This is a genomic window from Nonomuraea sp. NPDC049607 (genome assembly GCF_040675375.1).
Lineage (GTDB): Bacteria > Actinomycetota > Actinomycetes > Streptosporangiales > Streptosporangiaceae > Nonomuraea.
On sequence record NZ_JBFAOV010000034.1, the window covers coordinates 1 to 57,381 of the forward strand.

Here is a 57,381-nt window from a genome sequence, read left to right on the forward strand (position 1 = left end):
TTCTCAAGAAACGGACGCGTACTTCCTCACCAGAACCCGTTCCCGGATCCTCGTTCAGAGGCGTTCATTTCGTCTTGCGTTCTTTCGTTGTGTCTTAATTCTTTCAGCCGTTCAAGTCTCTGTCAAATTGACCGGACTTGCTCGACCTGCGGTAATTAAGTCGCGCCCCGCTTCCGGGACAACCCCTCTAACTTACTCCCAGGCCCGATTCTTGTCGAATCGACCTTCCGTGGACGCGGACGTCCGCCGGAGTGGCAGTGTCTGGAGGTGGCCCCCGAGTGAGGCCGACGATCAACGCCGTCCTCGTGGGACTGGTGAACTCTATGTACGGCTCCCGGAACCGTCAAATCGGCGGCCCGCCCCTCGCCGACAAGGCATGGTGGGTAGGTATTCCGGCGTGCGAGATCAAGCCGTGCCGAGAGCACTCATCCTCCTGGTGGGCATCGCCGGCGCGGTGATCGCCCTTTTCGGACTTCGCGAGATCAATTCCATCGTCGGGCCTGTCGTGCTGGCGCTCGTGCTGGTCATCGCCGTCGCCCCGGTCCGCAGTTGGCTGGCGGCCCGGCGGGCGCCCATTTGGGTCCAGGTGGCAGTGCCGTTCCTGATCGTGGTGCTGGTGCTGCTGGGCATGGTGGGCATCCTGACGATCTCCGCCACCCAGCTCGCGTCACTGCTGCCGACGTACGCCAAGCAGTTCGAGGAGCTGCTGGCCGCGTCGGAGCACTGGGCCGGCACGCACGGTCTGGGCAACGACGTGCTGGGCCGGGCGGTGCGGGCGCTCGATCCCGGCAGGATGCTGGGGCTGGCGCAGAGCCTGCTCGGCAGCCTGATCGGCGTGCTGTCGAGCCTGTTCCTCATCGTGGTGCTGCTGCTGGCGATGTGCCTCGACGCACCGGCGACGGCGCGGATCCTCACCACCGGGGAGGGGAACAGGCCGCAACTGGTGACGGCGCTGGCGACGTTCGCGCACAAGACGCGGCGGTATCTCATCGTCTCGACCGTGTTCGGGCTGATCGACGCCGTTCTCGACGTCATCGTGCTGTCGTTGCTGGACGTGCCGTTGCCGCTGTTGTGGGGGGTGCTGGCGTTGATCGCGAACTACATCCCGAACATCGGGTTCGTCATCGGGCTGCTGCCACCCGCGCTGCTGGCGCTCCTGCACGGCGGTGTGAAGACGATGGTGCTGGTCGTCGTGGCGTACATCGTCATCAACGTGGTCACGCAGTCGTTCATCATGCCCAAGTTCCTGGGGGACGCGGTGGGGCTCTCGACCACGATGACGTTCCTGTCGCTGATCGTGTGGACGTTCATGCTGGGGCCGCTCGGCGCGATCCTGGCGATTCCGCTCAGTCTTCTGACGCGGGCGTTGCTGATCGACAGCGATCCGAGCGCGAAGTGGGCGCAGGCGCTGGTGTCAGGGAAGATGCCGAACGGGTGAGACCAGGCGGCCCAGCGGGACGCCGCTCAGCCGCTTCACGTCATGGGACAGGTGGGCCTGGTCGGCGTAGCCGGCGCGGACCGCCACCTCCGCCGGTGGCACGCCCGCGCGGGCCAGGGTGAGCGCGCGCTGGAAGCGGACGATGCGCTGGAGGGTCTTGGGCGAGTAGCCGAAGGAGGCGACGCTGCGGCGGTGGAGCTGGCGTTCGCTGAGGCCGAGGGTCCAGGCGACGTCGCGCACGCTGCGGCCCATGCGCAGCGCCCTCGCGATGGCGGGCGCGGCCGGGTCGGGGTCGGGGGCCTCGCGCAGGCGGGCCACGACGGCGGCGCGCATGGCGGCCAGGCGCGCCGCCATGCCGGCGGGGTCGGTATCGGTACGGGCCCTCCACGAGGCGGTCGGCGCACCCTCCCGGCGGGAGGCGGCCCCGGCGGGCTCGAAGGCCGCGCCGCCAGGCGCGAAGGCGTCGGACGCGAGCCCCGTTCCAACGGACGCGAGCGCCGGGCCCGGTGCGAGAGCCGACTCAGGTGCGAAGGCCGGATCCGACGCGAAGGGCTGGGCGAGGGTCGGGTCGGTCAGGACGGTGAGGGCGGGGAGGTCTGGCAGGGGGACGCGGCGGTCGAGGAGCTCGTGGACCGGGACGCCGAAGACGGCCCCCACCGCGCCCGGCCGGAAGCGGACTCCGACGAAGGTGTCACCCGCCGCCATCGGGGTCGGCACCGGCCCGGTGTCGGGGCCGGCCACGAAGAGGCCGCCGGGACCCCAGACGAGGTCGACGCAGGCGTCGGGCACCACGAGTTGCGTGGTGTCGCCCTCGCTGACCTGCTGCCACACGCACACGACACGGCCGGCGAGGTCGTCGCCCGGGTGTCGTTCCGCGTACATGCGTCCAACGTATGCGACGCCACCGACAGAACCGGCTCAGGCGGGCAGGCGGCCGTACGCGCGCAGGGTCTTCAGGTGCTGGACGGTCAGGTAGCCCGCCCATTCGTGCGCCACGATCGGGGTCCAGACGGCCCAGTTCGGGTACCAGCCGCCTTCCTCGTCCTGGCCGCCGGCCAGGGCGTCGAGGTGGACGTCGAGGATGGCGGCGTCGAAGAGGGGCAGGGCCGACGGCGTGGGGGCGAGGTCGAGCGGATAGTGCACCGCGCCGTCGGCGTGGGTGTCGAAGGTGACCGTGGCCAGGACGGCCTCGCGCAGGCGGGCGAATTCGGCCAGCGCCCGTTCCCGGTCGGGGACGTGTTCGAGGAACACGAGGAGGGCGCGGGCCTCGTACGAGGTGGTCTGCGTGAGCGTGGCGATGCGTGACCAGCAGAAGTCGGTCGCGGGCCCGAGCCAGGGGTGGGTGACGCCGTGCTTGTGCAGGAGCCCGGCGAGCGCGGCGGTGGGGTTGAGGTTGCCGGGCGGGTCGTCGTCGGTCTGCCACCAGGGCGCGCGCGGCGTGTCGCGGACGGACGGCAGCACGAACGGCACCCCTCCCCCGGCGGCCGTGATGCCGACCAGGTAGTCGCAGGCGGCGGCGACCATCGGGGAGTCGAAGGCGTCGAGCTCGTCGAGGATCCAGAAGGCGACCTCGACCGGCTGCGGCTGGCTGCCGGCGCCGCGCAGGTCGGGCTCAAGGGCGTTGCCGAAGCCGCCGTCGGCGTTCTGGTGGCAGCGCAGGGCGTCGAGCACGCGGTCGCGGGAGCCGGAGGCGAACAGGGCCTCGAACCGCAGCCGGTCGAGCAGCCTGCCGTGCAGGCGGAGGAAGTGTGCTGCCCGGTCAAGTGTGTCCATGTCGTCCTCCGTCGTTGGGCGCTTGCCTTGGCGAAGCTACCCGACCGGGCGGGACGGGCTCTTGTAGGAATCGGACACGCCGGGGTCACTTCATGTGGAAGACCGGGCCGCGCGGCCGGAAGGGCAGCGGCGCGCCCTGCGGCACGAGGAAGGCGTGCTCGCGGCGGATGCGCAGCACGTCGCACTGGCCGTCGGTGATCAGCAGGATCGGGCCGTCGGGCGGGAAGTCGTCGGCGCGTTCGAGCAGCTTGACGCCGGGCTGGAGGATCGTGCCGCCCCGGCCGCGTACCCTGACCCGGCCGGCGATCTCCTCGACCGGCAGGTAGCCGGCGTCGTAGGCCATGGCGTCGCAGAACACGACCCTGGCCCGCGGCACGTCGCGGGCGGCGGCGTAGGAGGCGATGGCGCCGAGCGCCTTGCCGAGCAGCCTGACGTCCATGGAGCCGGAGGTGTCGAGCACGACGCCGAACGTCTTCTTCCGCACGACCTCCTCGGGCCGTACCCGGCCGGGGCGCGGGATGCCGGGGCTGGAGGCCTGGCGGCGGGAGGCGCGGGCGTACGAGCGGCGCGTCTCCTCGGGCTGGAAGTGCTCGTCGAACCAGCGGGCGAGCTGGGCGTCCCACGGCAGGGGCGGCTGGTCGAGCGCGCGGATCTCCTGTTCGAGCCCGGCGGGCAGCAGGCCGCGTCCGCTGGAGTGGTGGTAGGCCAGACCGGTGGACAGGGCGTTGCGGTAGTAGTCGTCGAGGTCGACGTAGTCGTGGGCCTGGCGGGGCGGGCGGTCGAGCACGTCGCCGGCGCCCTGGCCGCGCAGGGTGGCCAGCTTGCGCATGCGCCGCAGGTCTCCGGCGATCCGGTCGTAGACGGCCTCGGCGGACATCGCGCCGAGCGACTGGTCGAACAGCAGCCCTTCGGGCATCTCGCCGACGCCCATCTCGACCAGCCAGCCGTTGATCACGTAGTCGCAGGCGACGTTCCACAGGTACGGGTCGCGCATGCCGACCCGTTCGCCGTGCCGCAGGGCGGCGTGCAGCATCTCGTGGGCCAGCACGAAACGCCATTCGTGCTCGGTGTGCGCGGCCAGCGGGTTGACGTAGATCTCGCCCGCCTCGGCGCTGACCGCGGCGATCGCGATGTCCCAGGCCCTGGCCAGCTCGGCGTCCGAGACGATCTTCATGCCCGCGGCCAGCGCGCCGAGCAGCGGGTACGACGACATGAACCAGCGCAGCGCGTTGTCCCAGGGACCCTTGACGTGGCCTTCGGCAGGGGTGCGCGGCGCGCCCACGCGGTCGAGCGCGGACGTGGCGGACCAGGCGATGCCGATCGCGAACGCGCGCTGGAAGTCGAAGTGCGCGGCGTCCTCCTCGGTGCCGACGTGGAAGTCGGGCAGGCCGAGCGGCTGGAAGCGGGGCGGGACGCCGATCCTGCGCCATCGTTCGGACAGCGTGACCTCGTCCTCCTCGGGCAGCTCGTCGGGCAGCGGCGCGGGGCAACGTCCGATCTTGACCGTGCGGAGGAACCGATCGACCGCCACGCAGCAGGCGGCGTGGTAGGCGGGCTCGGGCAGGTGGCCGTCGACGTCCTTGGGCGCGCAGACGCGCGGGTCGGCGTGGCCGAAGCCCAGGTGGAGCAGCAGGTGGGCGAAGACCCACGCCCACTCCTCGGCGGGGGCGCGGCGCTTGGAGTGGAAGGTGACGTCGCCGTCGTCGCCGACGACCGCCCACGTCTCGGGTGACAGCCGGCAGTCGGCGTCCTCCAGCAGGGTGTTGCGGAAGCCGGCGAACATCGGGTGGCGCTTGACGGCGGCCCAGCCGTTCATGACCTCGGCCCGCCAGGGGTCGACCTTGGGCTTGTGGCGGCTCACGAGCGGGCCGCCATGAGCCGGGGCACGTCCCTGCCGATCTCGACGAGGAACCACGTGGGCAGCGCGGGCGCCCCGTCCGCGTCGTTGGCGATGACGAGCTGGGCGCATTCGAGGGAGATCTCGGCCAGCTCGACGAGCAGCGTCTTGGCACGGAAGCCCAGGTCGCGGCCGCGGGCGGAGGCGCCGCGCTTGTCGGCGGGCAGCTCCTTGATCAGGCGGGCGCGGAAGGTCTCGGCCAGGAAGTAGAGCAGGTCGCGCTCCTCGGGGCGGCGCGGCCAGGGCGCCTCGCCCTTGAGCACGGCGTCGAGGTCGTAGGCGTGCCGGACGGTCTTGACGTAGGCGCGGAAGGCCGAGGCGTGGGCGGTGGTGAGGGTGCCGAAGGCGAGCATCGCGATCGTGTCGTCGCCGACGTCGTCGCCGTAGGAGGTGAGCACGTCGGAGAGCATGTGCCAGGCGCGCGGCGAGGAGAACGGCTCCTCGGTCTTGGGCGGCGGGCTCCACAGGTGGTCGGGGCGCTGGACGAGGTGGTCGACGATCCACGGGTGGATGCCGGCGTCCGCCGCCCACTTCAGCCAGTCGTCGGCCGAGGCGCGCAGGTGCACGTGGACGAGGCGGTTGATCAGGGCCGAGGCCATCGGGCGGGCCAGCGCGTTGTCGGTGGCCCGGTTGCCGGCGCCGATCACGACCGAGCCGGGGGGCAGCTCGTACGCGCCGATGCGGTGGTCGAGGATCAGCGAGTAGAACGCCTTCTGCACCTCGGGCGCGGAGGCGTTGAGCTCGTCGAGGAACAGGCAGTAGGGCTCGTCGCGGGCGATCGACTCCGGGGGCGCGAACCGGCTGCGCCCGCCGACCAGCTCGGGCACGCCGATCAGGTCCTCGGGGGCGAGCTGGGTGCCGAGCAGGGTCACGCACTCCAGGCCGAGCGAGGCGGCGAACTCGCGTACCAGCGAGCTCTTGCCGATGCCGGGGGCGCCCCACAGGAAGACGGGACGGACGACGGCGACGTGCAGCAGCACCTCCGGGAGCTGCGCCGGGGTGACCGTGACCGTTGCCTGCATGCGTCCCAGGGTGACGAACCGGGCGCGGCGCCGCATCACATTTATTCGTTTGCCCTGGTGGCGCGGACCGGCCTACTGTCGGCGCCATGCATTCCACGTTCTGCACGGCGTTCTGCACCGTGTTCATCCGCATCCGCCACGGCCGGGCTCTGGCCCGCTAGCGGACGACTGACACCGCGCGTCCGCCGGCGCGCCCAGGGCCCTTCGAGACCTGTTCATCTCGAGGACCCGAAAGGGCAGTGCTGTGGCGCAGAACTTCGCGCACGGAAACTATTCACACACCCAGAAGAACGTCAGGAACGGCGGGGGCGGCGGTCGCACGCCCACCGACCGGCTCAGGCGTGAGCTCTCGCAGAACTTCCTGGCCGACCGGCACGCCGTGGACCTGATGGTCAAGGCGGCGGCGCCCGAGGGGCTGGTGCTCGAACCCGGCTCGGGGCCGGGCGCGCTCACGCTGGCGCTGGCCGAGGCCGGGGCGCACGTGATCGGGTACGAGCTCGACCCCCGGCTCGCCGGGCGGCTGGCCTCGCTCACGCGCGACGATCCCCGGATCGAGGTGGTCAGGGGTGACTTCACGGCCGCGCGGGCGCCGCGTGAGCCGTTCGCGGTCGTGGGCAACATCCCGTACTCGATCACGTCGAGGATCGTCGACTGGTGCCTGCGGGCGCGGGAGCTGACCTCGGCGACGTTGCTCACGCAGCGGGAGTACGCGCGCAAGCGCACCGGCGACTACGGCCGGTGGAGCCTGGTCACGGTGTCGTCGTGGCCGTGGTTCGACTGGCGGCTCGGCGAGACGATCGGCAGGGAGAGCTTCCGTCCCGTGCCGTCGGTGGACTCGGCGATCCTGCGCGTGCAGCGGCGGCCCGAGCCGCTGGTGAGCGATCGTGCCGGCTACCTGGAGCTGGTGGAGCTGGGCTTCGGCGGGGTCGGCGGCTCGGTGCGCGCCTCCCTGCGTACGCGCCACCGAGGGGTGGACGCGGCGCTCGGCGAGGCGGGTGTGGCCCGCGACGCCGTCGTGGGCCACGTGCACCCGGACCAGTGGGTGGCCGTGTGGCGGCGGCTAAACCGCCGTTGAGGTGATCCTCGGCGGGACGGTGGCGACCCTGTCCTGGGCCGTCGACACACGACGGTTCCAGGGCATGGCCAGCAGCAGCACCGGCAGCAGCACGATGGAGGCCCGCGACCAGTCGCGGTGGAGGAACCACCAGTCGTTGGTGCTGAACTGCGTCATGTACAGGTAGCCGTAGGCGGCCCAGAAGGAGACGCCGACGATGGCCGGCCAGGCCCACCTGGTCGGCCTGGCCACCAGGAACGGCATGAACCACAGCAGGTACTGGGCGCCTAGGCGGGGCGTCATGACCATGAAGACGAGCAGGATGGCCGTGGTCAGGTCGATCGGGTCGGCCCGCCGCCACAGCAGCAGGACGACGATGACGCTGCCGTAGATGAGCTTCGTGCCGAACGAGGCCAGCTCCGGCATCAGAGCCCAGTCGCCGCCGGTGAACCACGGCGTGTAGCCCCATTCGCCGACGATCGGGCGGATGTCCTGGATCGTACGGATGACTGCGGGGATCTGGTCGAGCGTGGTGCCCGCGAAGATCGGCGAGGTGACCAGGAAGAACACCGGGACCAGGCCGGTGACGACGAGCGCGGCGACCCTGGCCCGCAGGTGGGGCAGGAGCAGCAGCATGCCGGGGATCAGCCAGATCGGCCAGCTCTTGGCGCACAGCGCGAGGCCCATCAGCAGCCCGGCCAGCAGGGCGCGCCGCAGGTCGGCCCGGTCGCCGGAGCCGGGCATGAGGGCGCGGCGCAGCATGCCGCCGCGGCCGAGCACCCTGCGCACCGAGGTGCCGACGCCGTAGGCGGCCACGCCCTGGCGCACCCTGGCGACGACGTCGGTGGTGAGGCCGGGACGGTCGGGGGCGCCGGGGCCGCGGGCGACCACGAACGCGGCCACGCCGAACACGAGCGCGACCGGCTCGACCTGGCCGTGGACGCTGGCAATGAGCAGGGCCAGCGGGTTGAGCGCGTACTGGAGGGCGCGCAGGGACGCCTTGGGGCCGCCGGCCAGCTTGGCGACCAGCGGGATCAGCACGATGTCGGCGACCACGGTGACCAGGCGGCCGGCGTACTCCCAGGGGATGCCGAGCCACAGCAGGATGCCGTAGACGTAGGGGATGGTCGGCAGGAAGTGCCAGCCGCCCTCGCTGGCCAGGACCGGGTCCTTGCCCTGGAGCACCGCCTCGCCGGCGGGCTTGAAGCTCTCCATGAAGTCGACGGGTTGCCATGAGTCGATCGCGGAGGTGTACATGATCAGCACCCGGACGGCGATGCCGACGAGGACGGCGGCCCAGAGGGGCGGTCTCCAGTCGCGCCACTGCGCGACGAGGGCGAACACGACACCGGCGACGAGGACTATCCCCGTGAGAACTGCGTAATCCATGGCGGCCCCTAGCCTGCCGTAACAATCTGAGTGCCGCCACCAGCGCTTCCAATTCTTATCCCCGACATGCGGACACGTAACGCGATAGAACATGACTGTCTGTGTTGAACTTTTTCCATGGGGGGATCGCAGGTCAACCAGGCACTGGTCAGGCTCTATTTCGAGGTGAGGGACGGGGTCCGTGACCCGGTCGCGGCCTGGGCGAAACTCACAGGGAACTCTCAGGTCTACCGCGCCCGGCGTGGCGAACGGCGCGTCCCGCTGGACGACGCCACGGCGGCCGAGCTGGCGGCGGCGGCGATCGTGCACACCGCGTCCGAGCACGGTGCGGACCGGGTGGCGGCGCTGGCCACGTCGCCGCTGGCCGGGCTGGTGGACGGGCTGGGCGGCGCGCTGCTGACCGAGCATCCGTGCGCGTCGGAGCAGGTGCTCGGGCCGCGGTTCACGGGGCCGGGGGCCGAGGACTGGGCGCGGGCGGCGTACGTGCTGCTGTGGGGCGAGAACAACCGGCTGGCCCGGACGGCGGACACGCCCTGGGTGATCGCCGGGCGGTACAAGGGTCAGAAGGTGGTGGCGATCGGCACCCATCCGACCCGGCTGTCGGACGAGACGCTGGTCGTGCGGCCGGGCACGGACGGCGCGCTGGCCATGGCGATGGGACACGTGCTGCTGAAGGAGTTCTTCCTCGACCGGCCGCCGTTCGCCGCGCACGCGATGGAGCACACGGACCTGCCGTTCCTGGTGCGGCTGCGGGAGCGTGAGGACGCGTACGTGCCGGGCGGGCTGCTCGGCCGGGCCTGCGACCGGCTCAGCCTGTACGGCGGCGAGGCGGTGCAGGTGCTGCTGCCGCGCTTCGACTTCGGGCCGGGCGTGCTGCGGCGCGGCGTGCCGGTCGTCCGGGACGGCGGCGAGCTGGTGACCACGGTGTTCGACCTGCTGCTGGCCGTCTACGGCGTGGCGCGGGACGGGCTGCCGGGGGTGTGGCCGCAGGGGTACGGGGACCGGGAGCCGTACACGCCGGGCTGGCAGGAGATCTACACCGGGGTGGCCGCCTCGCGGACCGTGAAGACGGCGCGGGAGCTGGGCGTGACGGCGGAGAAGACCGGCGGGCGGTGCATGATCGTGCCGGGACGGCTGGAGACGCCGCACGCCGACACCGCCTACCGGGCGATGCTGGCGCTGCTGGTGCTGACCGGGTGCGGCAGCGGGTGGGCGCAGCCGGCGGGCGGGGCGGGGATCCCGCTGGTGCCGTACCTGTGCCTGCACGCCTGCGGCGAGGACCGCGCGGACGTGGGCGCGCTGAGCTGGGCCCTGTGCGAGGGCCTGTTCGCGCGCCGCACGTCGCGTTCGGTGCTGCTGGAGGCGGTGCGCGACGGGTGGCCGATGGCCCCTTCGCCGCGCGTGCTGGCCATCCCCCGGCCGATCTACCCGCTGCCGCCGGAGGTGGACCTGCTCATCGGTCCCGACGAGCAGTGCGACCTCGCGCCGCCGGACGCGGGCCTGGTGGCCGAGGCGGTCACCAGGCTGGCCGGGCGGACGTCCCGGGCGGACCCGGACGGCACGCCGGCGGACGGGCGCATGCGCCTGCTGGTCGACCACGCCTGGATGCACGAGTACGGCGAGGCGCTGCCGACCTACCGTCCGCCGGGGTTGGGGGTGCCGCTCAAGCCCACCCAGCTCGTCCGGCCGTTCACAGGCCGTTGAGATAGGCCCGGTGGTTCCGTGAGAACTCGAAGGCGTTGTACCTGTCCCAGTTGATCGACCAGGTCATCAGGCCGCGCAGGTTCGGGTAGACCCCGCGTGGCCGGTAGGAGCCGCAGTTGCTGCCCTTGGCCAGGCAGTCGAACGCCTTCTGGACCTCGGCGACGGTGGTGAACCCGTTGCCCGCGTTGGGCGAGGCGGGCAGTCCGATGGCCACCTGGTCCTGGCGCAGCGGCGGGAACACGTTGCCGGCGTTGCCCATGATCGGGAAGCCGGCCAGCAGCATGTCCGTCATGGCGACGTGGAAGTCGGCGCCGCCCATCGTGTGGTACTGGTTGTCCAGGCCGGTGATCGGGCCGGAGTTGTAGTCCTGCACGTGCAGCAGGGTGAGGTCGTCGCGCAGGGCGTGGATGACCGGCAGGTAGGAGGCGGCCCTGCTGTCGGCCGAGCCGTTCGGGCCGGGGCCGTAGAACTGGTAGCCGAGCTGCACGAAGAACGTCTCGGGCGCCATGGTGAGCACGAACTTGGCGCCGTAGCGGCTCTTGAGCGAGCGCAGCGCGGAGATCAGGTTGACGACGACGGGCGTGGTGGGGTTGGCCAGGTTCGTGTCGCCCTGGTTGAGGTAGAGGGAGTGGCCCTCGAAGTCGACGTCGAGGCCGTCGAGGCCGTACCTGTCGATGATGGCCGCGACCGACTCGACGAACTTGTCCCTGGCGGCCGTGGTGGTGAGCTGCACCTGGCCGTTCTGGCCGCCGATGGAGATGAGCACCTTCTTGCCCTGGGCCTGCTTGGCCTTGATGGCGGCGACGAAGTCGGCCTCGGGCTCGACGTTCGGGCACTCGGCGACCGGGCACTGGCGGAAGCGGATGTCGCCGGAGGTCACCGAGGTGGGCTCGCCGAAGGCCAGGTTGATGACGTCCCACTCGGCGGGGACGTCGGCCATGCGGATGTAGCCGGAGCCGTTGGCGAAGGAGGCGTGCAGGTAGCCGACCATGACGCGCTTGGGCAGGCCGCCGCCGCCCCCGCCGCCGGTCGTGGTGGTGCCGGTGGCCTCGGGGGTGTAGGCCGAGCAGTTGCCGGCCGCGTCGCAGGCCCGGACCTTGAAGCGGTAGGTGGTGGAGGCGCTGAGGCCGGTGGCGGTGTGGCTGGTGCCGGTCGCGGCGACCGGGGAGCCGCCGTCGCGGGAGACCTCGTACCGGTCCACGCCGACGTTGTCGGTGGAGGCCGACCAGGTGGCGGTGAGCGTGCTGCTCGTCGCGCCGCCGACGGTCAGGTTGCCGGGGACGGTGGGAGCCTGGGTGTCTCCGCCTCCTCCGCCGCCGGGTGCGCCGTCCAGGACGACGTCGTCGGCGACGTAGGCGCTCTGGCCGTACCAGGAGTTGAGGTGGATGGTGACGGACGTGGTGGTGGCGCCGGTGGTGAACGTGGTGCGCAGCTGCGTCCAGGCCGAGCCGGGCGAGCCCCAGGTCTGGGGGTCGGTGCCGCCGGTGCCGGTCGCGCCGAGGAAGACGTAGCCGCCCTGCACCCAGGCCGACAGCGTGTACGACGACGACGGCTGCACCTTGATCTGCTGCTGGCAGCGGGCGAGGTCGGCGCCCGCCGGGGTGGCCCGCAGGGCCTTCGTCCCGCCGTGGACGGGCGAGGTGACGGCGGCGGCGCCGGAGGAGGCGCTGCAGGTCCAGCCGGTCAGCCCGTCCTCGAAACCGGGATTGACGGCGATGTTGGCCGCCAGGGCGGGAGTGGCGGTCAGTCCCGCCGTACCGAGGGCGAGCGCGACCGCCGCCACGGCGGTGCGCCACCTGAAGATGCCGCTCATCCGGTGAACCCCTTGAAGATGTTCGTGAACTCGTAGGGCGACTGGGAGGTCCCGCTGCAGGTCGGGGAGACCTGGCCGTTGGGGCAGCCGCCGTTGTCGCGGGCGGCGGACCAGAAGCCGACGAATCCGATGTGGTTGCTGTTGGCCCAGGTCAGGAGCTTGCGGGCGTCGGCCTGGGTGGTGGTCATGCCGGTGTCGTTCTTGCCGATCATGGGGGTGACGCCGAGCGCGCGCCTGAGCTGTGCGTCGCTCTTGGCGGGCCAGACGCCCTTCATCTGGCCGAGCGTGGCCTGGGCGGCGGCGGTCATCGCGTCGCCCCAGTTGCCGGTGTAGCCGAAGTTCATCAGCATCGGGTTGACGATCACGTCGAGGCCCTTGGCGGCGGCGTCCTGGAGGATCTGCAGCGAGAACGGGTCCACGCCGTAGTCCTGGCCCTGCACGCGCAGCGTGTAGCTGATCACCGTGCCGCGTTCGGTCTGGAGCTGCTTGAGCGCGGTGTTGACCTTGCTCGCGTCGATGCTCGCCTCGACGTCGACGTCCAGGTGGTTGGTGCCGACGGTGTCGAGCACCTTCTTGTAGGCGGCCAGCAGCGCCGCCGAGGTGCCGCAGGCGTGCTCCAGGTACGGTCCGACCGCGCCGCCGCTGGCCACGACCACCTGGCCGCCCTGGGCCTGGAGTGCCTTGACGTCGTTGAGGATCCGGGTGTCGGCGAGCGGGATCGTGCCGCCCCAGGCCGGGTTGCAGCCGCTGCTGTCGCCGAGGACGAAGGCCAGCGTGTAGTTCTTCACGCCGGTCGCGGCGGCCGCGCTCACCAGGGACGGGCTGGTCATCGTGATGTCGATGTAGGGCGCGTACCTGATGTCGCCGGCGGGCGGGACGGTGTCCTTGGAGGTGCGGCCGCCGGCCGGGGCCGAGTAGGCCGAGCAGTTGCCGGCGGCGTCGCAGGCCCTGACGCGGAAGGAGTAGGCGGTGTCCGGCGTCAGGCCGGTCGCGGTGTGGCTGGTCGTGGTGACGGTGACGGGGGCGGCCTCGTCCCTGGAGACCTCGTAGCGGGCCACCGAGCCGGAGTCGTCGGTGGAGGGCGACCAGGTCACGCTGAGGCTGGTGCCGGTGGGGCCGCCGACGGCCACGCCGCCGGGGACGGTCGGCGCCTGGGTGTCGGGCGGGCCGCCGGGGCCGTCGAGGACGATGTCGTCGGCGGTGTAGGCGCTCTGGCCGTACCAGCCGTTGACGTACACGGTCACGGAGGTGGTGTTCGCGCCGGTGGTGAAGGAGGTCTTGAGCTGGCCCCACTGGTTGCCGGGGGCGCCCCACGTGCTGGCGTTGACGCCGGTGCCGGTCGCGCCGAGGAAGACGTAGGAGCCCTGGGCCCAGGCGGAGAGCTGGTAGGCGGTGCCGGGCTTGACGGTCACGGTCTGCTGGCATCGGGCGAGGTCGGAGCCCTGCGGGGTGGCCTGAAGGGCCTGGGCGCCGCCGTGTGCGGGGCTGGTGACGGCCTGCGCGCCGGCGGGGCACGTCCAGCCGCTCAGGCCGGACTCGAAGCCGGGGTTGGACAGGATGTTCGCGGCGGCGGCCGGGGTGGCGTGCAGGGCGGTGAGCCCCAGCGCGGCCAGGGTTGTGGCGGCCAGCCCGCGCAATCTGATGCGGGGTCTCATGGCGGGTCCTTTCGGGGGGTGCGGACCGCGCGCCGGTGCGGCCCGCCACCGAAGGGGTGGCGGGCCGCCTCAGCGGGTCAGAAACCAGCGGTGATCTTGGTGAACTCCCAGTTCTCCTGGGCGATGCCGCTGCAGTTCTCCGCGACGCCGCCACCCGGGCAGGGACGGTCGCGGTTGACCGACCAGAACGCGAGCCTGGTCAGGCCGTGGGAGTTGGCGTAGTCGCGGATCTGGGTCCAGGTGCTCTGGTTGGTGAGCTCCTGCTGGTCCGACAGGCCGTTCATGCCGGAGATGCCCATGTGCGCGTACGCCTGCGCGTCGGTCCAGCCCTGGGCGGTCTTCAGGGCGTTCTTGAGACCTTCGGCCGCGTTGACGGTGTTCTGGTACATGTTGGCACCGCCGCCGAAGTCGAACGGCATGATCGTGTAGTTGTCGATCGGCACCGCCAGCTCCTTGGCGCGGTTGATCAGGCGGGTGCCGTAGTAGGTCGGGCCGGTGGTCGCGGTGCCGAAGGTCACGGCGATCTTGACGTTCGGGTTGGCCGCCTTGACGATCTTGAGGGCGTTCAGGATGCGGTCCTGGACGGTCAGGTTCTCGAACTCGTCGGTGTTCTCGATGTCGAAGTCCACGACGGCCGGGCCGACGGCGTTGATGACCTTCTGGACCGCGCCGGCGAACAGCTCAGGCGTGGAGCAGTTCGGGCCGAGCTTGTTGCCCTGCCAGCCGCCGAAGGAGACCTGCACGCTGCCGCCGGCCGCCTTGATGGCCGAGATGGCCTGCGCGTCCTGGCCGCCGGACAGCGGGCGCTGCCCGTCCCAGGCCGGGTTGCAGCCGTTGCTGGCCAGGATGAACGCCATCGTGAACGACTTGATGCCGGTCGCGCTCATCACCGTGGTGGGAGAGGGCGGGTCGCCCCAGCCGGTGTAGAGGTAGGGGGCGCCGGGCATCTTGCCGCCGGTCGGGCAGCCGGTCGTGGTCGCCGAGACGTCACGTCCGGCCGACTCGCCCACCGAGTTGTACGCCTTGACCGTGTACGTGTGGCTCTGGCAGGCGCTCAGCCCGGAGATCGTCGTGCTGGTCCCGGTGACGTCGGCCTTCTGGGTCGCGCCCTCGTAGACGCGGTACCCGGTCACCGTGCCGGAGGAGGCGCCCCACGAGAGCGCGATGCTGGTGTCGGTCACGGTCGTCGTGACCGTCCCGGGCTGGCCGGGCGCGCCGTTGCCGCCGGGGGTGGTGACGCTGAGCGCGTTGCTGACGCCGGACAGGTTCCCCGCGGCGTCGCGGGCCCGGACGGTGTAGCTGTAGGTGGTCGAGGCCGTCAGCCCGTTGTCGGTGTACGTCGTGCCGGTCGCGGTGCCGACCTGCGTGCCGCCGCGGTAGACGTTGTAGCCGGTCACGCCGACGTTGTCGGTGGAGGCGTCCCAGGCCAGGCCGGCGCTGGTGGAGGTGACGGTGGTCGAGCGGAGGTTGCCGGGCACCGAGGGCGGTGTGGGGTCGCCGCCGCCGCTGCCCTGCTTCCACAGCGCGGGCACGTTCGGCGGCTCCCAGCCGGGCTGGGAGGTGTGGCCCTGGAGGGCCACGTAGTCGACGCCGTTGTAGGTGACGGACGCGCCCGTGGCGTAGGCCGTCCACGGCGCCCAGGCGGCGGCCAGCTGCTGCTGGGCGGCGGCGCTGTAGGCGGTGGGGACGCCCGTGGCCAGGCCGGCCCCCGTGAGGGCGATGGCCAGGCCGGCCACCGAGGCGATCATCCTGCTACGTAATCTCATGGCATTCCCTGAAGGTGCGGCTTGACGGTCTTGGAGAAGGACCAGTTGTTGCTGGCGTCCCAGTTGATGGACCAGGTCATCGCGCCCCGGATGTCCGGGTAGGCGCGCGGCGGCACGAAGGATCCGCAACTGGTGCGCTTGGCCAGGCAGTCGAGCGCCTGGTTGACGAGGGAGGGCGAGACGACGCCGCCACCCGCGGCGCCGGGCCCGGCCGGCAGGCCCAGCGCCACCTGGTCGGGGCGCAGGCCGTTCTCCAGCTGGATGCAGGCCAGGGCGGTCATGAAGTTGACCGTCCCCTGCGAGTAGGCGGCGGCCTGGTCGCAGCCGAGCATGGAGCCCGAGTTGTAGTACTGCATGTTGACGACCGTGAGGATGTCCTTGATGTTCAGGGCGAGCTTGAAGTACTCCATCCCGGTCGACTGCATGTCGATGGTCTGCGGGGCCATCATGATGATCAGGCCGCTGCCCGCCTTCGAGCGCAGCGAGCGCAGGGCCTGGCCCATGTAGGTGGCGTTGAGGCCGTTCTCCAGGTCGATGTCCACGCCGTCGAAGCCGTAGTTCTGCATCAGCGCGTACACCGTGTCGGCGAACTTCGTCGCGGCCGTGCCGCTGGAGACCTGGACGCGGCCGGCCTCGCCGCCGACCGACAGGATGACCTTCTTGCCGCGCTGGTGCAGCGCCTGCACGTCGGCCTTGAACTGGGCGTCGGTGTAGCCGCCGAGCGCGGTGGACAGGCCCGGGTCGACCGAGAAGACGACCTCACCCGCGGTGGAGGTGGCCTCGCCGAAGGCGACGGCGACGACGTCGTACTCGTTGGGCACGGCCGACAGCTTCAGCTCGGTGGCGGCGTTGACGAAGTTGTGCCAGTAACCGGTGAGGAAGTGCTTGGGCAACGGGTCCGTCGGGCAGCCCGGCGTGGTGAAGGAGGCGGCGTCGCTGGGCGGGCCGTCGCCGGTCGCGTTCGTCGCGGTGACCGTCACCGAGTACGCGGTGCAGGCGGTCAGGCCGGAGAGGGTGGAGGAGGTGCCGGTGACGGTGGCGACCAGGGAGCCGTTGAGGCGGACCTTGTAGCCGGTGGCTCCGGCGACCGCCGGCCAGGTGGCCGTGGCGCCGGTCTGGGACGTGCCGGTCACGGTGATCGGGCCGGCCTTGCCGGGCACGCCGGTGCCGCAGCCCGTGGTGGTCGCGGTCACGGCGTCACCGGCGGCCGACTCGCCCGCCGAGTTGTACGCCTTGACCGTGTACGTGTGGTTCTCGCACGTCCCGAGCCCGGAGATCGTCGCCGTGGTGCCGGTGACGGTGGCCTTGACGGCGCCGCCTTCGTAGACGCGGTAGCCGGTCACCGTGCCGGAGGAGGCGCCCCAGGAGAGGGCGATGCTGGTGTCCGTGCTGGTCGCGGTGGCCGTCCCGGGCTTGCCGGGGACCTCGACGGTCGAGCCGCCGCAGGAGGAGCCGTTCAGCGTGCAGCCGGTGATGCCGGGGAAGCTCCCCGGGGCGCCGTTGAAGCCGAAGCTCGTGCTCGCCCCGGCCGCCAGCGGCCCCGCCCAGCTCGGCGCGGTGAACGTGTAGTGCTGGCCGCTCCTGGTCATGACCGCGTCCCAGGCGGACGGGATGGAGAACCCGGCGGGCACGTCGAACTGCACGTTCCAGGTCAGGGAGGCGGTGGTGCCGTTGACGACGGTGACCTTGCCCTCGAAGCCGGACCCCCAGTCGGCGACCTTGACGAAGGTCGCGGTGGCGGCGGCGGCTTGGGCGGGCAGGGCCAGGAGACTCAGTGCGAGGGTCGCGAGCGCTAAGAAGATCGCGCGAAATCTCACTGTCGATTTCCGTTCTTCTGGCGTGCCGTACGGCTTGCACCGGGGGGTGAGAGCGCAAGCCGTACGGCACGGACCCGTGGAGATGAGACACGGGCCTTTTCGGGGGGTGTTCGGCGCAGGCCGGTGGAACGGGGGCTCATGGAGCTTGCAGCGGCAGTCAGAGCCGACGCGTGCGGGCCGGGCGGCACCGCCGCTCCCGCGGCCAGGAGAGAATGGGGGGTGGCCACGCCCGCAGCGCCGGGGGCGTGGGAGAAGGGTCGTTCGAGCGGATGTCTCCGCAGCTCAGAAGCGAATCATGCGGGCGGCGAGCGAGTCATGGGCCATCCGATCCATGATTTCTTTTAGGAAAGTTTCCTAAGAGTTGTCGCGATCGTAGCCTTGACACCCATTGCTTACAAGACCCAATCCCGTGACGGCCCGCGACGTGCCGAAACGCGGGGCACCGGCGCGAACGACGACGCCCCCTCGCCCCGGACGGGGATCCGGAACGAGGGGGCGCTTGGGGTCAGGTCAGGGCTGCTGAGTGATCTTGACGTCGTCCACGCCGGCCTCCACCAGGGAGGCCCCCGAGGCGTCGGCCGCGTCGATGAGGATGCGGACCGTCTGGCCCGCGTACGGGGTGAGGTCGGCCGTCGCCACGGCCCAGGCGCCGTTGCGGTTGGCGGCCGCGCCGGCCTGCTGGAGCACGGTGGTTGTGGTACCGCCGACCACCCGGACCCGGAAGTAGTCGGCGCTGGAGGCGTTCGAGCCGTGCGCCAGGTACCACGACAACGACAGGCTCAGCGTGCCCGTCGAGGGCAGCGTGATGGGCGGCGACTGGATCGAGCTGACGCCGCCGTCGAGGTCGTAGTCACCGGCGGCGGTTCCCGCCAGGCGGCCGGTCACCAGGTCGTTCGTGCCGCTGACCGTGGTGCCGAGCTGCTTGGCGCCCGAGGAGGTGGTCGCCTCGGGGTCGCCGCGCTCCCACGCGCCCGTGGTGGCGGTGTCGGTCCCGGACGGGTTCACCGTCCAGCCCGTCGCCGTCTCGAACGTGTCGGACCAGACCGTCGTCGGCGGCGTGCCGGTGCCGCAGTACTGGGCCTCCTTGCCGATGATCCGGTAGACGCAGTCGGAGTACTCCAGGAAGCGCAGCACGGCCTCCTTGTTGCGGGTGGTCTGCGGGACGATCTGCTCGTCCGGCGGGTAGAAGCCGGGGCTCGCGCCGACCGGATACATCTCGAACGTGAAGCTGAAGATCTTGTACGTGCCCCACATCCAGTCGTCGATCGTCCCGTCGGTGATGTAGAGGTCGCTGGACTGCTCGGGCGTGTAGTTGTTGGTGGCGGCCATGTTCTGGCCGAGCGTGGCGTGGGCGTCCCGGTCGTCCTGGGTCAGGCCGGGGGCCGTGTCGTTGTAGGTGAAGCCGTAGGGCCACAGGACCAGCTCGCTGTAGGTGTGCCAGTCGAGGTTCGTCCTGATCTGCTGCACGCCGCCGACGACCCGGCTGCGCACCCAGTCGGCCGCCGCCTTGACCTCGGGGGCCGACTCGCCGCTCGCGCCGCGGTAGGTCTCGCTGGAGGTCGAGCCCGAGGAGCCGCCGCAGCAGCCCCACTGGTAGGCCCAGTTGCGGTTGAGGTCGGTGCCGACGGCCGAGGAGCCGGAGTTCGGCTGCCGGTTCTTGCGCCAGGAGCGGTAGGTGCCGCTGGCGATGTCGTACTCGCCGCCGTCCGGGTTGAGGTCCGGCATGATCCAGATCTCGCGGGTGTCGACCAGGTTCGTGATCCTGGGATCGGTGCCGTAGTTGTCGGCCAGCAGGTGCATGATGTACAGCGCCATCTCGACCGTGAGGTGCTCGCGGGCGTGCTGGTGGGCGGTGAACAGCACCTCGGGCTCGGCCTCGTCCGTGCCCACGTTGTCGCTGATCTTGACCAGGCGCATCGGCCGTCCCTCGTACGAGGTGCCGAACGTGCTCTGGCTCATGATCCCCGGATGCGACGCGACCAGGGTGTTGATCTCAGTCGTCATCTCCGCGTAGTTGTGGTAGCCGGAGTCCGACGGCGGGAAGTCGAACGCCCCGACGGCCGACGGGGGCGCCGGGCGCGGGGCCTCCGCCACCCGGTAGCCGAGCCGCCTGATGGCCGCGAGCTCCGTCGGCGTGGCGGTGACCAGCACCGAGTCCGCCTCCACCTCCTCGATGGCGGCGCCGGTCGCCGCCACGGCGCTGCGCTGCCGCGCGTCGGCCGGGCCCGAGACCCGGTACTGCTTGTTCGCCGGTGGCTCCGCACCGGCCCCGGCGCCGGTCATGCCGGTCAGGCAGACCATGCTCAGGACCGCCAGCAGGGTGAGTAATCGGCGTTTCACCTCGTCCTCCTCGCCCGCGCGGGACTGGGGGGTTTGACCCGCGCCTGAACCGAGAGTGAAGACGAACAGTGCCCTAGGAAAGGCCCAATTTTCCGTCGAACCGGATCAGCGTCTCTTCCAGCGGTTTCCTGGCAAGATCGGGCACTTCGGCATCGGGGGCGGCGTACCCGACGGGGAACAGGATGTAGGGCCGCTCGTTGGCCGGGCGTTCGCAGATGTCGGTGAGGAAGGCCATCGGGTTGGGGGTGTGGGTGAGCGTGGACAGGCCCATGGCGTGCAGGGCGGTGATGAACAGGCCGCAGGCGATGCCCACACTCTCGTTGACGTAGTAGTGCTTGACCTTGCGGCCGCCGGGGCGCACGCCGTACTTCTCGGCGAAGCAGACCACCAGCCAGGGCACGACCTCCAGGTAGCCCTTGTCGGAGGTGGTCTCCAGCGGCGCCAGCGCCTCGCGCCACTCCTGCGGCAGCCGGCCGCCCTCGTAGTTGCGGCGCTCCTCCTCCTCGGCGGCCTCGCGGATGCGCCGCTTGGTCTCGGGGTCGCCGATCGCCACGAACTTCCACGGCTGCTGGTGCGCGCCCGACGGCGCGGTGTTGGCCGCCCGTACGGCCAGCTCGACGCACCGGTACGGCACCGGCTCGTCGCTGAAGAAGCGCACGCTGCGCCGCCGGTCGGCCAGCGCGTGGAACTCCTCCCCGCGCTTGATCATCTCGTCGGCGTCGTAGCGTTCGGGCCGGTAGGGGACGAACGGATACTGGTGCTCCATAAGATCCGCAGTCTCCGCACGACCGGCGGGTCTGACAACACCGCTCGCCGTATGCTGCCGATCTGACAGCCGAATGGGCTTTTGGGAGGCGAATATGCCGGCACGTCGCCGCGGGCTCGACGATCTGGACCTGCGTGTCCTCCGCCTGGTCGCCGACCGGCCGCGCAGCGGGCTGCTGGAGATCGCCCGGCTGCTCGGGGTGGCGCGCGGGACCGTACAGGCCAGGCTGGACCGGATGGCCGCGGACGGGGTGATCACCGACTACGGCCCGAACCTGTCCCCCGCCGCCCTCGGCTACCCGGTGCAGGCGTTCACCACCCTGGAGGTCGAGCAGGCCGCCCGCGAGCACATCTCCAGGACCCTGGAGTCCATCCCCGAGCTGCTCGAAGCCTGCATCGTGACCGGTCCGGGCGACGTGTGGTGCCGCATCGCGGGCCGCGACAACGAGCACATCCAGCGGGTCATCGACCAGATGCTGACGATCCCCGGCGTGCGCAGGAGCACCACGGTCATCGCGCTGTCGACCGTGGTGCCGCACCGGGTCCAGCCGCTGGCGGCGGCTGACAGGTAGCTGCCAGGGCGCTGCCAGCGTGCCCCTCGACAGTGGGGACATGACATACGCGATCGAAGCGGAAGGGCTCGTCAAGCGGTACGGCGACAAGACCGCGCTGGACGGCGTCGGCCTGCGGGTCAGGACCGGCACCGTGCTCGGCGTGCTCGGCCCCAACGGCGCGGGCAAGACCACCGCCGTACGCATCCTGGCCACCCTCGCCGCCCCTGACGCCGGCCACGCCACGGTCGGCGGGTACGACGTCGTCACCCAGGCCCGCCGGGTCCGCGAGCTGATCGCCCTGACCGGCCAGTACGCCTCGGTCGACGAGAAGCTGACCGGCACCCAGAACCTCGTGCTCGTCGGCCGCCTGCTCGGCCTGTCCAGGGCCGCCGCCAGGGTCAGGGCCGCCGAGCTGCTGGCCAGGTTCGGCCTGGAGGAGGCGGCGGGCCGGGCGGCCGGCGGGTACTCGGGCGGCATGCGCCGCCGGCTCGACCTGGCGGTCAGCCTGGTCAGCCGGCCCCGGATCCTGTTCCTGGACGAGCCGACCACCGGCCTCGACCCGCGGGCCCGCGGCGACCTGTGGGACGTCGTCAGGGAGCTGGTCGCGGACGGGGTGACGGTCCTGCTGACCACCCAGTACCTGGAGGAGGCCGACCAACTCGCCGACGACCTGCTGGTGGTCGACCGCGGCCGGGTGGCGGCGAGCGGCACGCCGGCCGAGCTCAAGGCGCTGGCCGGCGGCCACCGGCTGGACGTCCGGCCGCTGCGCGCCGACGACCTGGAGAAGGCCGGCTCGATCCTCGGCGTGGCGGCCGTGGACGGGCTGCTCAGCGTCCCCGTGCACGACCTGGCCGCGCCACCCGACCTGCTCGGAAGGCTGGACGACGCCGGGATCGTGCTGGCCGAGCACGCCCTGCGCCTGCCCTCCCTCGACGACGTCTTCCGCACACTCACCGGAGCAAGCTCATGACCACCGCGCTCTCCCAAGGGCTGACGCTCGCCTGGCGCAGCCTGATCCCGCTGAGGAACAACCCCGGCCAGCTCGCCGGGCTGCTGCTCCAGCCCGTTTTCATGATCGTCATCTTCGTCTACCTGTTCGGCGGGGCGGCCGGGGGTGACCGGGCCGGGGCGGTGTCGTACATGCTGCCCGGCGTGCTCGTCCAGGTCGCGCTGATGGCGACGATCACGACGGGCATGAACCTGGCCGCCGACATCGGCAACGGCGTGTTCGACCGGTTCAGGACCATGCCGATCGCCAGATCGGCGCCGCTGGCCGGACGGATCATGGCCGACCTGCTGACCCTGCTGATCACCATCGCCATGTCGCTGGCCGTGGGGTACGCCGTCGGCTTCCGCGTGCGGACCGATCCGCTGAGCGCGCTGGCCGGGGTCGGCCTGGTGCTGCTCATGGTGACGGCCCTGAGCTGGGGGTCGGCCTGGATCGGGCTGGTGGCCAAGTCGGTCGCCTCGATGCAGGGCATCGCCACGGCCGTGCTGCTGCCGCTCACGTTCGGCAGCAGCGCCTTCATCCCCGCCACCGACCTGCCGGGCTGGCTGACCTGGTGGATGGGCGTCAACCCCGTCTCGCACCTGGCCGGAGCCCTGCGCGGCCTCATGGTGGGCGGTCTGGCGGCCTCCGACGTGTGGATCACGCTCGGCTGGGCCGCCGCGCTGCTCGCCCTGTTCGCGCCCTTCGCCCTGCGCGCCTACAACCGCAAGGTCCGGTGATCGAGACCGCTTCGCGGGGCCGGGGCCGGACGGCACGCTCTCCCTATGTGGTGCCGCCGACCAGCGAGTGGAGGTCGTCCAGCGACAACGCCGCGCCCTCGGCGAAGCGGCGGCCGAAGAGCTCCTCGCCCAGTGCCTTCTCGGCCGCCGCGCGTCCCTGCGCGGTCTCGGGCGAGGTGTCCTGCGGGACGAACGCCGACGCGCCGCCGAACAGCACCGCCGCCCGTTCCTGGTCACCCGCGGCCTGCGCCGCCAGCGCGAACCCGGCCAGCGTCATCGACAGCAGCGGCCGGTCCGGGCGGACGTGCCCGAGCACGTCGAGCGCCTGGCGGTGGCGGGCGAGCGCGGCCTCCAGGTCGCCGGCGCGGGCCAGCACCCTGCCGTAGGACGTCAGGTACATCGCCGTGAGCTGCGGCACCTGGGGTGCCGCCGCCACGGCTCCGCTCATGTCCCGGTAGATCGCCAGGCTCCTGTCCAGGTCGCCGCGCCGCGTCTCGTACGCGGCCTCGCCCAGGCCGAGCAGCACCAGCGTCCACGGGGACGTCTCCTCCCCCACCCTGGCCCTGGCCAGGGCCAGGTCGGCGCCCGCGCCGTCCAGGTCGTCCACCCGCAGGCGGACCTGGGCGAGCCGGATCAGGGTGGAGATCGACTCGTCGTCGCTGACCCACTCGCTGGTCAGCGACCAGGTCTCGGCGATCAGGTCGTCGGTCGGGGCGCCGCGCTCGGCCCGCAGGTCGGCCAGCCCCAGCAGCGCCTCGCTCAGCCCCCACCGGTCGCCGAGCCGCCTGAACCCCTCGACCGCCTGCTCCAGCTCCCGTTCCCGCTCCGACGCCGAGCGCATCCGGCCACCGATCATCAGGGCCGCGGACGACAACCACAGGTCGTCGCTGCCGGCGTACTCGCCGAGCAGCGCGGCCGCCTGCTCGTCCCGTCCGGCCGCGGCGGCCATGACGACCCTGCTGATCAGCAGCAGCGGGTGCACGGGCCCCTCCTGGACGGCCCGCTCCACCAGCGCGTCCATCCGGGTCGACAGCTCGGTCATGGCCGCGCGGTCGTTGCTGATCGTCCCGAACATGTCGATCCCGTAGGCGAACATGCAGGCCGTGTACGCCGCGGCGAGCCCCGGGGGCGGCGTGTCCCCGGCCAGGTCGAGCGCCTGCACGGCCCACGCCGCGCTCTCCCGCCGGTAGCCGCACATCCACCAGTACCAGTTGAGCGCCCCGCACAGCCGCAACGCGGGCCCGGCGTCCCCCCGGTCGATCAGCCAGCGCAGCGCCGCCGCGAAGTCGTCGCGTTCGGCCGCGAGCCGCTCGATCCACTCCACCTGCCTGGCGGTACGCAGCTCGGGCACCGCGCGTTCGGCCAGGTCGAGCAGGTGGAGGGCGTGCCGGTCGCGGTACTCGGCGGTCTCGCCGGCCTCGGCCAGGCGTTCCAGGGCGTAGGCGCGGATGGTCTCCAGCATCGAGTAGCGGCCTTCGGGCGAGACGCGTACCAGGGACTTGTCGGCCAGCGCGCCGAGCACGTCGGCCGTGCCGCCGCACACCTCCTCGACGGCCTCCAGGGTCGCGCTGTCGGCGAACACGCCGAGCCGCCTGGCCAGCACGCGTTCCCCCTCGTCGAGCAGGTCCCAGCTCCACTCGACGACCGCCCTCAGCGTCTGCTGGCGCGGCAGCGCGGTACGGCTTCCGCCGTCCAGCAGCCTGAACCTGTCGTCCAGGCGGTCGGCGAGCTGGCGCGGCGTCATCGTCCGCAGCCGGGCGGCGGCCAGCTCGATCGCCAGCGGCATGCCGTCGAGCCGGCGGCAGAGCGCGACCACGGCCGCCGCGTTCTCGTCGTCCACGGCGAACGACGGCCGGGCCGCCGCCGCCCGGTCGACCAGCAACCGCACCGACGGGTACGCCGTCGCCTCGTCCGCCCCGGCCCCCACCGGCGGCGGTTCGAGCGGCGGGAGGGGCACCAGCCGCTCGCCCGGCACGTTGAGCGGCTCCCTGCTGGTGGCCAGCACCCGTAGCGCCGGGCACTCGTCGAGCAGCCGCTCCACCAGCACGGCCGCCGCCGTCACCACGTGCTCGCAGTTGTCCAGCACGACGAGCAGGGGCCGCCCGCCCAGCGCCTCGGCGACCTGCTCGACCACGTCGCGGGCCTCCTCGGGCGGCCGGTAACCGGGACGGTCGTCGCGCAGGCCGAGCGCGTCGAGCACGGCCCCGGGCACACCGGCCGGCTCACTGACGGGCCCCAGCTCCACCATCCACGCCCCGGCCGGCCACCCCCCACGCGACTCCGCGACGGGCTCCCCGGCGGGTTCCCCGACGATCCGCCGTCCATCGCGCCATCCGGCCGTCCGGGGCGTGCCGGCCTCCCCGGCCGGCGTGCCGGGGCCTTCCGTCACTGGTCCGCGGGGTTCCGGGGCGAGGCGGAGGGCCGCTTCGGTCGCCAGCCTGGTCTTGCCCGCGCCGCCGGGGCCGACGAGCGTCACCAGCCGGTCCCGCCCGAGCAGGTCGGTGAGCCGTCCGAGCTCGGCCTCCCGGCCGATGAAGCTGGTGCGCGGCTTGCGTACGTTTCCCTTGGGCCTGCTCCTGGGCCAAGCGGCCGGAGGCGGTTCGGCCGACACCACGGCCAGGTGCGCGGCCCGCAGCTCGGCGCCCGGATCGACGCCCAGCTCGTCGGCCAGCCGGTGGCGGGTGCGCTCGAACATCTCCAGCGCCTCGGCCTGCCGTCCCGACGCGGCCAGCCCGCGCATGGCCAGCCCGACCAGCCGCTCGCGCAACGGATGCGCCGTCACCTCGGCGGTGAGCTCGACCGGCCGCCCGTCCGCCAGCAGGCGCTCGGCCCTGGCCTCGACCGCCGCCAGCCGCTCCTGCTCCAACGCGGTCGCCACGTCGGCCAGGTACGGGACCGACGTCAGATCCGCCAGCGCCGCCCCCCGCCACAACGCCAGCGCCCGTTCGGGGTCCTCGCCCGCCAGCCGCCGGAACGCCAGCGCGTCCACCTGTTCGGCGGGCGCCGCGAGGGCGTACCCGCCGGGGCGGCTGTCGATCACCTCGTCCGGCCTGAGCGCCGCCCGCAGCCGCCTGACCAGCGTCTGCAGCGCGTTGGCCGCGTTGGCGGGCGGCTCCTGCGGCCAGAGCACGTCGATCAGGCGCTCGGCGGTGACCAAACGGCCCGCTTCGAGCGCCAGCACGGCCAGCAGCGCCCGCAGCCGGAGACCACCGACCGCGACCGGCCCTCCGTCGCCCTCGACCTCCAACGGCCCCAGGATGGATATCCGCACGCACCACATCCTGCCCTGCCTGCGAACATGCTCAGGTAGAGGTTTTTCTACCGCCCTTTCTTCCACGGATAAGTTCTTTCCACCGTCAAGCGCCTGCTGTCCGTTATTTGTCAGCACACAGTGTCATCAGACGCTAACGTTCCGCGCATGATCTCCCTCCAGCACGAAGCGCTGCATCGCGTCTTCCGTGACAATCCAGAGCTCTACACGAGCGTCTTCAAGGTGCTCGACATCCCCTTCCCGTCCCCGACCGAGGTCGCGGTGGTGGACACCGACCTGACCGAGATCAAGCCGATCGAGCGGCGCGCGGACACGATCATGATGTTCACGTCCCTGGAGGGACGGCACGTGGTCATCAGCGAGTCGCAGTCGAAGCCCGACGAACGCAAGACCGCCGCCTGGGCGCACTACATCAGCCACGTGCACGTCAAGTTCAACTGCCCGGTGACGCTGCTGGTGATCTGCCAGGACGAGGCGACCGCCACCTGGGCCGCCGCCCCCAAGACGATCGGCCTGCCGGACTGGCCGACCCTGTCCGTCCGCGCGGTCGTCGTGGGCCCGCACAACATCCCCGTGATCGACGACCTCGCCGAGGCGGTGAACGACGTGGTGCTCACCATGTTCTCGGCGCTCACCCACGCCCGTTCCGGCGAGGTCACTGCCATACTGGAAGTCCTGGCAGACGCCTTGGACACCACTGACACCACCAGCGCCGGACACATCGCCGAACAAACCGAAGTAGGCCTCGGAAACACCGACGCCCGACGAATCTGGAGAGATCTGATGGCGACCAAGACCTACCGCTACCAGTCCGAGTACGCCCAAATGCTCCGCGCCGAAGGCGAAGCAGTAGGCGAGGCCCGTGGCAGGGCCTTCGGCGAAGCTAGTGCGCTGCTGTTGCTGCTCGACCACCGTGGTGTGGTGGTTCCCGATGGTGTGCGGGAGCGCATCACCTCCTGCACCGACACCACCCTGATCGAAACCTGGTTCGGCAGGGCCGTCCACGCGACCAGCCTCTCCGACATCTTCGGCGTGGACGACGAGCGGCAGGAAAAGGGCTGACGACGCCCATGACCTACCGCTACCGATCCGAATACGCCGAGATGCTCCGCGCCGAAGGGAGAGCCGAGGGGAGGGCGGCGGCCAGGGCCGAGAAAATGGCCGAGTGGCTGCCGAGGCTGCTCGACCTTCGTGGTGTGGAGGTTCCCGATGACGTGCGGGAGCGCATCATGTCCTGCACCGACACCACCCTGATCGAAACCTGGTTCGACAGGGCCGTCCACGCGACCAGTCTCTCCGACGTGTTCGACGACGGCGGTCCGGTCAGGCCTGGAGGAGTGTGAGCACGCCGGCGCCGATCAGGGCGACGGCCCACATGCGGTCCACGTTGAACCAGGCCCGGCGCAGAATCGTCAGGCCGAGCACCTCGTAGACCACCACGGCCACGACGCCGGCCACCACGAACATGGCCAGCGTGTGGAGGGCCGCCACCGCCAGTCCGCCTGAGACGGCGTGGCCCGCGTGGCCCTCCGCCCGCATCCCGGTGAGGACGGGCAGCAGCATCAGGCCCGCGCCGTGGGCCGACGACATCAGGAACGACCACCCGGCGAGCTGGCCGAGCGACAGTCGCATGCCCACCCAGCGGAAGTGGCGGTTGGACAGCAGCCGCCACAGCCCGAACGCCACCAGTACCAGCCCGCCGATCACCGGCAGCGCCGCGCCCGTCACCACGGAGCCGGTGGCGGCCACCACCAGGGCGACCAGGGCCACCGACGCCAGGTGGCCCAAGGCGATCACGGGGAGCGACTGCAGCAGCAGGTCACGGCTGCGCTCCTGGAGACCGCGAGCCACCGCGAAGAGCCAGCCCATGGCCGGGTTCAGACCGTGGAAGGCCCCGAGCAGCAGGACGGTCGCGGTGCTCATGGCAGGCATGGTCACGGTCGGCAGAACCTCACCTCGGGCGGGACGACGGGAAGCCGGAACTCACAAGGGGCAGAGCGACGGAGAGCAGGAACCCGTCAAGGGCGGGACGACGGGGGCGTCGGGGCGGAACCTTGGCCGCGGATGGGTCAGGGGTAGCAGTAGGAGTCGGAGGAGGCGTCGCCGCCCTGGAGGCGTACCTGGTGGGGGCGCAGGCCGCGGAAGGCGTCGCCGTGGGGGAAGAAGCGGGTGTCGAAGGTGAAGGAGTCGGCGTCCACCTTGGCGAGCCAGGCTCCGACGCCCTCGGGGTAGAACTGGTCGTCCCAGGAGCCGTATAGGGAGTTGGTGAGGTAGACGCGGCGGCCGTCGCGGCTCACCTCGACCATCTGGGGGCCGCCGCGCAGCGGCAGGCCGGGTTCGGCGGGGTGCGGGGTGCGCCGGGTGATGCCGCCGATGCGCAACGACCCCAGTTCGACCGGCTTGTACGGGTCCGACACGTCGTACTGCTTCAGCTCCCCGGTGCCCCAGCACGAGACGTAGAGGCGCTGGTCGTCCACGGACAGGGCAATGTCGGTGACCAGCGGCGGCACGGCGGCGAACGGCTGGAGCACCGGCGGCAGCAGGGCGGGGTCGGCCGGCTCGGCGGGGATGGTGATGACCTGCCGCGCCTGCCAGCGGCCGTCCTCGTGGAACCACAGCCAGACGGAGGCCGACAGGTCCTCCACGCTGGTGACCACGCCGACGAAGCCGTACAGGCGGGTGGGGTCGTGGGCGGGGCGCAGCTCCAGCGGCATCTGGTACTGGTCGCCCAGATCCACCTCCTGGACGTGCTTGCGCTTACGCAGGTCCCAGAAGTGCAGTTTATGGCCGTACTTGCGCCCGAGCAGCAGTTCTCCGACCACGCCGTCCTCGATCATGGACGGCGTGCCCCACTCGGAGGTGATCAGCACGTCGTGGTTGATGTGCCACCAGAAGTCGTAGGCCAGGTACTGCGGCCCCCGGTCCAGCTCCCACCGGCCGAGCACCTCGAAGGAGGTGTGGTCGAGCACGGCGATCCCGCCGGGCCCCTCGGCGCCGTCCGCGCCGCCGAGCGCCGAGACGTACAGGCCCTCGGGCCCGCAGTGGACGGTGTGCGGGCGGGAGTAGCCCGCCCGCCTGGCCAGCGACTCGGCGTCGATCACCTTGACCAGCTCGGGGCTGACCCGGTCCTTGGTGTCGTAGATGTGGATGCGCGAGGAGCGCAGCCCGGGGACGACCAGGTAGCGCCGCTCGACGTGCGGGTGCGGCGCGTTCGGGCACAGGGCGCTGCTGCAGGCGTTCCAGCCGAAGTGGTGCAGCTCGTCGCCGGTGCCGGGCAGGTCGGTCCAGCCGACGATCGTGCCGTAGGCCGGGGAGGCGGGGTCGGTGTCGAGCACGGCCAGCGCGTCCGGACGCTGCGCCGACCTGTCGAAGGCGGCGACGTAGGCCAGCTTCTCCACGGGGGCCTCGACGGCGTCGCGCGGGGAGGGGTAGAACGTGGGGTCGGGGGTCCAGAGTGCCATGACACCAGATATTCACGAGTATCCCTACTCGGTCAATAGGCATGTGCGTCGCAATGAGCGACCACCAGGCGACTGAATCGGCATATATCACGCGATACCGTTAAGCGTGTTCTTCGGTATCACGGACGTCTGGACCTACGTCGTCGGCGCCTTCTTCATCGTGCTGCTCCCCGGCCCGAACTCCCTGTACGTCCTCAGCTTCGCCGCCCAGCACGGCGTCCGGCAGGGCTACCGGGCCGCGATGGGCGTGTTCCTCGGCGACACCGTCCTGATGGTGCTCGCCGCCGCCGGGGCCGCGTCCCTGCTGCGCGCGACGCCCGTGCTGTTCACCGTCGTCAAGTACGCGGGCGCCGCCTACCTGGCCTGGCTCGGCTTCCAGATGATCCGCGGCGCGGTACGGGCCTGGCGGGCCGGTCCGGCGACGACGGCCGACGCCGCGGCGGCCCCCGTACGTCAGGCGCGGCCGTTCCGCAAGGCCCTGACGATCAGCCTGCTGAACCCGAAGGCGATCCTGTTCTTCCTGTCGTTCTTCATCCCGTTCGTGGACCCCGGTTACAGCGCCCCCTGGCTGTCCTTCCTCATCCTGGGCGCGGTGATCCAGGTCTTCAGCGTGCTCTACCTCACCACGCTGATCTTCTCCGGAACGTTCCTGGCCGCCCAGTTCCGCCGGCACAAGAAGCTCAGCGCGGGCCTGACCTCGGGCGTCGGCGCGCTGTTCCTCGGATTCGGCGCCAAGCTCGCCACGGCGTCACTCGGCTGAAAGCCGGGTTCAAGGGTGGACTGGTTTCGTATGGAACAGCTGGAACGCGTCAAAAGCGGCAGTCCTACTCACCGGGCTCCGGTACGGTAGGCCACCGGCCTTCGGGGTCGCACTCATCGGTGACGACGACCGGTCCATCCGGCAAGCCTTGACCCCCGAAGCCCGGGTAGACGCTGATCGTCGGCCTATCTGCGGAGCAGCCTTGAACCACCATCCGGTCGCCCTCCCCCGTCTGACCGCGCTCGCCCGTCAGGCGGCCCCCCGCCTGCTCGAAGGCGTGGTCGCCCCCCTGCTGGTGTTCTACCTCGCCATGGTCGTGCTGGGCTTCAAGTGGGCCCTGGTGGCCACGGTCTCCTGGGTGTACCTCGGCGTGGCCTGGCGGCTGGTCAGAGGGGTCAAGGTGCCCGCCACCATGTTCCTGGCCGCGTTCGCGATCACGGTACGGGCCCTGGTGTCGTTCTGGACGGGCACCTGGATGTGGTTCTTCATCCAGCCGGAGCTGGGCACGATCTGCATCAGCATGGTGTTCCTGGCCTCCGTCCGGCTCAACCGGCCGCTGGTGCAGAAGCTGACCCTCGACTACATCCATCTGCCGTCGGCGGTGCTCAAGCACGAGCGGGTGCGCAGGTTCTTCGCCAGGATCACGCTGCTGTGGGCGTTCGTGCTGCTGGCCAACTCGACGCTGAGCATCTTCCTGGCCGTCTACGAGAAGCTGGAGGGCTCGCTGGGCGCGTTCATGGTGCTGCGCACCTCAGCGGTGGCCGTGATCAGCGGGCTGGCGATCACTTTCTCGATCCTCGCCTTCAAGCGCGTCCTGGCCCGGCTGCACGTGGCCCACGCCTGACCGTTCGGCCAGCAGGAACGCTCCGCACATCCCCATGACCAGCCCGGTCAGCATGCCGAACAGCTCGGCGAAGTCCGCGACGCCCGTGCCGCCGTAGGCCAGCGGGCCGCCCGTGGACCGGACGATCATCGAGAACAGCCCCCAGCCGAACAGCGAGCCCGACCCCAGCCAGGCCAGAACGAGCGGCCGCCAGAACGGACCGTTCCCGCGCCGCCTGACCAGGGCCACGAGCGCGGCCGCCCCGCCGACCGCCAGCACGGCCTTCACCCCGTTCTGGATCGCCTGGGCGGTCCCGTCGAACGCCAGGACGACGCGCAGCACCGCCACGGCGGCCGCCGCCAGGAGCGCACCCCAGGCCACCACCTCCTGCAACGACCGGGTCGCACTCGGGAAGGGCGAGCGGACCGGGGTGACGAAGACGGCCGGCCAGCGGTCGCGGGCATAGAGGGAGAAGGCCGTCATGAGGGCCAGGCCCAGGGTGATGAAGCCGCCGTAGACGACCAGGTAGACCCACGTCCGGATGGGGCCGCCGCTGAAGACGTCCAGGCCGCCTACCAGCAGGATCAGCGGGGTCGTGACGGCCAGCACCGACAGCAGGCCGGTGCCCACCCACAGTGGCAGCAGCACCAGCCAGGCGGGCAGCCGCATGCCCCAGCGCATGGTGAAGGCCAGCGCCAGCAGCAGGCCGACGGCCTCCATGGCGAAGGTCAGCGCGTTCATCCCCATCATCTGCCCGCCCTCCATGAGCGCGGGGTCGGAGACGCCGACGGAGTCGCCGGTCAGCCAGAGCGTCTTGATCGTGAGATAGGGCAGCGTGGCGGCGACCGCCACGATCGCGGCGGTGAGCCGGCCGATGCCCGCTCGCTGTTCTGTCATGCTCCGATCGTGCGGCTCAGGCGGGCTCTTCTCCTCCCGAGCGGCGGGGATCCGCCTCCCCCGCGTGGGGGAGCTCGACGGCCAGGCTGTAGCCGTCGCCGTCGGGTCCGGCGGTCAGCGTGGCGCCGGCCAGCCGTACGCGCTCGCGCAGCCCCGCCAGGCCCAGCCCGCCGGACCGGGCGCTGGGACGCGAGCGCGGCGGGCCGTTGCGCACGACCACCCGGTGCGGCGCGACCGACACGGCGACCGCCGCCCCGGGCGCGTGCTTGGCCGCGTTCGTGAGCCCCTCCTGGACGACGGCGTGCGCCAGCTCGGACGACCCCCCCGGCGCCAGGTCGAGGGTGATCGACATGCCGGAGTCCCGGGCCCGGCCGACCAGCTCGGCGACGTCCTCGTCCACCGGGGACAGCGGGGCCGCCTCGGCCTCCTCGCGCAGCAGGCCGATGATCTGGCGCAGCCGCTCGGTCGCGTCGGCCGCCGCCATGCGCAGCTCGCCGGCCGCCTTGACCTGGGCCGGGCCGAGGCCGGGGGCGACTTCGAGCCCGCCGGCGCGGACCGCGATCAGCGCCAGGTCGTGGCCGAGCGAGTCGTGCATCTCGCGGGCGATCCTGGCCCGCTCGCGCAGCCGCGCCTGCGCCTCGACCGACAGCCGCGCCTGCCGCCGTTGCTGGAGCAGGCCGCGCCGGAGCAGCCCCAGCAGGTACGGCACCGCGTACGTGCCGACGAGCCCGGTGCCCATCGACACCCACAGTGCCAGGTCGCCGCCCTGGACCAGCACGACCGCGCACCCGACGGCCGTGATCAGGCAGAACAGGGCCCCCGCGGGCCACAGCCGGGCCATGCGCCGGCCGGTGAGGTAGGCGTACCAGATGATGAACGGCGAGGTGGCGAGCAGCGGGAGGATCTTCACGTCGCGCCGGGGCAGCAGCCACGTCAGGTCCACCGTCGCGAAGCCGTCGGTGAAGCGCCACGGGCCGAGCGGCAGCAGCAGCACCAGCGCCGCCAGCGGCCAGGGCCGGCCCACGAGCACGGCCAGCGCGGCGAGGCCCACCCTGGGCAGGGTCACCATCGCGAACGCGGCAGGGTCGACGAACGGGTCGGGGCCCATGGCGGTCACGAAGATGCTCAGGACGACCCAGAGCAGCAGGTCCGAGACGACCTGACGGCGATTCTCACGGCGCAGACGGTTCACGCACCGACGGTATCCGCCGCCGGCCGGGGCACGTCCCGCCCGAAGGTCATCCGGCACCCCTGACGAAAGTCAGGGTGGGGCCTGCCGCACCGGTCACGGTGGGGCTAGCTCCACCTGAAAGGCGGATACCTCCTCTCCTGTTTCCGGGGCGCGCAACCGGTTTGATCGTGGGTGTCACACGGAAGTCGCAGGTCCGCCCCTGACGAAAGTAGGGGGTGACGCGTGCCGATGGTCCGATGCGCCACGACCTGCGGAATTTCTACCTTCATGGGGTAGGCGGCCCTGACCCTCCTAGGGGAAGGGCCCGCGTTCGACCGGGGGCATCCCCGATGTCCCCGGTCCGCTCACACCGACAGGCTTTGTGAGTGCCCTGACGATCGGAGTCCACCCATATGTCGCACGCCATTCTCGACCTGGTCCAGCAGGTGATGTCATCGCCATGGTTGTACGTGGCGCTGTTCGCCCTGGCGCTGCTCGACGGTTTCTTCCCCATCGTGCCCGCCGAGACGTCGGTCATCACCGCGGCGGTGTTCGCCGCCTCCGGCCAGACCAACCTGGCTCTGGTGATCGTGGTCGCGGCGCTCGGCGCGTTCGTGGGCGACCACGTGTCGTACCTGATCGGCAACAAGTCGGCCAGGCGGCTGCGGGACAAGAAGGCGTTCGTCTGGGCGCGCGGCGCGCTGGCCGAGCGGGGCGGAATGGTGCTGATCGTGGCCAGGTACATCCCCGGCGGGCGCACCGCGACGACGCTGACCATGGGCGCCGTGGGTCATCCGCTGCGCTCGTTCACGTTCTTCGACGCCATCGCGGCGAGCTCGTGGGCGGTGTACTCCGGGCTGATCGGCTTCTTCGGCGGCATGGCCTTCGAGAACGACCCGATCAAGGGCCTGCTGCTGGGCCTCGGGATCGCGCTGTCGATCACCGGGCTCGTCGAGCTGGTGCGGTGGACCAGGAAGCGGCGCGCCACCCAGCCTTCCCTGGAACGTCTTCCGGCGGACACGTCCGTTTGACCCTGTCCGGCAACCATCCGTCTGAAGGGAGTGAGCAATGAGTGTGCTGGCCGCGGCGATCGCGCTGGTCGGTTCGCTGTTCTTCGCGCTCGGAGCCGCGCTGCAGCAGTTCGAGGCGGCGGGCTCGGCGAAGCCCGCTCTGCTGACCCTGCTGCGCAGGCCGCGCTGGCTGCTCGGCGGCGTCTCCATCGTGACGGGCGGCGGCCTGCACATCGTCGCACTCGGGCTCGGCCCGCTGACCGTGGTGCAGCCGATGGGGGTGGCCAGCCTGCTGTTCGCGCTGCCCATCGCCGCCGCGCTGCACGGGCGCAGGCCCTCCGGCAAGGAACTGGCCGCGGCGGGCGTGGTCGCGGCGGGGCTGATCGGCCTGGTGCTGCTGGTGCCCGAGTCCGACGGGCCGACGTACCTGGCGCCCACGGGCGTACTCACCCTGCTCGCCGTGTCGGGCGTCGCGACGGTGCTGCTGTGGGCGGGCTCGAAGGCGGCCTCCCCCGCCGGCCGCGCCGCGCTGCTCGCCACGGGCTCCGGCGTCCTGTACGGCGCCACCGCCACGCTCATGCGCGTGCTCGTGGACGGCGGCTGGAACTGGTGGTACCTGCTGGCCCTGCCGGTCCCGCTGCTGCTGGCGCTCATGATGCTGCAACGCGCCTACGCCGTCGGGCACTTCGGCGTCTCCTTCGCCTCGCTGCAGATCGCCGACCCGCTCACGGCGGTGGCGTTCGGGGCGCTGCTGCTCGGCGAGCCGCTGCCGTCCGGCATCGCGCCGATCGCGGCCGCCGCCCTGACCGCGGCCGGCACGGTCGCCCTGGCCCGGACGACCCCGCTGGAGGCGCGCAACGACCTCGCCTGACCTCCTCCCCCTGCCCCTCCCTGACCGAAACCCCCTGTTCGCCCCTCGGCCCTCCCCCAGCCGTCCCCCCTTGTGAAAGCGGAGTCACCGTCATGGCCATGCCCCTGCACAACGTCACCGACCACGCTCACCTCGCCCCCGCCCCCGAACGTCCCCGCCGCGTCCTGATCTCGACCGACACCTATCCCCCCGACGTCAACGGCGCCGCCTACTTCACCCACCGGCTGGCCACCGGCCTGGCCGCGCGCGGCAACGAGGTGCACGTGGTGTGCCAGTCGGAGGCCGGCCCGGCCAGCGCCGACGTGGTGGACGGCGTGATCGTCCACCGGCTGCGCTCGGCCCCGCTGCTGGTGCACCCGACCATGCGGGTCACCGTGCCGACCAGGCTCGACCGGCTGGTCGCCGACATCGACCCGGACGTGCTGCACACCCAGGGCCACTTCGTGGTCGGCCGGGCCGCCATCGCCGCCGCCCGCCGCCGCGGCGTGCCGGTCGTGGCCACGAACCACTTCATGCCCGACAACCTCTTCCAGTTCGGGCACGTCCCCGAGGCGCTGCGGACCAGGGCGGGCCGGCTGGCCTGGCGCGACTTCAGCCGGATCTTCAAGCGGGCCGACCACATCACGACGCCGACCCCGCTGGCCGCCAAGCTCCTGGCCGACCAGGGCTTCTCCCGCGACGTCGAGGCCGTCTCGTGCGGCATCGACCTGGCCAGGTTCCACCCGCACGCCGAGCCCAAGTCGTGGGCGCGCCGGCGGTTCGCGCTGCCCGACCGGCCGACCGTCCTGTTCGTGGGCCGCCTGGACGAGGAGAAGCACCTCGACGAGCTGATCCGCGCCCTGCCTCTCGTGCTCAACGAGACCGACGCGCAGGTGGCGTTCGTGGGCCGCGGCAACCAGCGGATGGAGCTGGAGAAGCTGGCCAAGCGCATCGGGGTGGGCGACCGGGTGTTCTTCGTCGGGTTCGTGCCCGACGAGAGCATGCCGCAGGCGTTCGCCGCCGCCGACGTGTTCGGCATGCCGGGCGTCGCCGAGCTGCAGAGCATCGCCACGCTGGAGGCCATGGCGTCCGGCCTGCCCGTCGTGGCCGCCGACGCGATGGCGCTGCCGCACCTGGTGGACGGCAACGGCTACCTCTACCAGCCGGGCGACGTCGTCTCGCTGGCCAGGCACCTGACCGCGATCCTCACCGACGACGACCTGCGCGCCCGCCTGGGCAACGCCAGCCGCGCGCTGGCGCTCACCCACGACGACCAGACGTCGCTGGCCCGCTTCGAGCAGATCTACGACGAGGTGACCCGATGACCTGGCGCACCGTGCTCGCTCCGGTCGCCGGAGCGGTGACGGCGGTGGCCGCCCTCGGCTACGCGCAGGCCGTTTTGCCCGCGCAGCCGCTGATCAGCGACTACGCGCTCGTCCCCGGCGGCATGCTGCCCGTGCTGGTCGGGACGCTCGCGCTGGCCGTGGCCTGCCTGTCGCTGGCGTACGGGCTGGCCGCCCGGGAGCCTGGGCGGACCGCCGCCACCCGCGTGCTGCTGCTGGCGGGGGCGGCCGGGCTGATGCTGAGCGCACTCTTCCCCACCGATCCCGGCATGTCGGACATCAGCACTCTGACCGGCGAGATCCACCGCTGGTCGGCGGCCGTGGTCTTCACCGCGCTGCCGGTCGCCGGCTGGTCGCTGGCCAGGGGGCGGACGGCGGCCGTGCGCTGGAGCGCGGTCAAGGCCCTGAGCGTGACCTCGGGGCTGACGCTGGGCGCGTACCTGGCGGCGCACCCGGCCGCCTTCACCTCCTCGCTGATCGGCGGCGGCGCCTACTACGGGCTGCTCGAACGGGGTGTGGTGCTGGCCGAGATCGTCCTCGTCGTGTCGATGGCGCTGGCAAGCGCACCGGGCCGCGCGGCCGTACGGATCCAGGGCACGCGGGCCACGGGGGCGCCCGCGCAGCCCGAGAGCCGGCAGCGGCTGGCGGCGTGACCGGAAACCGGGACAGCGGGGACACCGGGGACGCGTCCATACTTCGTCCCCCGTCGAACGGTCCGCGTCCTAGCGTGGACCCATGCTCATCACCCACCACGCCGAAGCCCGTGCGGTGCTCTCCGACAGCCGGTACGTGCCGCCGCCCGTCCCGCAGGACGGCGAGCCCGGGACGCTCGCCTGGCTGCGGGCCCACGTCTCGCGCTTCAGCACCGGCGAGACGCACGCCGGACGCCGCCGCCTGGTCGTCGAGCGCCTGTCCGCCCTGGACCCGCCCGCGCTGAGGACGGCTGCCAGGGCCGCGACCGAGGACCGCGGCGGCGACTGGCGTGGCGTGCCGACGGCCGTGCTGGGGGCCGCGCTCGGCGTGCCGGACACCTCGGCCGTGCCCGCGGCCGCGAGCGGTTACCTGTCGGGCGAGGGAAGCCCGCAGGCCGACGCCGCCGTCGCCGAACTGCTCGGGCTGACCGACCTGCCGGCCGTCACCCTGCTGCTCCAGGGCCACGCCGCCACCGAGGCGCTCATCGAGAACGCGCTCGCCCACGCCGTGCCGGGCGACGACCCCGAGGCGGTGCTGCACGAGACGCTCAGGCAGGACCCGCCGCTGAAGGCCAGCCGCAGGCTCGACACCCGCACCGGCCAGGAGGTCACGATCGACCTGGTCGCGGCCAACCGCGATCCCGAGGTGTTCGCCGATCCCGGCCGCTTCGACGCCTCCCGGGGCCCCGCCCCCCATCTGACGTTCGGGGACGGCCCGCGTCCGTGCCCCGCTCCCGCCCACGCCCTCGCGCTGGCCGCCGGCGTGCTCGACGCGCTCCTCGAAAGGACCTGCCGATGAACTTCCACGACCTGCACCGGCCGGGCGACCCGCTGCTGCTGCCCAACGCCTGGGACTACGGCTCGGCCGCGATCCTCGCCGCGCACGGCTTCCCCGCGATCGGCACCACCAGCCTCGGCGTGTCCGCCGTGCACGGCAAGCCGGACGCCGCCGGCGCGACCAGGGCCGAGACGATCGAGCTGGCCGAGACGGTCAAGGACCTGGACGTCCTGGTCACGGTGGACATCGAGGGCGGGTTCAGCGACGACCCGGACGAGGTGTCGGCCCTGGTGGCGAGCCTGGCCGCGCTCGGGGTGGCGGGCGTGAACCTGGAGGACGGCCGTCCCGACGGCACCCTGCGCCCGGTCGAGCTGCACCGGCGGATCATCGAGGCCGCCAAGGGCCACGGCGTGTTCGTCAACGCCCGCACCGACACCCACTGGCTCGGCACCGGCGACTGGCGCGAGCGGGTGGACGCCTACGAGCACGCCGACGGCATCTTCGTCCCCGGCCTGTCCGACCTGGCGGAGATCGCCGAGGTCGTCGCGCGTACGCGGCTGCCGCTGAACGTGCTCTACCAGCCGGGCGGGCCCACGCTCGGCCGGCTCGCCGAGGCGGGGGTGGCGCGGGTGAGCACCGGGTCGCTGCTCTACCGGGCCGCGCTCCAGGGCGCTCTGGCCGCCGTGCTGGGCGCGCAGGGCAAGGACGCCCCCAAGCTGCCGACATACGGAGAAATCGCCGCACTCCTCCCCCAGGCCCGATAATCGAGACATGCGCTTCGAGATCCTCGGACCCACCAGCGTGCTGGACGAGGACGGCGCGCCCGTGGCGCTCGGCGGGCCCCGGGTGCGCGCCCTGCTCACCCTGCTGGCCCTGAACGCGGGCCGCGTCGTCGGCGCCGGCCAGCTCGTGGACGGCCTGTACGGCCCCCACCCGCCGGACGGCGTGGCCAACGCGCTGCAGTCCCAGGTCTCCAGGCTGCGCCGGGCGCTCGGCCGGGACCTGGTCGAGTTCCACCCGGCGGGCTACCGGCTGGTCGCCGACCCCCAGGACGTGGACGCGCGCCGCTTCGAGCTGCTGGCCCGGGACGGACGGCGGTCGCTGGCCGATGGGGACGCCCGGCGGGCGGCGGCGCTGCTGGGCGCGGCGCTGGAGCTCTGGCGGGGCGTGCCGCTCGCCGACGCGCCGCACGCCGTGTCGGCCGCGGCCGGGCTGGAGGAGCTGCGGCTGGCGGCCACCGAGGACCGGCTCCAGGCCGACCTGGAGCTCGGGCGGCACCGCGACCTGGTCGCCGAGCTGCGCCGGCTCACCGCCGCCCATCCGCTGCGCGAGCGCCTGCGCGCCCAGCTCATGCGCGCCCTGTACGGCAGTGGCCGCCAGGCCGAGGCACTGGCCGTCTACGACGAGGCGCGACGGCTGCTCGACCGGGAGCTGGGCATCGAGCCGGGCGCCGAGCTGACCGCCGCCCATCTGGCCGTCCTCCGCGCCGACCCGTCACTCGCCCCCGCCGGCACGTCAGCCGGCGCGCCCGCTGTCACGCCCGTGGCCGCGGTGCCCGGCGGGCCTTCCGCGCCACCGGCCGGAGGGCTCAAGCGGGGGTTGCGGGCGCAGCTCACCAGCTTCGTGGGGCGGGCGGAGGAGCTGGCGCAGCTCGGCGCGCGGCTGCGGGACAACCGGCTCGTCACGCTGATCGGCCCCGGCGGCGCGGGCAAGACCAGGCTCGCCCAGGAGGCGGCCGCCCAGGAACCGGGCGACGTGTGCTTCGTGCCCCTCGCCCACGTGACCGGCGCGGCCGGCGCGACCGGCGTGCCCGGCGCGGTGCTGGTCGCGCTCGACATCCGCGACGCCCTGCGGCACACATCCCAGCGCCCGGCGATCGACCCGGTCACCCGGCTGCTCACCGCGCTGGCCGAGCGCGACCTGCTGCTCGTCCTGGACAACTGCGAGCATCTGGTCGCCGCCGTGGCCGAGCTCGCCGACGCGCTGCTGGCCGGTTGCCCCGGGCTGCGGGTGCTGACCACCAGCCGGGAGGCGCTGGGCATCACCGGGGAGTCGATCCTGCCGGTGTCCCCGCTGCGCCTGCCGCCGCCCGAGCCGGACGACCCGCTGGCGTACGCGGCCGTCCGGCTGTTCGCCGACCGCGCCGCCGCCGTGCGTCCCGGGTTCGGCGTGGACGGCGGCAACGCCGCGGACGTGGTGCGCATCTGCCGGGCGCTCGACGGGCTGCCGCTGGCCATCGAGCTGGCCGCCGCGCGCCTCCGTACGCTGTCGGTCGCCGACGTGGCGGCCCGCCTGGACGACCGGTTCCGGCTGCTGACCCGCGGCAGCCGTACGGCGCTGCCCCGGCACCAGACGCTCCGCGCGGTCGTCGCGTGGAGCTGGGACCTGCTGGACGACGCCGAGCAGCGCCTGGCCGGCCGGCTGAGCGTCTTCGTGGGCGGCGCCACGCCCGAGGCGGCCGAGCGGGTGTGCGGGGCACCGGAGGAGGTGCTGTTCTCGCTGGCGGAGAAGTCGCTGGTGGAGCACGTCGGCGGCCGTTACCGCATGCTCGACACGATCAGGGCGTTCTGCGCCGAACGCCTGGCCGAGTCAGGCGAGACCGCCGCGATCAGGGACGCCCACACCGCCTACTACCTCGACCTGGTGCTGACCGCCGACCCGCTGCTGCGCACCGCCGCCCAGCTCGACTGGCTGGCCCGCCTGGACGAGGAGAGCGACGACGTCGAGGCCGCCGTGCGCTGGACGACCGAGTCCGGGCAGCTGGCGACCGGCCTGCGGCTGCTGGCGCACGGCACCTGCTACTGGTGGATGCGCGGCCACCGCGGCGCCGTCGCCGGCCTGGCCGCCGGGCTGCTGGCCGTGATCGGCGACGCCCGCCCCGCCGGCATGGAGGAGGAGTACGTCATGTGCGTGCTCGTCACGGCCTGGACGGGCGTGGCCGACGACGACCTGCGCGAGCGGCTGGCCGAGGTGCGCGGGCTGCTGCCGATCACCCACCTGCCGGAGCGGGTGGAGTTCCTGATGATGATGCGGTCGATGTTCACCGGGCCGCCGGGCGACGTCGAGACGATCTACCACGAGCTGCGGGCCTTCACCGAGGGCCTGCCGCCCTGGCAGCGGGCGTTGTCGTACTGCGGCATGGGGTTCGTGCTGCAGATCCTGGGCCGGGCCGAGGAGTCGCTGGCCGCCTTCCGGCGCGCCTTGGCCGCCTTCCGCGCGATCGGCGAGCGCTGGGGGACGATCCTGGTGCTGTCGGGGCTCGGCGCGCTGGCCTCCGAGCGGGGGGACTACGCGGCCTCGTACGCGCTGTCGGACGAGGCGCTGACGCTGGCCCGCGAGCTCGACGCGCGGGCGGAGATGGCCGAGGCCCTGTGCCGGCGCGGCGACGCGCTGCTCGGCATGGGCGAGCCGCTGGGCGGGCGGGCCGACTACGAGGAGGCGGCCGAGCTGGCCCGCCGGGTGGGCTCCATGGACGTGCTGGCCTGGGCGGACCTCGGGCTGGCCGAGGTGGCGCTGTCCGCCGGCGAGCGCGGCCTCGCGCTGTCCCTGCTGGCCCAGGCCCGCGCGGAGTGCCCCGACGACTGGTACAGCACCGAGGACATCCGCAACCGCATCGACGCCGCCCTCGACAGGGCGGTCAGCGGACGGTAGGCGGGCCGTCAGCCGCCCCGGCCACCGTGGACGGCATGACGCGCAAATGGGCCTGTCTGGCCATAGCCTGCCTTGCGACACTGTTGCTCTCGGTCGATCTCACCGTGCTGCACCTGGCGCTCCCCCGCCTGGTCGCCGACCTCGGTGCGAACTCGACGCAACTGCTCTGGATCGGCGACATCTACGGCTTCGCCCTGGCCGGCCTCCTGGTCACCATGGGCAACCTCGGCGACCGCGTGGGCCGCAAGCGGCTGCTGCTGATCGGCGTGGCCGGGTTCGGCGCGGCCTCTCTGGTGACCGCCTACGCCCCGAACCCCGAGCTGCTGATCGCCGCCAGGACGCTGCTGGGCGTGGCGGGCGCGATGATCATGCCGTCCACGCTCTCGATCGTCAGGAACGTCTTCACCGACCCGGGCGAGCGGACCGCGGCCATCGGGCTCTGGAGCGGGATGAGCGCGGCCGGGTTCGCGATGGGGCCGGTCGTCGGGGGCGTGCTGCTGGACCACTTCTGGTGGGGGTCGGTGTTCCTGCTCAACGTGCCGATCATGGTGCTGGTGCTGGTCTGCGGCTTCCTGGTGCTGCCGGAGTCGCGCAACCCCACCGCAGGGCGGATCGACGGGCTCAGCGTGGCGCTGTCGTTCGCCGGTGTCGTGACGGCCGTCTACGCGGTCAAGGAGGCCGCCCACCAAGGCCTGGCGCACGCCGACGTCCTGGGGGCGGCCGTGGTGGGCGTGGCGTGCCTGGTGCTGTTCGTCCGGCGGCAGAAGCGGCTGGACACGCCGCTGATCGACGTACGGCTGTTCCGGCGGCGGGCGTTCAGCGCGTCCGTGGGCACGAACCTGCTGGCGATCTTCGCGTTGTCGGCCATGAGCCTGCTGTTCGCCTGGTACCTGCAGCTCGTCCTGGGCTGGTCGCCGCTGGTGGCCGGGCTGGCGCAGATCCCCGGCGGCCTGAGCGGCGCGGTGGGCGGGGTGCTCGCGGCCCGGCTGATCAACCGGCTCGGCAGGAACGGCGTGGTCGCGCTCGGCCTGGCGCTGAACGCCGGCGCGTTCGTCCGGTACGGCATGCTCGGCACCGAGGTGGACTATCTCACCCTGCTGCCCGTGATGATGATCGGCGGGCTGGGGGTCGGGCTCACGTTCACCGTGAACAACGACAACATCCTGGCCACCGCGCCCAGGGAGCGGGCGGGGGCGGCGGCCGCGGTGTCGGAGACGGCGTTCGAGCTGGGCGGCGCGCTGGGCATCGCGGTCCTGGGCACCGTGCTCAACAGCGTCTACCGCGCGAACCTGCTGCTGCCCGCCGGGGTGCCCGGCGAGGCGGCGCGGGAGTCGATCGCCGGAGCCACCGCCACGGCGGCGGCCCTGCCCCCGCAGGCGGCCGAGCAGCTGATGCGCGCGGCGCGGGAGGCGTTCGTGGCGGGGATGCAGGTGACGACGCTGCTCACGGCGGTCCTGCTGGCCGTGGTCGCGGTGTTCGCGCTGACCGGGCTGCGCGGCGTGCCGAAGGTCATCCAGGAAGAGTCGCCGGTCCCTCACTGAGCGCGGGGACGTCCGCCGCGGGCCCGGCGGGCAGCGGGCGCAGGCTGCCGACCCTGGCCAGCACGAGCAGCGCGGCCATCCCGGTGGCCACCGGCGCGACCACGAACGCCCAGGACGCGCCGAAGTGGTCCACGAGCTGCCCGGCGACCGACGACCCGGCCGCGATGCCGAGCGCGATGCCGCCGTTCAGCCAGGTGAACGCCTCGGTGCGGACCTCCGCCGCGACCAGGCCCTCGACCAGGGTGTAGCCGGTGATCACCACGGGGGCGATCACCAGGCCGGCCAGGGCGGCGGCTACGTACAGGTGGGGGACCGCTCCGGCGAGCGTGAACGCGCTGGTCGCGACCGCGAGCAGGGCCAGCCCGCCGACCAGCCGGACGCGGGCGGGCAGCCGCCAGCGGACCGCGCCGTACAGCAGGCCGCCGAGCATGCTGGCGCCGGAGAAGACGCCGTAGACGGGACCGGCGGACGCGGGCGCGTGCAGGGCGGTGGTGAGCGAGGTGACGCCGACCTGGAGGCTGCCGAAGACCGACCCCATGGCGAGGAAGGCGGCGGCGAGCAGCGCCACGCCGCGCCTGCGCAGCACGCCCTTGGAGGCGGCGATCCGGACCGGCACCGGCTCGGGCGCGGCCGTCCGGACGGCGGCGAAGACCACCGTGCCGACCAGGATCAGCACGAGCCCGCCGAGCAGCGCGACCACCGGCGAGTACGCCGTCGACAGCCCCACCAGCAGCACAGGGGCCAGCGTGAACGTCAGCTCGTCGGTGATCGACTCGACCGCGAACGCCGTGTTCAGCCTGCCGGTACCACCGAGCCGGTGCGCCCAGCGGGCCCGGACCATCGAGCCGACCTGCGGTCCGGACGCGCCGACGACGGCTGCCATGGCGACCAGCAGCGCGAGGTGGGCGTGCGCGGCGGCGAAGGCCAGCAGCCCGCCCATGGCCAGGGCGTGCACCGCGACCTGCGGCAGCAGCACCCGGGCCTGGCCGTACCGGTCGGCCAGGCGGCCGGTCTGGGGGCCGATGAGGGCCTGGAAGACGGCGGCGGCGGCGGAGGTGATCCCGGCCGCGCCGTAGGAGCCGGTGGACCATTGGACCAGCAGCAGGATGCCCATCTGGGTCATCGCGAACGGCACGCGGGCCAGCAGCGCGGGCACCAGGAACCGCCAGGCTCCGGGGGTGGCCAGCACGTCGAGATAGGACTTCAAGGGTCTCCGTCCAGATCATGACGGAGACCTCCCGGGGGGAGCACACCGTCGGAGGTGGGCTTCGACCGGGGTAGATACCGGCGCGCGCCGGCCGCCGAGCGGTCAATCAGTTCACTTCAGTCAAACGTGACGAGAGCCGATCCTATTGCAGGAATCGGGCTGCTTACCGCCGGCAGGGTGCGACGGCCGAGAGGAACACCGTCAGGCGCCAGGGTTCCTCGGGCAGGACCGGGGCGTCGTCGGGGACAGCTCGTCGAGCCGGGAGCCGATCATCCTGGCCACCCCTTCGATGGTCTCGATGCCCACCCCCTCCCCCGGCTGCCCGTCGGTCTGCACCGCCAGCAGCAGGTCGCGCCCCGGCCCGACGACGCGGCCGTAGCTGGTCACCGCCCACGTGTTGTGGATGAACGGGCGCGGCGTCCAGCCGTTCTTCAACGCCACCCGGTCCACCGGGCGGGCGGCCGCGCTGACGCCCCACGACTGATCCTTGACCACCCGTCCCATCAGGCCGAGCACGAGGGCGCGGTCGCGGTCGGAGAGGCCCTCGCCGCCGTTCACCAGCACCTGGAGCAGGCGGATGCGGTCGGCCGGGCTGGTGTTGGTGCCGCCCCAGAAGACGCCGGGCCCGGGGACGGTCTCGTTCAGGCCCATGCGCCGGTAGAACTCGCCCATCGCGCCGCCGACCCGGCCCCACAACGCGTCGGCGGCGCCGTTGTCGCTCTCGGTGATCATGCGCTCGGCGAGGTCGCGTTCCTCCTCGCCCAGGGTCCCGTGGCCGAGCACGAGCGCCGTGAGGATGTCCACCTTGACGCCGCTGGCGGTGATCATGTCGTGCTGGTGCTCGGCGCGGCCCAGGGTGAGGCCGCTGGTGAGCTCCAGCATGCTGTAGGCGACCCGTCCGGGGCGTCGGGAGACGTACTGCTCGACGTCGTGCTCAAGCCGGGCGCGGGCCGCCCTCCCGGCCCTCTTGTCCCGAAATTTCAGGACGCATCGGTCGACCTTCGCTCTGACCTTCACCACGCCCGGCACCCCGGGCAGCCGCTCGGCCGAACAACCGGTCACGAGCGCCCAGACCACCACCACGACCAGCGATCTCCACCACACCTACAAAACCCCCGCGATCATCACTTCTCGGGGGTTTTGATCACCCTCTGCCCAGTCGCGGCATTGGCCACACCCTGCCCGTCAGGGCAGGAGCACCACTTTTCCGACAGTTCGCCGTCCGGCCAGGTCCGCCACGGCCCGGGCCGCCTCCGCCAGCGGGTACTCGCCGCCCACCAGCGGACGCAGCCGTCCGGCCGCGGTCAGCGCGAGCAGCTCGCCCAGCGGGGGCCCGACCATCTCCCGCCGCCCCCGCAGCGGACGCAGCCAGAACCCGAGGACGGCGAGGTTGCCCGCGGTCAGCCGCGCGGGATCGACCGGCCGGGCCTGCTCGCCCGACGACGACCCGTAACTCACCAGCCGCCCGAAGGGGGCCAGGACGGTCAGCGCCGCGTCGAAGACCGCCCCGCCGACGGCGTCGAGCACCACGTCCGCCGGCCGGTCGCCGTTGGCCTCGATGACGCGCTCGGCGTACCCGTCGGCCGCGCCGTCCACGGCGGCGTCCGCGCCCAGGTCGAGGGCGAGCGACCGCTTGTCCTCGCTGGAGGCGGTGGCGATCACGCGTCCGGCGCCGAACACCTTGGCCAGCTGCACGGCCAGGCTGCCCACGCCGCCCGCGCCGGAGTGGACGACCACGCTCTCGCCCTCCCTGAGCCGCGCCGACGAACGCAGCAGATGCCAGGCGGTGAGCCCCTGGACGAGCAGCGCCAGCGCCTCGCCGGCCCGCAGCGAGTCGGGCACGACCACGACGTCGCCCTCGTCCAGGACGGCCTTGGAGGCGTAGCCGTTGGCGGTGAAGCCCATCACCCGCCGTCCCCGGTGGTCGCGCCCGACGACCTCGCTGCCGGGGATGTGCGGCAGGCGGTCCGGACTGGAGTAGTGGCCGGAGATCTGCCGCACGTCGGCGAAGTTCAGCCCCGCGGCCTCGACGTCCACCAGCACCTGGCCCGGTCCCACGACCGGATCGGGCACCTCGGCCTCTTCGAGCACCTCCGGGCCGCCGAAGCGGGTGAACTGGATGGCACGCATGAATCCCCCATTCCGCGCGATACCCCCCAGCGTAGACGTCAGGCTCCGGAGCCGCCCGGCCGGAGGTGCTCGACGAGGAAGTCCGCGGTCGCGTCCACGGCCTGCGACACGTACGGCTCGCGGTCGTAGAGGTCGATGTGCTGCTTGGCGTCGACCCAGACGAGCTTCTTGGGCTCGTCGAGCCGCCTGAACGCCTCCTCGGCCCCTGACGGCGGGCAGAACCGGTCGATCACGCCGTGCACGATCAGGGCGGGCTTCGGCGACAGGAAGTCGGCGCCCATCATGTTGTCCATGGTGATCAGCTCGCGCAGACCGGCCCTTGTGACCGCGTTCCGCCAGGAGGAGGAGGCCCCGCGCTCGGTGCCGTAGTAGGCCAACGGCTCGTCGCCCGGCATCGCGGCCCCGCCGTCCTCGCCGTCCTCCGCCACGGCGGGCAGGTACTCGACCGGGCCGCCCAGGTCCTGCCGTTCCAGCACGCCGGCGAACCCGGCCAGCGCCTCCTGGTAGTCCATGCCCGACCGCATCGTGTACGGGTTGTTGTAGGCCCCGGCGATGCCCGCGAACACCCGTACGCGCGGGTCGAAGGCGGCGAACTTCAGCGCGTACCCGGCGCCCAGGCAGATGCCGACGGCGCCGATCAGGTCGCCGTCCACCTCGGGGCGCGACCGCAGCAGCGACACCGCCGCCCGCAGGTCGTTCAGCTTGGCCTGCGGATCCTCGTGCCCACGTGGCTCGCCGCCGGACTCGCCCCAGTTGCGGTGGTCGAAGGCCAGCGTCACGTAGCCGCGCCGGGCCAGCCGCTCGGCGTACAGGCCCGTGACCTGGTCGCGCACCCCGGTGAACGGCCCGGTGAGCACCAGACCCGGCCAGGGGCCCGTGCCCTCGGGCAGCCGCAGGTCACCGGCCAGGGGCACGCCGTCGGCGGCGAACTCGATCCTCATGGTCACAAGTGTGCGCCAGGCCCGCGGCACGCGGGCCCGGCGCCCCCTCGGAACACCGGATCAGGAGTCGAACCCGAGGCCCATCCTGTCGAGCGTGCGCAGCCACAGGTTGCGCCTGCCCTGATGCTGGTCGGCCTGAGCGATCGACCACCGGGTGAACTGGATCACCCCCGACCGGACCGGCTCGGGCGGGAACGGCACCGGCTTCTCCTTGACCATCCGCAGCTCGGTCCGCTCGGTGGCCTCCCCCGACAGCAGGTCCAGCATCACGTTCGCGCCGAACCTGGTGGCCCCGACGCCCATGCCGGTGTAGCCCACGGCGTAGGCCAGCCGGCCGCCGTGCGCCGTGCCGTAGAAGGCGCTGAAGCGGCTGCAGGTGTCGATCACGCCGCCCCAGCGGTGCGTGAAGCGCACCTGGGACAGCTGCGGGAAGGTGGTGGCGAAGTGCTCGGCGAGCTTGACGAAGGTCTCGTCGCGCTGCTCGTACTCCGGCTTGACCAGGCCGCCGTTGTAGTAGACCGCGTCATAGCCGCCCCACAGGATGCGGTTGTCGTCGGTGAGCCGGTAGTAGTGGAACTGGTTGCCCGAGTCGCCGACGCCCTGCCGGTTGTGCCAGCCCACCTCGGCGAGCTGGGACGCGGTCAGCGGCTCGGTCATCAGGGCGTAGTCGTACACCGGGACGACGAAGTGCTTGAGCCTGCGCAACAGGGGCGGGAAGACCCCCGTGCCCAGCGCCACCCGCCGGCCCGTCACCGACCCGTACGGGGTCCGCAGGGTGATCGTCGTGCCGTCGTCACGCAGCGAACGCACCGGGCTGCGCTCGAAGACCCGTACGCCGAGCCGCAGGCACGCCTCGCGCAACCCCCAGGCCAGCCGCGCCGGGTCCAGCATGGCGCAGCCGCTGCGTTCCCAGAGCCCGCCCAGGTAGGTCGGCGAGTTGACCTCGGCCCGCACCTGACGCTCGTCCATCGGCACGTAGTCGAGGCCGAGCTCGGAGATCAGGTCCAGGTGTTCGGCCAGCGAGTCGAGCTGCCACGGCTCGGTGGCCACGTGCAGCTCGCCGGTGCGCTCGAAGGAGCAGTCGATGCCGTGCCGCTCCAGCGTGCGCTCGATCTCGTCGAGGTTGTCCACGCCCATGCGTTCGAGGCGGCCGATGTCCTCCGGCCACCGTTCCAGGCCGTTGGCCAGGCCATGGGTGAGGGTCGCCATGCAGAACCCGCCGTTGCGGCCGGTCGCCGCCCAGCCGATCCTGCGCCCTTCGAGCAGGACGACGTCCAGCGAAGGGTCACGTTCCTTGGCCATCAGGGCCGTCCACAGCCCCGAGAAGCCTCCGCCGACGACGACCAGGTCGGCGTCGGTCTTTCCGATGAGCCGCGCGCGCGGCTCGGGTCTGGCCGGACTGTCCAGCCAGTACGGCTTGCGCTCCGCGTCAGCCAGCGCCTTCAGCGGATCCACAAATCCCACTTCCCTACGAAGTTCTTAGATTGTTCATTGTTTTTATTGCGGGATCCAAAGGGGTGATGTGATCACGCGCGGGTTCCCCCCGCCGAAATCCGATCTCGCCTCCCTGTTCTTGGTCGGAATACACCAATCCCCCCGCCGGATCGCGGGGGGAAAGCCTGTTGGAGCAGATCCTAGGCGCGGCGTCTGGCGGCCACCGCGTTCGCCACGGCGATCAGGACACCGATCCCGAAGATGAGCGTACCCATCACGTTGACCTGCGGTGGAATGCCGGTCTTCACCGCGCCCACGATCCACAGCGGGAACGTGACGGTCGAGCCGTTGACGAAGCTCGTCACCACGTAGTCGTCGATCGACAGCGCGAAGGAGAGCATCGCGCCCGCGAGCACGCCCGGCATGATCGAGGGCAGGGTCACCTGCCGGAACGTGCCCCACGCGGTCGCGCCGAGGTCCTTGGCCGCCTCCTCCAGCGACGGGTCGAGCGTGATGACCCGCGCCCTGACCGTCACCACGACGAAGGAGAGCGAGAACAGCACGTGCGCCACGATGATCGTGTTGCCGTCGCGCGGCACGTTGCCCGAGACGAACAGCGACAGCAGCGAGGCCCCCATCACCAGCTCCGGCGTGGAGATGGCGGCGAAGACCAGGAAGTTCGTGGCGCCGAGGCCGCGGAAGCGGTGCCGGCCGACGGCCAGGCCCAGCATCGTCCCGATGACGACCGTGATCACGGTGCTGACCAGCGCGATCACGATCGAGTTGCGCAGCGCCGTGGTCAGGTCGGAGATCTCGAAGAGCTCGCCGTACCACTTGAGGGTGAAGCCCTGCCAGCTCGTGTTCGACTTGCTCTTCTTGTCGTTGAAGCCGAACAGGATCATGACGGCGATCGGCGACGACAGCCACAGGATGATCAGCCAGGTGTAGACGTGCAGCAGGCGGTCGCCGAACCTGCCCCGCGCGCCCCTCATCGCGCCGCCGCCTCAAGGACGTTCTCGGTGCCGAGCGCGCGAGCGTAGATGAAGATGCCCACCAGCAGGATCGCCATCAGCGTGAACGACAGCGCCGAGGCGGTCGGGTAGTCGAGGTTGGTCAGGTACTCGGTCTGGATGATGTTGCCGATCATGGTGTTGGCCGTGCCGCCGAGGATCTGCGCGTTGACCGGGTCGGCCGTCGCGGGCACGAACGTCATCAGCACCCCGGCGAAGACGCCCGGCAGCGACAGCGGCAGCACCACCCGGCGGAAGGCCCCGGCTCGGGTGGCGTACAGGTCCTGGGCCGCCTCGACCACCCGTGGGTCGACCCGTTCCAGGGCCACGTAGATCGGCAGGATCATGAACGGCAGGAAGTTGTAGGTGAGCCCGCCCACCACGGCCACGGTCGTGGCCAGCACGTGGAAGCCCTCGGGCAGCACGCCCCAGCCCTTCAGCGTCCCGAACAGGATGCCGTTGTCGGCCAGCAGGAAGTTCCACGAGATCGTCCGCAGCACGAACGACACGAAGAACGGCAGCAGCAGCAGGAACAGGTACACCGACTTGCGACTGCCGCCCTTGAAGGCGATCCAGTACGCCACCGGGTAGCCGATCACCAGCATCGCCACGGTGGCCAGGCCGCCGTACAGGAGCGAGCGCAGCAACTGGTCGCTGTACCGGCCGAGCGCGTCGGCGTAGTTGGAGAAGCTGAACGTCATGGCGTAGCCGTCGATGGCGTTGCCCGTCTGGAGCGAGACCGACGCCATCGCCACCATGGGCACGACCAGGAAGATCGCCAGCCACAGCCAGCTCGGCAGGGCGAGCAGGTAGGGGGTGAGCCGTTTCATGGCTATGCCTGGGTGATCGACTGGAAGATGGAGTTGAACACCTGCTCCTGCTGCGTGGTCAGGGTGGTGTACGTGCGCAGCTTGGCGTAGTCGGCCGCCGAGGGGAACATGAGCGGGCTGTCCACCATGTCCTCCAGGGCCTTCTTGTCCTCGCCCTTGGCCGTCGCGGCCTTCTCGCGCAGCAGGTCCTGGACGGCCGGGATCGGGGTGACGAACTGGATGAACTCATCCAGTTCGGCGGCCACCGCGGGCTGGTACAGGTAGTCCATGAGGGTGAGGGCGTCCACGGGGTTGGCCGCGCCCTTGGGGATGAGCATGTTGTCGGTCCAGATCGTGCCGCCCTCGTCGGGCACCACGAACTTGACCGGCTCGCCGGCGAGCTGCCGCTGGAAGATGTCGCCCGACCAGGCCATGGTCAGCCAGACGTCGCCCTTGGAGACCGCGTCGATGTAGCTCTGGTCGTAATATTTCCGGACGATTCCCGCGTCGCGCTGCTGCTTGAGCTTCTCCCCGGCCTTCTTCCAGTCCGCCTCGGTCGACTTCTCCGGATCGACGCCGAGGGCGAACATGCCGAAGTTGCCGATCTCCTGCGCGTCGGCCATCATCCCGACCCGCCCCTTGTACTTGGGGTCGAACAGGGCCTCGATGCTGGTGATGTCGTCCTTGACGTACTTGGTGTTGTACGCGATGCCGGTCACGCCCGAGGAGTAGGGCATCGTGTACTGGTTGCCCGGGTCGTAGGCGCGTTCCTTGTACTTGTCACCGGCGTTGGCCAGGAAGTTCGGCATCCGGCTGTGGTCGAGCGGCACGATGTAGCCGAGCTCGACCATGTGCTGGAGCTGCACGCCGTTGGTCATCACGACGATGTCGTAGCCGAGCGACTGACCGGCGCGGAGCACGGGGTCGGCCTTGCCGAAGAACTCCGCGTTCTCCTGGATGACCTCCTTGTACTCCACGGAGATCCCGGTGGTCTGGGTGAACTTCTTCAGCGGGGCCTGGTCCTCGGGCATGTACTCGGGCCAGTTGGCGAAGACGAGCTTGCCGTGCTTGCTCTGCTTGGCCCAGTAGTCCTTGACGGCGTCGGCCTTCGGAGGGGCGGCCTTCTGGCCCTGGACGCCGCACGCGGCGAGCGCGAGGCCGGCGGCCGACAGGCCGGTGACACGGAAGAAGTCGCGGCGGGTGCGGGGCTGGGTCATGCCCCTGAGGAGGGCGGGGGTGATCTGGCGGGGGTTCATGGGGTGCTATCAACTTCCAATCACGTAAGAGTGCTGCGCCTCCCACGACAGCCACACGGAGTCGCCCCGCTCCGCGGTCGCCGTCGCGTCATGCGCGTTCTGCTCAAATACGGTCATCTCGGCCCCGTCGGCGAGCTGCACCGCATAGCTGTTGGAGGTGCCCAGGTAGACCATCTCCGTGACGGTCCCGGGGACGGCGCTCAGCCCGCGCCCCGGCTCGTCCGCGCAGATCGTGATCTTCTCGGGGCGGACGGTCACCGTCACGTCGCCCTCGCGTCCCGGCACCAGCACCCGGCCGCCGCCGATCTCCAGCACCCCGCCGGTCACCGTCCCGCTGATCAGGTTGGAGGTGCCGATGAAACCCGCCACGAACGCGGTGGCCGGCCGTTCGTAGATCTCCCGCGGGCTCGCGAGCTGCTCGACCAGCCCGTCGTTCATCACGGCGATCCTGTCGCTCATGGTCAGCGCCTCGTTCTGGTCGTGCGTCACGTACACGAACGTGATGCCGACCTCGCGCTGGATGCGCTTGAGCTCGATCTGCATGGCCTGGCGCAGCTTGAGGTCGAGCGCGCCCAGCGGCTCGTCGAGCAGGAGCGCCCGCGGCCGGTTGACCAGGGCGCGGGCCAGGGCCACGCGCTGCTGCTGGCCGCCGGACATCTCCCGCGGCCTGCGCTTCTCCCGGCCCGAGAGGTCGACGATCTCCAGCATCTCGCCGACCCGCCGCTGGATCTCCTCCTGCGGCGTCTTGCGCTGCTTCAGGCCGAACGCCACGTTGTCCCACACGCTCATGTGCGGGAACAGGGCGTAGGACTGGAAGACCATGTTGACGTCACGCTTGTTCGGCGGGACGTTCGTGACGTCCTTGCCGTGCAGCCTCACGAGCCCTTTGGTGGGCTCCTCGAAGCCGGCGATCATCCTCATGGTCGTGGTCTTGCCGCATCCGGACGGGCCGAGGAGGGAGAAGAACTCCCCCTCGGCGATGTCCAGCGACACACCTTTGACCGCCTGGACGACCTCGCCGTGCGAGAGGTACTCCTTGACGACGTCCTCTAGCTGGATCGCGAATAGCTCGGTCATGTCCAGGCTCGTCCTTATTCGCCGATGTAGTGCATGACGTGCTTGACCCTGGTGTAGTCGTGCAGACCGAACACCGACAGGTCCTTGCCGTACCCGGAGTGCTTGAAGCCGCCGTGCGGCATCTCCGAGACGAACGGGATGTGCGTGTTGACCCAGACCACGCCGAAGTCGAGACGGTTCGACATGCGCATGGCGCGGCCGTGGTCGGAGGTCCACACCGAGCCGGACAGGCCGTACCGGACGTCGTTGGCCTTGGCCAGCGCGTCGGCCTCGTCGGTGAACGTCTGGACGGTGATGACGGGGCCGAAGACCTCGTTCTGCACCATCTCGTCGTCCTGCTTGAGGCCGTCCACGACGGTCGGGGCGAAGAAGTAGCCCTTGTCGCCGACGCGGTGACCGCCGGTGAGCACCTTGGCGTGGCCGGGGACCCGGTCCATGAAGCCCTGGACCCTGGAGAGCTGGTTCTCGTTGTTCAGCGGGCCGTAGAGCGCGTCCTCGTTGGCCAGGTCGCCGGTCACGGTGGCGGCGGCGGCCTCGCTCAGCGCGGCCACGAACTCGTCGTGCACGCTCTCCTGGACGAGCACCCGGCAGGCCGCGGTGCAGTCCTGGCCGGCGTTGTAGAGACCGGCGGTGGCGATGTCGGCGGCGGCCTTGGCGAGGTCCTTGACGTCCTCGAAGACCACGACCGGCGCCTTGCCGCCGAGCTCCAGGTGCACCCGCTTGAGGTCGTCGGCGGCGCTCTTGGCCACCGCCATGCCCGCGCCGACCGACCCGGTGATCGCCACCATGGAGGCGGCCGGGTGGCCCACGACGAGGGCGCCGGTCTCGCGGTCGCCGGTGACGACGTTGAAGACGCCGGGCGGCAGCACCGAGCCGACGATCTCGGCCAGCTTGAGCGTGGAGGCCGGGGTGGTGTCCGACGGCTTGAGCACGATCGTGTTCCCGGCGGCCAGCGCCGGGGCGATCTTCCACACGGCCATCATCATCGGGTAGTTCCAGGGGGTGACCTGGCCGATGACGCCGACGGGCTCGTGCCTGATGACGCTGGTGTGCTCGGCGAGGAACTCCCCGGCCGTGGGCCCCTCCAGCGTGCGCGCGGCGCCGGCGAAGAAGCGGAAGTGGTCGGCCGCGACCGGCGTCTCGTCCTCGGCCATGCGGGCGCGCGGCTTGCCGGTGTTGAGGCACTCGGCCTCGTTGATCTCGTCGGCCCGGGCGTCGATCGCGTCGGCGACCTTGAGCAGCAGGTTCGCCCGCTCACCGGGGGTGGTCCGACCCCACGACTCGAACGCGGCGGCCGCCGCGGCGTACGCCGCGTCGACGTCCTCGACGCCGGAGATCGGGGCCTGGACGTAGGCCTCTCCCGTGCAGGGGTCGATGATGTCGGAGAACCGGCCGCTCTGGGCGTCCACGAACTCACCGTTGATGAAGTTCTGCAGACGGGTGGTCAATGCACGACCTCCTCGTTGAGGTGGCTGAGATGCCGCGACTCTTACAGAGCAGTTGCATCTGGACAAGGGATTTCGTGGTGAAGATATCAAATTGCTACGAATTCGCTTGACACACCGCCAAGAACTGACAACATGTCGCACCAGGACGGCAACCGAGCGGGAACGCCCCCGTAACGCCGGACCGCTAGGAGGATTCCTCTGACATGACGACGCCGCCCCGCGTACGACGAACCAACGCCAGTTCCGGGCCCGTCGTGCTCGACGATCTCTCCAAGCAGATCATCGAGCAGCTCCAGTCCGACGGGCGCATGCCGTACGCCGCGATCGGCAAGGCCGTCGGGCTCTCCGAGGCCGCGGTCCGTCAGCGTGTCCAGCGGTTGCAGGACGCCGGGGTGATGCAGATCGTCGCGGTCACCGACCCCCTCACCCTCGGCTTCCCTCGCCAGGCGATGATCGGCGTCAACTGCGAGGGCGACCTCGAATCGGTGGCCGACGAGCTGTCGGCGATCGAGGAGATCGACTACGTGGTGCTCACGGCGGGCTCCTTCGATGTGATCGTCGAGGTGGTCTGCGAGGGCGACGGGCACCTGCTGGAGATCCTCAGCAAGATCCGCGCCATCCCCGCCGTACGGGCCACGGAGTCGTTCGTGTACCTGAAGCTGCGCAAGCAGTCGTACTCCTGGGGCACGCGCTAACCGATCCGCGCCACGGCCCGTACGGGAGCGCCGTCGGCGCCGTCGAGCCGGAGCGGCATCATCCAGACCTCGATCGGCCTCCCCTCGCCCTGGGCGTCGAGCAGCCGGTCGAGGCCGGTCAGGTTCTCCGCGATCACGGCGTGCGCCCCGCACAGGACACGGTGGGCCGGGAAGTCGTCGGCCGGGGTCGGGTCGACGCTCAGCGCGTCGATGCCGACCGTGCGCACGCCCCGCTCGACCAGGAGCGTGGCGGCCTCCTCGGTGAGGAAGGGGTGGCCCAGGTAGGTCTCGCTCCCCCAGTGGGCCGACCAGCCGGTGGCGACCAGCACGATCGGCGCGTCACCGCCGCCGGGCCAGGGCAGGCCGGCCAGGAGCCCGGCCCCGATCGGCGAGCGGGGCGCGAGCCCCCGGGCGTCCGCCACGACGGCGGGCCCGGCGAAGCGCGACAGCGGCAGCTCGCCGAGCGCCGGCAGCGCGTCGTCGATGTGGACGGGCGCGTCGACGTGGGTGCCCGACTGGGAGCCGAGGTGCAGGCCCAGCACGTTGACGCCGTCGCGGGCGACGGTGAGCGCGGGGGCGACCGAGACCTCGGGATCGCCCGGGTAGACGGGCATCCCGGTCTCGACGGGCACCGACAGGTCGACGAGTTCCATCACGCCATCGATTCTGCCGCGTCCACGATGGGCAGGATCGGCGTGTCGGCCGAGCGCACCAGGCGCGGGCCCTGCGGGCCGTACACCTCGCGCGGTTCGGGGAAGAGCGCGAGCAGCGTCAGGTACAGCACGGCCGCGACCGCCAGGCCCAGCGGCAGCGAGATGTCCACGCCGCCGGCCAGGTCGCCCAGCGGCCCGACGAACTGGCCGGGCAGGTTGACGAACATCAGCGCCACGGCCGCCGCGAGCAGCCACGCCGTCAGGCCGCGCCAGTTCCAGCCGTGGGTGAACCAGTACCGGCCGCCGCGCTGGCGCCGGTTGAAGACCTGGAGGGCGTCGGGGTCGTACCAGCCCCTGCGGGTCACGTAGCCGAGCATCATGATCACCATCCAGGGCGCGGTGCAGGTGATGATCAGGGTGGCGAACGTGGAGATGCTGGCCGTCAGGTTCGCCGCGAAACGCCCGACGAAGATGAACACGATCGACAGGGTGCCGATGAACACGGTCGCCTGCACCCGGGAGAAGCGTGGGAACACGCTGGAGAAGTCGAGCCCGGTCCCGTACAGGGAGGTGGTGCCGGTGGACATGCCGCCGATCAGCGCGATCAGGCAGACCGGGACGAAGTACCAGGCCGGCGAGATCGCCAGCAGCCCGCCCACGTAGTTGGGGGCGGCCGGGTCGACGTACTCGGCGGCCTTGGAGGCGATGATCGAGGCGGTGGCCAGCCCGAAGAAGAACGGCAGGATGGTGGCGATCTGCGACAGGAAGGCCGCCGCCACCACGCGGGAGCGGGGGGTCGAGGCCGGGATGTACCGGGACCAGTCGCCCAGGAAGGCGCCGAAGGAGACGGGATTGGACAGCACGATCAGCGCCGCCCCGATGAACGACGGCCAGAACAGCGGGTCACCGGCCGCCAGCGTCCCCGGATAGGACGGGTCGAAGTCCCCGGCGAAGGCGAACAGCCCGAGGACGAACAGCAGCGACGCCGCCGCCACCGCGATCTTGTTGACGAACAGCATGAAGCGGAAGCCGTACACGCAGACCACGAGGACGAGCAGGGCGAAGACGGCGTAGGCCACGCCGTAGGACAGGTCGGTGTCGGGCAGGCCGACGAGCCGGTGCGCGCCGCCCACCAGCGCGTCGCCCGACGACCACACCGAGATCGAGAAGAACGCGATGGCGGTCAGCAGCGACAGGAACGAGCCGACGACCCGGCCGTGCACGCCCAGGTGGGCCGAGGAGGAGACGGCGTTGTTGGTGCCGTTGAGCGGCCCGAACAGGGAGAGCGGCGCCAGGATCAGCGCCCCGACCACCAGTCCGAGCACGGTGGCCGCGAGCCCCTGCCAGAACGACAGGCCGAACAGGATGGGGAAGGCCCCGAGCACGCAGGTGGCGAACGTGTTCGCGCCCCCGAAGGCGACCCGGAACAGGTCGAAGGGCCCGGCGGTGCGGTCGGCGTCGGGGATGCGCTCGACGCCGTAGGTCTCGATCTCGGTGATGCTCATGTCTTCTCCTGCATCGCCAGCAGGCTGACGAGGTCGTAGGCCACGTGGGAGGCGGCGACCGAGGTGATCTCGGCGTGGTCGTAGGCGGGGGCCACCTCGACCACGTCGGCCCCGATCAGGTGGCAGCCGGCCAGACCGCGGAGGATCTCCAGCAGTTCCCGGCTGGTGAGCCCGCCGGCCTCCGGCGTGCCGGTGCCGGGGGCGTGGGCGGGGTCGAGCACGTCGATGTCGACGGAGACGTAGAGCGGGCGGT

The 57,381-nt window shown here is 71.7% G+C and carries 48 protein-coding genes (1 of these 48 only partly in view); 19 read left to right on the top strand and 29 right to left on the bottom strand.

Annotated features, from left to right (window positions below; translation table 11 throughout):
- Positions 1–412: 412 nt before the first annotated feature.
- Positions 413–1,438, top strand: a complete 1,026-nt coding sequence (locus tag AB0J97_RS41135; RefSeq protein WP_357707233.1) for an AI-2E family transporter — start codon at positions 413–415, stop codon at positions 1,436–1,438.
- On the opposite strand, the gene AB0J97_RS41140 is transcribed toward AB0J97_RS41135, so the two are convergent.
- The 4 genes from AB0J97_RS41140 to AB0J97_RS41155 form a co-directional block, all read right to left on the bottom strand.
- Entirely contained in the window at positions 1,415–2,320 is a 906-nt protein-coding gene (locus AB0J97_RS41140) for a DUF6597 domain-containing transcriptional factor (protein WP_364099656.1), read from the bottom strand. The two genes, AB0J97_RS41135 and AB0J97_RS41140, sit on opposite strands and share 24 nt — an antisense overlap.
- A 36-nt stretch (positions 2,321–2,356) precedes the next feature.
- Positions 2,357–3,211 carry a hypothetical protein gene (locus AB0J97_RS41145; protein WP_364099659.1) on the bottom strand — a complete coding sequence of 285 codons (855 nt, stop codon included), beginning with the start codon at positions 3,209–3,211 and terminating at the stop codon, positions 2,357–2,359.
- An 85-nt stretch (positions 3,212–3,296) separates the two neighbouring features.
- Positions 3,297–5,072: a hypothetical protein gene (locus AB0J97_RS41150; RefSeq protein ID WP_364099662.1), complete on the bottom strand. Its 1,776-nt coding sequence runs from the start codon at positions 5,070–5,072 to the stop codon at positions 3,297–3,299.
- Positions 5,069–6,130, bottom strand: a complete 1,062-nt coding sequence (locus tag AB0J97_RS41155) for a MoxR family ATPase (protein WP_364099665.1) — start codon at positions 6,128–6,130, stop codon at positions 5,069–5,071. The genes AB0J97_RS41150 and AB0J97_RS41155 overlap by 4 nt, the downstream gene beginning before the upstream one ends.
- A 244-nt stretch (positions 6,131–6,374) precedes the next feature.
- Between AB0J97_RS41155 and erm the strand changes: the two genes are divergently transcribed.
- Positions 6,375–7,205 carry an ErmE/ErmH/ErmO/ErmR family 23S rRNA (adenine(2058)-N(6))-methyltransferase gene (erm, locus tag AB0J97_RS41160; protein WP_364099668.1) on the top strand — a complete coding sequence of 277 codons (831 nt, stop codon included), beginning with the start codon at positions 6,375–6,377 and terminating at the stop codon, positions 7,203–7,205.
- On the opposite strand, the gene AB0J97_RS41165 is transcribed toward erm, so the two are convergent.
- Positions 7,191–8,573, bottom strand: a complete 1,383-nt coding sequence (locus AB0J97_RS41165) for a hypothetical protein (protein ID WP_364099671.1) — start codon at positions 8,571–8,573, stop codon at positions 7,191–7,193. The two genes, erm and AB0J97_RS41165, sit on opposite strands and share 15 nt — an antisense overlap.
- A 117-nt stretch (positions 8,574–8,690) precedes the next feature.
- Between AB0J97_RS41165 and AB0J97_RS41170 the strand changes: the two genes are divergently transcribed.
- Positions 8,691–10,277 carry a molybdopterin-dependent oxidoreductase gene (locus AB0J97_RS41170; RefSeq protein WP_364099674.1) on the top strand — a complete coding sequence of 529 codons (1,587 nt, stop codon included), beginning with the start codon at positions 8,691–8,693 and terminating at the stop codon, positions 10,275–10,277.
- On the opposite strand, the gene AB0J97_RS41175 is transcribed toward AB0J97_RS41170, so the two are convergent.
- The 6 genes from AB0J97_RS41175 to AB0J97_RS41200 all read right to left on the bottom strand — a co-directional run bounded on the left by AB0J97_RS41175 (position 10,264) and on the right by AB0J97_RS41200 (position 20,434).
- Positions 10,264–12,090, bottom strand: coding sequence for a glycoside hydrolase family 18 protein (locus AB0J97_RS41175; protein WP_364099677.1), 1,827 nt, complete (start codon positions 12,088–12,090; stop codon positions 10,264–10,266). The two genes, AB0J97_RS41170 and AB0J97_RS41175, sit on opposite strands and share 14 nt — an antisense overlap.
- Positions 12,087–13,745 carry a carbohydrate binding domain-containing protein gene (locus AB0J97_RS41180; RefSeq protein WP_364099680.1) on the bottom strand — a complete coding sequence of 553 codons (1,659 nt, stop codon included), beginning with the start codon at positions 13,743–13,745 and terminating at the stop codon, positions 12,087–12,089. Before AB0J97_RS41180 ends, AB0J97_RS41175 begins: the two co-directional genes overlap by 4 nt.
- A gap of 77 nt (positions 13,746–13,822) precedes the next feature.
- Entirely contained in the window at positions 13,823–15,511 is a 1,689-nt protein-coding gene (locus tag AB0J97_RS41185) for a carbohydrate-binding protein (RefSeq protein WP_357707216.1), read from the bottom strand.
- Positions 15,508–17,328: a glycosyl hydrolase family 18 protein gene (locus tag AB0J97_RS41190; RefSeq protein ID WP_357707214.1), complete on the bottom strand. Its 1,821-nt coding sequence runs from the start codon at positions 17,326–17,328 to the stop codon at positions 15,508–15,510. The genes AB0J97_RS41185 and AB0J97_RS41190 overlap by 4 nt, the downstream gene beginning before the upstream one ends.
- Positions 17,329–17,838: 510 nt before the next feature.
- Entirely contained in the window at positions 17,839–19,668 is a 1,830-nt protein-coding gene (locus AB0J97_RS41195; protein WP_364099685.1) for a M14 family zinc carboxypeptidase, read from the bottom strand.
- Positions 19,669–19,741: 73 nt separating this feature from the next.
- Positions 19,742–20,434 (bottom strand): nitroreductase family protein, encoded by a 693-nt coding sequence (locus AB0J97_RS41200; protein WP_357707212.1) that lies wholly within the window; start codon positions 20,432–20,434, stop codon positions 19,742–19,744.
- A gap of 94 nt (positions 20,435–20,528) precedes the next feature.
- On the opposite strand from AB0J97_RS41200, the gene AB0J97_RS41205 reads away from it, so the two are divergent.
- From AB0J97_RS41205 to AB0J97_RS41215, 3 genes are read left to right on the top strand one after another with little or no spacing between them, the layout of a single operon-like run.
- Entirely contained in the window at positions 20,529–21,005 is a 477-nt protein-coding gene (locus tag AB0J97_RS41205) for an Lrp/AsnC family transcriptional regulator (RefSeq protein WP_364099690.1), read from the top strand.
- Positions 21,006–21,045: 40 nt separating this feature from the next.
- A complete protein-coding gene (locus AB0J97_RS41210) occupies positions 21,046–21,957 on the top strand; it encodes an ATP-binding cassette domain-containing protein (protein WP_364099693.1) in 912 nt (303 codons plus the stop codon).
- On the top strand, positions 21,954–22,715 hold the full coding sequence (locus AB0J97_RS41215; protein WP_364099696.1) for an ABC transporter permease: 762 nt from the start codon (positions 21,954–21,956) through the stop codon (positions 22,713–22,715). Before AB0J97_RS41210 ends, AB0J97_RS41215 begins: the two co-directional genes overlap by 4 nt.
- Before the next feature lie 43 nt (positions 22,716–22,758).
- On the opposite strand, the gene AB0J97_RS41220 is transcribed toward AB0J97_RS41215, so the two are convergent.
- Positions 22,759–25,986, bottom strand: a complete 3,228-nt coding sequence (locus AB0J97_RS41220; RefSeq protein ID WP_364099699.1) for a BTAD domain-containing putative transcriptional regulator — start codon at positions 25,984–25,986, stop codon at positions 22,759–22,761.
- A 147-nt stretch (positions 25,987–26,133) separates the two neighbouring features.
- On the opposite strand from AB0J97_RS41220, the gene AB0J97_RS41225 reads away from it, so the two are divergent.
- A complete protein-coding gene (locus AB0J97_RS41225; RefSeq protein ID WP_364099702.1) occupies positions 26,134–27,048 on the top strand; it encodes a hypothetical protein in 915 nt (304 codons plus the stop codon).
- Between the two features lie 8 nt (positions 27,049–27,056).
- On the top strand, positions 27,057–27,329 hold the full coding sequence (locus AB0J97_RS41230) for a hypothetical protein (RefSeq protein WP_364099705.1): 273 nt from the start codon (positions 27,057–27,059) through the stop codon (positions 27,327–27,329).
- Here AB0J97_RS41230 and AB0J97_RS41235 read toward each other — a convergent pair.
- Both AB0J97_RS41235 and AB0J97_RS41240 read right to left on the bottom strand, forming a co-directional pair.
- A complete protein-coding gene (locus AB0J97_RS41235) occupies positions 27,310–27,918 on the bottom strand; it encodes a hypothetical protein (protein ID WP_357707236.1) in 609 nt (202 codons plus the stop codon). The two genes, AB0J97_RS41230 and AB0J97_RS41235, sit on opposite strands and share 20 nt — an antisense overlap.
- Before the next feature lie 137 nt (positions 27,919–28,055).
- Positions 28,056–29,447: a selenium-binding protein SBP56-related protein gene (locus tag AB0J97_RS41240; protein ID WP_357707201.1), complete on the bottom strand. Its 1,392-nt coding sequence runs from the start codon at positions 29,445–29,447 to the stop codon at positions 28,056–28,058.
- Positions 29,448–29,553: 106 nt separating this feature from the next.
- Here AB0J97_RS41240 and leuE point away from each other — a divergent pair, with 106 nt between their 5' ends.
- Both leuE and AB0J97_RS41250 read left to right on the top strand, forming a co-directional pair.
- A complete protein-coding gene (gene leuE / locus AB0J97_RS41245) occupies positions 29,554–30,207 on the top strand; it encodes a leucine efflux protein LeuE (protein ID WP_357707199.1) in 654 nt (217 codons plus the stop codon).
- Between the two features lie 202 nt (positions 30,208–30,409).
- Positions 30,410–31,051 (top strand): VC0807 family protein, encoded by a 642-nt coding sequence (locus tag AB0J97_RS41250; RefSeq protein ID WP_357707198.1) that lies wholly within the window; start codon positions 30,410–30,412, stop codon positions 31,049–31,051.
- Here the strand turns inward: AB0J97_RS41250 and AB0J97_RS41255 are convergent.
- A complete protein-coding gene (locus AB0J97_RS41255; RefSeq protein WP_364099710.1) occupies positions 30,959–31,927 on the bottom strand; it encodes a hypothetical protein in 969 nt (322 codons plus the stop codon). The two genes, AB0J97_RS41250 and AB0J97_RS41255, sit on opposite strands and share 93 nt — an antisense overlap.
- Before the next feature lie 16 nt (positions 31,928–31,943).
- On the bottom strand, positions 31,944–33,119 hold the full coding sequence (locus AB0J97_RS41260) for a histidine kinase (RefSeq protein ID WP_364099713.1): 1,176 nt from the start codon (positions 33,117–33,119) through the stop codon (positions 31,944–31,946).
- 392 nt (positions 33,120–33,511) lie between these two features.
- On the opposite strand from AB0J97_RS41260, the gene AB0J97_RS41265 reads away from it, so the two are divergent.
- From AB0J97_RS41265 to AB0J97_RS41300, 8 genes are all read left to right on the top strand, one after another.
- On the top strand, positions 33,512–34,129 hold the full coding sequence (locus AB0J97_RS41265) for a DedA family protein (protein ID WP_364099716.1): 618 nt from the start codon (positions 33,512–33,514) through the stop codon (positions 34,127–34,129).
- Between the two features lie 37 nt (positions 34,130–34,166).
- Complete coding sequence (locus AB0J97_RS41270) at positions 34,167–34,979, top strand: DMT family transporter (RefSeq protein ID WP_357707194.1); 813 nt, start codon at positions 34,167–34,169, stop codon at positions 34,977–34,979.
- Between the two features lie 98 nt (positions 34,980–35,077).
- A complete protein-coding gene (locus AB0J97_RS41275; RefSeq protein ID WP_364099720.1) occupies positions 35,078–36,283 on the top strand; it encodes a glycosyltransferase in 1,206 nt (401 codons plus the stop codon).
- Positions 36,280–36,954, top strand: a complete 675-nt coding sequence (locus AB0J97_RS41280) for a DUF998 domain-containing protein (RefSeq protein ID WP_364099722.1) — start codon at positions 36,280–36,282, stop codon at positions 36,952–36,954. Before AB0J97_RS41275 ends, AB0J97_RS41280 begins: the two co-directional genes overlap by 4 nt.
- A gap of 82 nt (positions 36,955–37,036) precedes the next feature.
- Positions 37,037–37,792: a cytochrome P450 gene (locus AB0J97_RS41285; RefSeq protein ID WP_364099725.1), complete on the top strand. Its 756-nt coding sequence runs from the start codon at positions 37,037–37,039 to the stop codon at positions 37,790–37,792.
- On the top strand, positions 37,789–38,535 hold the full coding sequence (locus AB0J97_RS41290) for an isocitrate lyase/phosphoenolpyruvate mutase family protein (protein WP_364099728.1): 747 nt from the start codon (positions 37,789–37,791) through the stop codon (positions 38,533–38,535). The genes AB0J97_RS41285 and AB0J97_RS41290 overlap by 4 nt, the downstream gene beginning before the upstream one ends.
- 7 nt (positions 38,536–38,542) lie before the next feature.
- Positions 38,543–41,422, top strand: a complete 2,880-nt coding sequence (locus AB0J97_RS41295; RefSeq protein WP_364099731.1) for a BTAD domain-containing putative transcriptional regulator — start codon at positions 38,543–38,545, stop codon at positions 41,420–41,422.
- A gap of 35 nt (positions 41,423–41,457) precedes the next feature.
- Positions 41,458–42,963, top strand: coding sequence for an MFS transporter (locus AB0J97_RS41300; protein ID WP_364099734.1), 1,506 nt, complete (start codon positions 41,458–41,460; stop codon positions 42,961–42,963).
- On the opposite strand, the gene AB0J97_RS41305 is transcribed toward AB0J97_RS41300, so the two are convergent.
- The 10 genes from AB0J97_RS41305 to AB0J97_RS41350 all read right to left on the bottom strand — a co-directional run bounded on the left by AB0J97_RS41305 (position 42,932) and on the right by AB0J97_RS41350 (position 54,275).
- Positions 42,932–44,170 carry an MFS transporter gene (locus AB0J97_RS41305; RefSeq protein ID WP_364099737.1) on the bottom strand — a complete coding sequence of 413 codons (1,239 nt, stop codon included), beginning with the start codon at positions 44,168–44,170 and terminating at the stop codon, positions 42,932–42,934. The two genes, AB0J97_RS41300 and AB0J97_RS41305, sit on opposite strands and share 32 nt — an antisense overlap.
- A gap of 201 nt (positions 44,171–44,371) precedes the next feature.
- The gene (locus AB0J97_RS41310) at positions 44,372–45,274 is read right to left on the bottom strand and encodes a serine hydrolase (RefSeq protein ID WP_364099740.1); all 903 of its coding nucleotides are present in this window, start codon (positions 45,272–45,274) and stop codon (positions 44,372–44,374) included.
- An 81-nt stretch (positions 45,275–45,355) separates the two neighbouring features.
- Positions 45,356–46,300 carry a zinc-binding dehydrogenase gene (locus AB0J97_RS41315; protein WP_357707180.1) on the bottom strand — a complete coding sequence of 315 codons (945 nt, stop codon included), beginning with the start codon at positions 46,298–46,300 and terminating at the stop codon, positions 45,356–45,358.
- Between the two features lie 38 nt (positions 46,301–46,338).
- Complete coding sequence (locus AB0J97_RS41320; RefSeq protein ID WP_364099743.1) at positions 46,339–47,241, bottom strand: alpha/beta hydrolase; 903 nt, start codon at positions 47,239–47,241, stop codon at positions 46,339–46,341.
- 60 nt (positions 47,242–47,301) lie between these two features.
- Positions 47,302–48,696, bottom strand: a complete 1,395-nt coding sequence (locus tag AB0J97_RS41325) for an FAD-dependent oxidoreductase (RefSeq protein ID WP_357707178.1) — start codon at positions 48,694–48,696, stop codon at positions 47,302–47,304.
- 179 nt (positions 48,697–48,875) lie between these two features.
- A complete protein-coding gene (locus AB0J97_RS41330; protein ID WP_357707177.1) occupies positions 48,876–49,667 on the bottom strand; it encodes an ABC transporter permease in 792 nt (263 codons plus the stop codon).
- A complete protein-coding gene (locus AB0J97_RS41335; protein ID WP_364099747.1) occupies positions 49,664–50,515 on the bottom strand; it encodes an ABC transporter permease in 852 nt (283 codons plus the stop codon). Before AB0J97_RS41335 ends, AB0J97_RS41330 begins: the two co-directional genes overlap by 4 nt.
- A 2-nt stretch (positions 50,516–50,517) precedes the next feature.
- Entirely contained in the window at positions 50,518–51,750 is a 1,233-nt protein-coding gene (locus AB0J97_RS41340) for a spermidine/putrescine ABC transporter substrate-binding protein (RefSeq protein ID WP_357707175.1), read from the bottom strand.
- A 9-nt stretch (positions 51,751–51,759) separates the two neighbouring features.
- Positions 51,760–52,827, bottom strand: a complete 1,068-nt coding sequence (locus tag AB0J97_RS41345; protein WP_364099751.1) for an ABC transporter ATP-binding protein — start codon at positions 52,825–52,827, stop codon at positions 51,760–51,762.
- Positions 52,828–52,841: 14 nt separating this feature from the next.
- Positions 52,842–54,275, bottom strand: a complete 1,434-nt coding sequence (locus AB0J97_RS41350; RefSeq protein ID WP_357707173.1) for a gamma-aminobutyraldehyde dehydrogenase — start codon at positions 54,273–54,275, stop codon at positions 52,842–52,844.
- Between the two features lie 203 nt (positions 54,276–54,478).
- Between AB0J97_RS41350 and AB0J97_RS41355 the strand changes: the two genes are divergently transcribed.
- A complete protein-coding gene (locus AB0J97_RS41355; protein ID WP_125631294.1) occupies positions 54,479–54,970 on the top strand; it encodes an Lrp/AsnC family transcriptional regulator in 492 nt (163 codons plus the stop codon).
- On the opposite strand, the gene AB0J97_RS41360 is transcribed toward AB0J97_RS41355, so the two are convergent.
- The 3 genes in view from AB0J97_RS41360 to speB are tightly spaced (each overlapping or abutting the next) and all read right to left on the bottom strand, a layout consistent with a single transcriptional unit that may run on beyond the window.
- Positions 54,967–55,623, bottom strand: coding sequence for a cyclase family protein (locus AB0J97_RS41360; RefSeq protein WP_357707235.1), 657 nt, complete (start codon positions 55,621–55,623; stop codon positions 54,967–54,969). The genes AB0J97_RS41355 and AB0J97_RS41360 overlap by 4 nt on opposite strands.
- Positions 55,623–57,128 carry a cytosine permease gene (locus tag AB0J97_RS41365; protein WP_364099755.1) on the bottom strand — a complete coding sequence of 502 codons (1,506 nt, stop codon included), beginning with the start codon at positions 57,126–57,128 and terminating at the stop codon, positions 55,623–55,625. The genes AB0J97_RS41360 and AB0J97_RS41365 overlap by 1 nt, the downstream gene beginning before the upstream one ends.
- Positions 57,125–57,381, bottom strand: the final stretch of a protein-coding gene (gene speB / locus AB0J97_RS41370) for an agmatinase (protein WP_364099758.1). 676 nt of this gene lie beyond the right edge of the window; the window shows 257 of its 933 coding nt (coding positions 677–933); the start codon falls outside the window, past its right edge; the stop codon is at positions 57,125–57,127. The genes AB0J97_RS41365 and speB overlap by 4 nt, the downstream gene beginning before the upstream one ends.

Bases quoted from the DNA above. Each gene is read 5' to 3' on its own strand.
- AB0J97_RS41165 (WP_364099671.1), bottom strand. From the start codon at position 8,573: ATGGATTACGCAGTTCTCACGGGGATAGTCCTCGTCGCCGGTGTCGTG.
- AB0J97_RS41280 (WP_364099722.1), top strand. From the start codon at position 36,280: ATGACCTGGCGCACCGTGCTCGCTCCGGTCGCCGGAGCGGTGACGGCG.
- AB0J97_RS41275 (WP_364099720.1), top strand. From the start codon at position 35,078: ATGCCCCTGCACAACGTCACCGACCACGCTCACCTCGCCCCCGCCCCC.
- AB0J97_RS41300 (WP_364099734.1), top strand. From the start codon at position 41,458: ATGACGCGCAAATGGGCCTGTCTGGCCATAGCCTGCCTTGCGACACTG.
- AB0J97_RS41355 (WP_125631294.1), top strand. From the start codon at position 54,479: ATGACGACGCCGCCCCGCGTACGACGAACCAACGCCAGTTCCGGGCCC.
- AB0J97_RS41365 (WP_364099755.1), bottom strand. From the start codon at position 57,128: ATGAGCATCACCGAGATCGAGACCTACGGCGTCGAGCGCATCCCCGAC.
- AB0J97_RS41315 (WP_357707180.1), bottom strand. From the start codon at position 46,300: ATGCGTGCCATCCAGTTCACCCGCTTCGGCGGCCCGGAGGTGCTCGAA.
- AB0J97_RS41215 (WP_364099696.1), top strand. From the start codon at position 21,954: ATGACCACCGCGCTCTCCCAAGGGCTGACGCTCGCCTGGCGCAGCCTG.
- AB0J97_RS41230 (WP_364099705.1), top strand. From the start codon at position 27,057: ATGACCTACCGCTACCGATCCGAATACGCCGAGATGCTCCGCGCCGAA.
- AB0J97_RS41235 (WP_357707236.1), bottom strand. From the start codon at position 27,918: ATGCCTGCCATGAGCACCGCGACCGTCCTGCTGCTCGGGGCCTTCCAC.
- AB0J97_RS41175 (WP_364099677.1), bottom strand. From the start codon at position 12,090: ATGAGCGGCATCTTCAGGTGGCGCACCGCCGTGGCGGCGGTCGCGCTC.
- AB0J97_RS41225 (WP_364099702.1), top strand. From the start codon at position 26,134: ATGATCTCCCTCCAGCACGAAGCGCTGCATCGCGTCTTCCGTGACAAT.
- AB0J97_RS41265 (WP_364099716.1), top strand. From the start codon at position 33,512: ATGTCGCACGCCATTCTCGACCTGGTCCAGCAGGTGATGTCATCGCCA.
- AB0J97_RS41330 (WP_357707177.1), bottom strand. From the start codon at position 49,667: ATGAGGGGCGCGCGGGGCAGGTTCGGCGACCGCCTGCTGCACGTCTAC.
- AB0J97_RS41340 (WP_357707175.1), bottom strand. From the start codon at position 51,750: ATGAACCCCCGCCAGATCACCCCCGCCCTCCTCAGGGGCATGACCCAG.
- AB0J97_RS41140 (WP_364099656.1), bottom strand. From the start codon at position 2,320: ATGTACGCGGAACGACACCCGGGCGACGACCTCGCCGGCCGTGTCGTG.
- AB0J97_RS41210 (WP_364099693.1), top strand. From the start codon at position 21,046: ATGACATACGCGATCGAAGCGGAAGGGCTCGTCAAGCGGTACGGCGAC.
- AB0J97_RS41170 (WP_364099674.1), top strand. From the start codon at position 8,691: ATGGGGGGATCGCAGGTCAACCAGGCACTGGTCAGGCTCTATTTCGAG.
- AB0J97_RS41345 (WP_364099751.1), bottom strand. From the start codon at position 52,827: ATGACCGAGCTATTCGCGATCCAGCTAGAGGACGTCGTCAAGGAGTAC.
- AB0J97_RS41295 (WP_364099731.1), top strand. From the start codon at position 38,543: ATGCGCTTCGAGATCCTCGGACCCACCAGCGTGCTGGACGAGGACGGC.
- AB0J97_RS41200 (WP_357707212.1), bottom strand. From the start codon at position 20,434: ATGGAGCACCAGTATCCGTTCGTCCCCTACCGGCCCGAACGCTACGAC.
- AB0J97_RS41335 (WP_364099747.1), bottom strand. From the start codon at position 50,515: ATGAAACGGCTCACCCCCTACCTGCTCGCCCTGCCGAGCTGGCTGTGG.
- AB0J97_RS41290 (WP_364099728.1), top strand. From the start codon at position 37,789: ATGAACTTCCACGACCTGCACCGGCCGGGCGACCCGCTGCTGCTGCCC.
- AB0J97_RS41270 (WP_357707194.1), top strand. From the start codon at position 34,167: ATGAGTGTGCTGGCCGCGGCGATCGCGCTGGTCGGTTCGCTGTTCTTC.
- AB0J97_RS41205 (WP_364099690.1), top strand. From the start codon at position 20,529: ATGCCGGCACGTCGCCGCGGGCTCGACGATCTGGACCTGCGTGTCCTC.
- AB0J97_RS41255 (WP_364099710.1), bottom strand. From the start codon at position 31,927: ATGACAGAACAGCGAGCGGGCATCGGCCGGCTCACCGCCGCGATCGTG.
- AB0J97_RS41185 (WP_357707216.1), bottom strand. From the start codon at position 15,511: ATGAGATTACGTAGCAGGATGATCGCCTCGGTGGCCGGCCTGGCCATC.
- AB0J97_RS41145 (WP_364099659.1), bottom strand. From the start codon at position 3,211: ATGGACACACTTGACCGGGCAGCACACTTCCTCCGCCTGCACGGCAGG.
- AB0J97_RS41155 (WP_364099665.1), bottom strand. From the start codon at position 6,130: ATGCAGGCAACGGTCACGGTCACCCCGGCGCAGCTCCCGGAGGTGCTG.
- AB0J97_RS41285 (WP_364099725.1), top strand. From the start codon at position 37,037: ATGCTCATCACCCACCACGCCGAAGCCCGTGCGGTGCTCTCCGACAGC.
- AB0J97_RS41360 (WP_357707235.1), bottom strand. From the start codon at position 55,623: ATGGAACTCGTCGACCTGTCGGTGCCCGTCGAGACCGGGATGCCCGTC.
- AB0J97_RS41320 (WP_364099743.1), bottom strand. From the start codon at position 47,241: ATGAGGATCGAGTTCGCCGCCGACGGCGTGCCCCTGGCCGGTGACCTG.
- AB0J97_RS41180 (WP_364099680.1), bottom strand. From the start codon at position 13,745: ATGAGACCCCGCATCAGATTGCGCGGGCTGGCCGCCACAACCCTGGCC.
- AB0J97_RS41240 (WP_357707201.1), bottom strand. From the start codon at position 29,447: ATGGCACTCTGGACCCCCGACCCCACGTTCTACCCCTCCCCGCGCGAC.